We start from the raw sequence: 55,199 nt of genomic DNA, 5'->3' as shown, positions 1-55,199 counted from the left end.
ACCACCGACTCCGAGCTGGCCTCGGTGAGCAAGCTGAAGGGCTTCGCCGAGTCCCTGAAGGGCATCGGCTCGGGCAACATGAAGATGACCACGCTGCCGGTCGAGTACGACCCGCAGAACCCGGCCCGGGTGCTGCCCATGGAGCGCAAGGCCAAGCTGATATGGACCGCGCTCCGCCATGACCGGCCGGTCCCCGCCTCCGCCACCAAGGGCTCCGCGGGCGACGCCACCAGCGCGGGCAAGGTCGTCAAGTAGGGCCGTCCACGGTCGTCAGAGGGCGTCCGACAGCCTCCCGGGCGGGCCGGGAATATCCGGGCCCGCCCCCCGGTTTTGGGGGATGCGGCCAGTACTGGCAAACTGGATCGTCGGTCCCGGTTCACGACAGGCAACCCGCCCGTCGACCCGGTGCCCTCCCGAACCTAGGAGAATCCCTTGAAGCGCGAGATCCACCCGGAGTACGTCGAGACGCAGGTGAGCTGCACCTGTGGCGCCTCCTTCACCACCCGTAGCACCGTGAGCGGCGGCGCCATCCGCGCCGACATCTGCTCCGAGTGCCACCCGTTCTACACGGGCAAGCAGAAGATCCTCGACACCGGTGGCCGTGTGGCGCGGTTCGAGGCCCGCTTCGGCAAGCACGCCGGGTCCGCCAAGAAGTAGCGACCCGCACGGCGCCGGTCTTCGGTCGCCCCTTCCCTGGGGCGACCGGACCGGCGTTTTGTCGTCACCGGCCCTCCGGCACCTTTCCGCAACGCCACCACGCAGACCATTCAGGGAGCCCTCCGATGTTCGAGGCGGTCGAGGAACTCATCGGCGAACACGCCGACCTCGAGAAGCGGCTCGCCGACCCCGCGGTCCACGCCGACCAGCGGGAGGCGCGGCGGCTCAACAAGCGCTACGCCGAGCTGACCCCGGTGATCACCGCCTATCGCGCCTGGAAGCAGGCCGGGGACGACATCGTGACGGCCCGCGAGCTGGCCCAGGACGACCCCGACTTCGTGGACGAGGTCAAGGAGCTGGAGCAGGGCCGCGAGCAGCTCACCGACCGGCTGCGGCTGTTGCTCGTCCCCCGCGACCCGAGCGACGACAAGGACGTCATCCTGGAGGTCAAGGCCGGGGAGGGCGGCGAGGAGTCCGCGCTGTTCGCCGGCGACCTGCTGCGGATGTACCTGCGGTACGCCGAGCGGATCGGCTGGAAGGCCGAGATCATCGACTCCAACGGATCCGACCTCGGCGGCTACAAGGACGTCCAGGTGGCGATCAAGACCAGGGGCACCATCGAGCCCGGCCAGGGCGTCTGGGCCCGGCTGAAGTACGAGGGCGGGGTGCACCGGGTGCAGCGGGTGCCCGCCACCGAGTCCCAGGGCCGTATCCACACCTCCGCGGCCGGTGTGCTGGTCACGCCCGAGGCCGAGGAGGTCGAGGTCGAGATCGGCCCCAACGATCTGCGGATCGACGTCTACCGCTCCTCCGGACCCGGCGGCCAGTCGGTCAACACCACCGACTCCGCGGTGCGCATCACCCACCTGCCCACCGGCATCGTCGTCTCCTGCCAGAACGAGAAGAGCCAGCTCCAGAACAAGGAGCAGGCACTGCGCATCCTGCGCTCGCGGCTGCTGGCCGCGGCCCAGGAGGAGGCCGAGCGGGAGGCGTCGGACGCGCGGCGCAGCCAGGTCCGCACCGTCGACCGGTCCGAGCGCATCCGTACGTACAACTTCCCGGAAAACCGGATCTCGGACCATCGTGTCGGTTTCAAGGCGTACAACTTGGACCAGGTGCTCGACGGCGAACTCGATCCGGTCATCCAGGCGTGCGTCGACGCCGACGCGGCCGCCAAGCTGGCGGCCGCGGGCTGAGCCACCCACTGATCAACGCTTCGTGCCCTTGTCCGGACCGGCTGGAGGAATTCAGTGAACGTGCTGCTCGCGGAGGTGGCGCAGGCCACTCAGCGGCTGGCCGACGCGGGCGTGCCCTCACCGCGCTTCGACGCGGAGGAGCTCGCCGCCTTTGTGCACGGCGTCAAGCGGGGTGAGCTGCACGGCGTGCCCGACGCCGACTTCGACGCCCGCTACTGGGAGGCGGTCGCCCGCCGCGAGGCCCGCGAGCCCCTTCAGCACATCACCGGCCGCGCCTTCTTCCGCTATCTCGAGCTCCAGGTCGGACCGGGGGTCTTCGTGCCCCGGCCGGAGACCGAGTCGGTGGTCGGCTGGGCGATAGACGCGGTGCGCGCCATGGACGTCGTCGAACCGCTCATCGTCGATCTGTGCTCCGGTTCCGGGGCCATCGCGCTCGCGCTCGCCCAGGAGGTGCCGCGCTCCCGGGTGCACGCCGTGGAGCTGGACGAGGGCGCCCTGCGCTGGGCCCGCAAGAACGTCGAGGGGTCCCGCGTCGTTCTCCATCACGCGGACGCGTTGACGGCCCTGCCCGAGCTCGACGGGCAGGTGGACCTCGTCATCAGCAACCCGCCGTACATCCCGCTGACCGAGTGGGAGTACGTGGCGCCGGAGGCCCGCGATCACGACCCCCAGCTCGCGCTCTTCTCCGGTGAGGACGGCCTCGATGTCATCCGTGGCCTGGAGCGCACCGCCCACCGGCTGCTGCGCCCCGGGGGCGTGGTGGTCATCGAGCACGCAGACACCCAGGGCGGCCAGGTGCCGTGGATCTTCACCGAGGAGCGTGGCTGGGCGGACGCCGCCGACCACCCCGACCTGAACAACCGGCCCCGGTTCGCCACCGCGCGGAAGGCCATGCCGTGACGGCGGCACCGCACCACACATTGGCCACGTACGAGGAGGTCCGTTAAATGGCACGGCGATACGACTGCGGGGACGCGACTGACCGCAAGACCGGCCTGCGCGAGGCCGCCTCCGCCGTCCGCCGCGGCGAACTGGTCGTGCTGCCCACCGACACCGTCTACGGCATCGGCGCGGACGCCTTCAACGCCGAGGCGGTCGGCGATCTGCTCGAGGCCAAGGGCCGCGGCCGCAACATGCCCACACCGGTGCTGGTCGGCTCGCCGAACACCCTGCACGGACTGGTCACCGACTTCTCCGAGATGGCCTGGGAGCTGGTGGACGCCTTCTGGCCCGGCGCGCTCACCCTCGTCGCCCGGCACCAGCCGTCGCTCACCTGGGACCTGGGGGAGACCCGGGGCACGGTCGCGGTCCGGATGCCGCTGCACCCGGTGGCGATCGAGCTGCTGACGGACTTCGGCCCGATGGCGGTCTCCAGCGCCAATCTGACTGGACACCCCTCCCCGCAGGACTGCGACGCCGCCCAGGACATGCTGGGGGACTCCGTCTCGGTGTACCTCGACGGCGGGCCGACCCCGGCCGCCGTGCCCTCCTCGATCGTCGACGTGACCGGCAAGGTGCCGGTGCTGCTGCGGGCGGGCGCGCTCACCGCCGAGCAGCTCCGGGAGGTCGTACCCGACCTCGAGGTGGCCAATTGACAGCCCCTGAGGGGCGTGGCATAGCGGAACACCGTGAGAAGAACGCCGAGGCCACCTTCCGCATCCTCCACGTCAGCACCGGCAATGTGTGCCGCTCGCCGATCACCGAGCGGCTGACCCGGCACGCCCTCGCCCACCGTCTCGGAAGCGCCCGCACCCGCGGTCTGATCGTGGAGTCCGCCGGCACCTGGGGCCATGAGGGCGCGCCCATGGAGGCGCACGCCGCGACGGTCCTGACCGACTTCGGGGCCGACCCGGCGGGCTTCCTCGGCCGTGAGCTGCTGGACGAGCACGTCATCCGCGCCGACCTGGTCCTGACCGCCACCCGCGACCACCGGGCGCAGGTGATCTCGATGGGGCACTCGGCGGGGCTGCGCACCTTCACGCTCAAGGAGTTCACCCGGCTGGTGCGGGCCATAGACCCCGCGACGCTGCCCGACCCGGAGGAGGCGGGCGGTGTGGTGGAGCGGGCCCGCGCCCTGGTGCAGGCGGCGGCCGCGCTGCGCGGCTGGCTGCTGGCGCCCAACGAGGAGGCGGACGAGGTGCACGATCCGTACGGGGCGCCGATCACCTTCTTCCGCTCCATCGGGGACGAGATCAACCAGGCCCTGGACCCGGTCGTCACGGCGCTGACGGGCGTTCCCGCCCCCGCGTAGCGCCTCGGAGGGCCGGGGGCGCGGCGTGAGGGGGCCTTCACGGGCCGCACGGCGCGCCGTGCGGCGTCGCGGGGCCTACATTGGGGGTGACCACGTAAGCGAGAGGCGCTGTCGCCTCCGAAGGCTGTGAGCACGCCATGGCCGTCACCCCCTGGGGCCCCGATTTCGCCGGCCTCGCCCGCCAGGACCCGGAGCTGGCGGGAATCATCCTGAGCGAGATCGACCGCGTCTCCGGCGGACTCCAGCTGATCGCGGCCGAGAACTACGCCTCGCCGGCCGTGCTGGCGGCGCTGGCCTCGCCGCTGGCCAACAAGTACGCCGAGGGGTATCCCGGCGCCCGCCACCACGGCGGCTGCGAGATCGTGGACATCGCCGAGCGGGTGGCCCAGGACCGGGCCAAGGCGCTGTTCGGCGCCGAGCACGCCAATGTGCAGCCGCATTCGGGGTCCTCCGCCGTGCTGGCCGCCTACGCCGCGCTGCTGCGGCCCGGGGACACGGTGCTGGCGATGGCGCTGCCGCACGGCGGCCACCTCACCCATGGCTCGCCCGCCAATTTCTCCGGCCGCTGGTTCGACTTCATCGGCTACGGCGTCGATCCGGCGACCGGGCTGATCGACTACGAGCAGTTGCGCGGGCTCGCCCACGCCCACCGCCCCAAGGCGATCGTCTGCGGGTCGATCTCCTATCCCCGCCATCTGGACTACGCCGCCTTCCGCGCCGTCGCGGACGAGGTGGGCGCGTATCTCATCGCCGACGCCGCCCATTCGATCGGCCTGGTCGCGGGAAAGGCGGCGCCGTCCCCGGTGCCGTACGCGGACGTGGTGTGCGCAACGACACACAAGGTGCTGCGCGGGCCGCGCGGCGGGATGCTGCTGTGCGGTGCGGAGCTCGCCGAGCGGGTGGACCGGGCGGTGTTCCCGTTCACCCAGGGAGGGGCCCAGATGCACTCCGTCGCGGCCAAGGCGGTGGCGTTCGGCGAGGCCGCGGCGCCCGCCTTCACCGCCTATGCGCGGCGGGTGGTGGCCAATGCCCGGGTACTGGCGGACGCCCTGGTCGGGGAGGGCCTGGCGGTCGCCACGGGCGGCACCGACACCCATATGATCACCGCCGATCCGGCCCCGCTGGGCCTGGACGGACGCACCGCGAAGGGTCGCTGCGCGGCCGCCGGGATCGTCCTGGACACCTGCGCGCTGGCGTCCGCCACCGACCCCCGGGGATGCGTCAAGGGGCTGCGTCTTGGCACCGCGGCGGTGACCACCCAGGGAATGGGAGCGCCGGAAATGGAGCGCATAGCCAACCTCATGGGAACCGTGTTGCGGGACGAAGGCGTGGTAAGGGAAAAGGTGGCGGAACTGGCGGGGAGATTTCCGCCCTATCCGGACGAGGGCCGAATCATGCAACCATCCGAAGGTGTAGGACGTCTGTAAGTACGTTCACCGAGAGGCGTCCGACACGCATAGGGTGTGGGGCTGTGATGGCCAGCGATACCTCTGGGGCAGCCTGTGCGTGAATACCTGCTGACTCTGTGCATCACGGCCGCGGTCACCTATCTGCTGACCGGGCCGGTGCGGAAATTCGCCATCGCGGCCGGTGCGATGCCCGAGATCCGTGCCCGTGATGTGCACCGTGAGCCCACGCCACGGCTCGGTGGCATCGCCATGTTCGGCGGGCTGTGCGCGGGGCTGCTGGTCGCCGCCCACCTGACCAACCTCAAGGACGTCTTCGAGGTTTCCAACGAGCCACGGGCGCTGCTGTCCGGGGCGGGGCTGATCTGGCTGCTCGGGGTGCTGGACGACAAGTGGGGCGTGGACGCGCTGATCAAGCTGGGCGGCCAGATGATCGCCGCCGGTGTGATGGTGCTCCAGGGTCTGACCATCCTGTGGCTTCCGGTGCCCGGTGTGGGGCCGGTCTCGCTGACTCCCTGGCAGGGCACGCTGCTCACCGTCGCGCTGGTCGTCATCACCATCAACGCGGTCAACTTCGTTGACGGGCTCGATGGGTTGGCGTCGGGGATGGTGTGCATCGCCGCCGCGGCGTTCTTCATGTACGCGTACCGCATCTGGTACGGCTACGGCCTGGAGGCGGCCGCGCCCGCCACCCTGTTCGCCGCCGTCCTCATGGGGATGTGCCTGGGCTTCCTGCCGCACAACGCCCACCCCGCGCGGATCTTCATGGGCGACTCGGGCTCGATGCTGATCGGGCTGGTGCTGGCGGCGGGCGCCATCTCCATCACCGGCCAGGTGGACCCGGACGCGATGAAGCTGTTCGAGGGGTCCGAGCAGGCCGCGGTGCACGCCACCGTCCCGGTCTACATCCCGCTGCTGCTGCCGCTGACCGTCATCGCGGTGCCCTTCGCCGACCTGGTGCTGGCCATCGTCCGGCGCACCTGGCGGGGCCAGTCGCCGTTCGCCGCCGACCGCGGCCATCTGCACCACCGGCTGCTGGAGATCGGCCACTCGCACAGCCGGGCCGTCCTGATCATGTACTTCTGGTCGGCGCTGATCGCCTTCGGCGCCGTGGCGTACTCGGTGAACTCGGCCGGTGTGTGGTTCGTGCTCGCGATCGTGGCGCTGAGCGGGGTCGGTCTTGTGCTGTTGCTGCTGCCGCGGTTCACCCCGCGCGTTCCGCGCTGGGCGGAGGCGTTCGTTCCGCCGCGCTACCGCCGCGCCAACCGGATCGCCAGGGCCGAGCGGGGCGCCGGGGCACCCGCCGAGCCCGTGGCGGCCACGGCCGGTGCCGGGTCCGCCGCCCCGGAGCCGGGGCCGGCCGAGCCCGAGCCGGTGGGCTCCGGGATGAACGGCGGAGTGAACGGCGGCGTGAGCAACGGAGCGAACAGCGGGGCGAACGGTGTGAACGGCGCCACCGCGGTCGGCGACCGGTCCCGCTTCACCCACCGCCGGCGCATCGGAACACCCCAGTAATCTCCCCAGTCATCGCCCCGATATCCCCAGTCATCGATCCGGCGGAGGGCCCGGCGAGAGCACTGAAGATCACAGGACGGCGTCAGCACGGTACACACCTCATAACTCTCCCGTGTGACGTGCAGCACACTCGGCGGGTAAAGACCTCATCAAATAGTTTGTGATACCGTTCACTAAACCCGGTGCTAGACCCGAGGGGCCGTGGGGCGACGGCTCTTCCTCGTGAGGTCCCCTCTGTCCCCGGGGATACGCTCGTCCACGACGAATCGTTGCTTCCGACACTTGCCGGAGAAACCCCTCATGCAGTCCAACGACGCCAGAACGCTCCTGAGTTGCGCCGTGCCCACAGCCATCGCCGGTGTGGTCGCCGTCGCCGTCGGTTCTGTGCTCGCAGGCGGCAAGGGAGCGATCGGCGCGGGCTTTGGCACATTCGTCGCCGTGGTGGTGATGGCTTCCGGGCTGATCGTGCTGGAGCGCACGGCGAAGCACCTGCCGCATCTGTTCCAGGCCATGGGCATGGTGCTCTTCATGGCCGAGTTCCTGCTGGTGGCGGTCGTGCTCGCGGTGTTCCAGGACACCACGCTGTTCAACGTCAAGGCTTTCGCCCTCGCACTGCTCGCCGCGACCCTGGTGTGGGTCGGCGCACAGACTCGTGCGCACATGAAGGCCAAGATCCTCTATGTGGAGCCGGAAGCCGAGGACGAACGTAAGCCCGAGGGGGCGAAGAAGTCCGCTCCCGCCGGGTCCACGCCGTGAGAAGTAGGCCCGGGATAAGAGCATGTGCGCTCACCTGCTATCGTCCGGTGCCATCTGAGGCACAGCGGGCGCAGGTAGCCGAACCCCCCGAATGCACGGGATGGAATCGGCGGCCCATGCAGCTGATGCCCGACATACCACTCGGCCACGTGCCGATCAGCCGCCCCCACATTCGTAAGACCAGTCCAGTGCCGTTCCGTGGCCGCGTGCCGCGCCGACACAACGAGGTTGCCGTACCCATGCGCCACGCTGAAGGAGCTCGCGGTGAGTTCTGACCAGACGCTCGCCTTCGAGACGAACTGCCACATCTTCGACGGGTGCGGCTTTCCGGCACCCGGACTCCATTCGTTCAAGTTCGAGCCGCTCTTCTCGGTCGGCGGGTTCGACTTCAACAAGCCGATGCTGCTCGCCCTGCTCGGCACCGTCGCCATCGTCTGGTTCTTCTGGGCGGCCTTCGGCCGGGCCAAGGTGGTCCCCGGCAAGCTGCAGATGGTCGGCGAGGCCGGTTATGACTTCGTGCGCCGGGGGCTGGTCTACGAGGCCCTCGGAAAGAAGGAGGGCGAGAAGTACGTCCCCTTCATGGTCTCGCTGTTCTTCTTCGTGTGGATCATGAACCTGTGGTCGATCATTCCGGTCGCCCAGTTCCCGGTGACGTCGATCATCGCCTTCCCGGCCGGTCTCGCCGCCATCGTCTACATCCTGTGGATGTACCTGACCTTCAAGAAGCACGGCTTCGTCGGCGGCTGGAAGAACATCACCGGCTACGACAAGGAGCTCGGCGGGATCCTGCCGATGATCGTCGTGATCGAGTTCTTCTCGAACGTGATCATCCGGCCCTTCACCCACGCGGTCCGGCTCTTCGCCAACATGTTCGCCGGTCACCTGCTGCTGCTGATGTTCACCATCGGCACCTGGTACCTGCTGAACGGCATCGGGATCGCCTACGCGGGCGCGTCCTTCGTGATGACGATTCTGCTGACCGCCTTCGAGCTCTTCATCCAGGCTGTCCAGGCGTACGTCTTCGTGCTCTTGGCCTGCAACTACGTTCAGGGCGCGCTCGCCGAGCACCACTGAGCACACCTGCCTCCCAGACCATCAGACGTCCGGTGGCCAACCCCCACCGGCCCATGAAACGCAAAGGAAGAACCGGCATGTCCGCTCTCCAGACCCTCGCCGCCGACGGCATCACCGGCAACCTCGGTTCGATCGGTTACGGTCTCGCCGCCATCGGCCCCGGCGTCGGCGTCGGCATCATCTTCGGTAACGGCACCCAGGCCCTGGCCCGTCAGCCCGAGGCCGCCGGCCTGATCCGCGCCAACCAGATCATGGGCTTCGCCTTCTGCGAGGCGCTCGCGCTGATCGGTATCGTCATGGGCTTCCTTTTCAGGTCCTGAACGGACCGCTTTAACCACGACAGACGGAAGGCACTGATGTGAACGCCCTGGTACAGGTGGCGGCTGAGGAGGAGAACCCCCTCATCCCGCCGATCCCGGAGCTGGTCATCGGCCTGATCGCCTTTGCCATCGTCTTCATCTTCCTCGCCAAGAAGCTCCTCCCGAACATCAACCGGGTTCTGGAGGAGCGCCGCGAGGCGATCGAGGGCGGCATGGAGAAGGCCGAGGCCACTCAGGCCGAAGCCCAGCAGGTCCTCGAGGACTACCGAGCCCAGCTCGCCGACGCCCGCCACGAGGCCGCGCGACTGCGCCAGGAGGCGCAGGAGCAGGGCGCCGCGCTCATCGCCGAGATGCGCGCGGAGGGCCAGCGGCAGCGTGAGGAGATCATCGCGGCCGGTCACTCGCAGATCGAGGCCGACCGCAAGCAGGCCGCTCAGACCCTGCGCCAGGACGTGGGCAGGCTCGCCACCGACCTGGCCGGCCGGATCGTCGGTGAGTCGCTCGAGGACGTGGCCCGGCAGAGCCGCACCATCGACCGGTTCCTCGACGAGCTCGAGGCGAAGGCGGCCGATGGCTCGAAGGCCGAGGCCGGCCGATGAACGGAGCGAGCCGGGAGGCACTGGCAGCCGCGCGCGAGCGCTTCGACGCCCTGACGGACAACACCGCCGTCGACGCGACGAAGCTCGCCGATGAGCTGGCCGCCGTCACCGCGCTGCTCGACCGCGAGGTCTCGCTGCGCCGGGTCCTCACCGACCCGGCGCAGCCCGGCGAGGCCAAGGCCACGCTTGCCGCGCGGGTGCTGGGCGGGCAGGTCGGCGGCGAGACCATCGACCTGGTCTCCGGCCTGGTCCGGTCCCGCTGGTCGCGCTCGCGCGACCTGGTGGACTCGCTCGAGGAGCTGGCCAGCGCCGCCGACCTGGTCGCGGCCGAGCGGGCCGGCACCCTCGACGACGTGGAGGACGAGCTGTTCCGGTTCGGCCGGATCGTCTCCTCCTCGTCCGAGCTGCGCGGCGCGCTCACCGACCGGCGCGCGAGCGTCTCCGCCAAGTCCGGGCTGGTCAGCGAGTTGCTCGGCGGCCGCGCCGACCAGCGGACCGAGCGGCTGGTGATCCGTCTGGTGACCCATCCGCGGGGTCGTAGCCTGGAGGCGGGTCTCGACGAGCTGTCCAAGCTGGCGGCGGCGCGCCGGGACCGTACGGTCGCGGTCGTCACCTCCGCGGTGCCGCTCAGCGACCGGCAGAAGCAGCGGCTCGGTGACGCGCTGGGGAAGCTGTACGGACGGAAGATGCACCTCAACCTCGACGTGGACCCCGAGGTCCTCGGCGGGATCTCGGTGCGCATCGGCGACGAGGTCATCAACGGGACCATCGCGGACCGCCTCGAAGAGGCGACCCGGCGGATGGCCGGCTGACACAGCCACCAACTCAACAAGCATGTAAGCGGCCCGAGTTGGGCCGTAGTCAAACACTTCGGGCCCAACAAGGAGAGCAGGGAACCCAGATGGCGGAGCTCACGATCCGGCCGGAGGAGATCCGGGACGCGCTGGAGAACTTTGTCCAGGCGTACAAGCCGGACGCGGCCTCGCGCGAGGAGGTCGGTACGGTCAGCGTTGCCGGCGACGGCATCGCGAAGGTCGAGGGTCTTCCCTCGACCATGGCGAACGAACTGCTGAAGTTCGAGGACGGCACCCTCGGCCTCGCCCTCAACCTCGAGGAGCGCGAGATCGGTGCGGTCGTCCTCGGTGAGTTCAGCGGCATCGAGGAGGGTCAGCAGGTGCACCGCACCGGCGAGGTCCTCTCGGTCGCCGTCGGCGAGGGCTACCTCGGCCGCGTCGTCGACCCGCTGGGCAACCCGATCGACGGCCTCGGCGAGATCGAGACCGAGGGCCGCCGCGCCCTCGAGCTGCAGGCCCCCACGGTCATGCAGCGCAAGTCGGTGCACGAGCCGATGGAGACCGGCTACAAGGCCGTCGACGCGATGACCCCGATCGGCCGTGGCCAGCGTCAGCTGATCATCGGTGACCGGCAGACCGGCAAGACCGCGCTGTGCGTCGACACGATCATCAACCAGCGCGACAACTGGCGCTCCGGCGACCCGAAGAAGCAGGTCCGCTGCATCTACGTCGCCATCGGCCAGAAGGGCTCCACCATCGCGTCCGTGCGCGGCGCGCTGGAGGAGGCCGGCGCTCTGGAGTACACGACGATCGTCGCCGCCCCGGCGTCCGACCCGGCGGGCTTCAAGTACCTGGCCCCCTACACCGGCTCGGCCATCGGCCAGCACTGGATGTACGAGGGCAAGCACGTCCTGATCGTCTTCGACGACCTGTCCAAGCAGGCCGACGCCTACCGCGCGGTGTCCCTGCTGCTGCGCCGCCCGCCGGGCCGTGAGGCATACCCGGGCGACGTCTTCTACCTGCACTCCCGGCTGCTGGAGCGCTGCGCCAAGCTCTCCGACGACATGGGCTCCGGTTCGATGACCGGTCTGCCGATCGTCGAGACCAAGGCCAACGACGTGTCGGCGTTCATCCCGACCAACGTCATCTCCATCACCGACGGCCAGTGCTTCCTGGAGTCCGACCTGTTCAACGCCGGTCAGCGCCCGGCCCTGAACGTCGGTATCTCGGTCTCCCGCGTCGGTGGTTCCGCTCAGCACCGGGCCATGCGCCAGGTCTCCGGCCGCCTCCGGGTGGACCTCGCCCAGTACCGCGAGCTCGAGGCGTTCGCCGCCTTCGGCTCGGACCTGGACGCGGCCTCCAAGGCGTCGCTGGAGCGCGGTGCGCGCATGGTCGAGCTGCTGAAGCAGGGGCAGTACGCCCCGTTCTCCACCGAGGACGAGATCGTCTCCATCTGGGCCGGCACCACCGGCAAGATGGACGACGTGCCGGTCGAGGACATCCGCCGCTTCGAGCGGGAGCTGCTGGACTACCTCCACCGTGAGCACAAGTCGCTGCTGACCAGCATCGTCGAGGGCGGCAAGATGTCCGACGACACGATTCAGGCGCTCGGCGAGGCCGTCGACTCCTTCAAGCGGCAGTTCGAGACCTCGGGCGGCAAGCTGCTGGGCGAGGACTGAGCGCATGGGTGCCCAGCTGAGGGTCTACAAGAGGCGGATCAAGTCCGTCTCCGCGACCAAGAAGATCACCAGGGCGATGGAGATGATCGCCGCCTCGCGCGTCGTCAAGGCGCAGCGCCAGGTGGCCGCGTCGACTCCGTACGCCACCGAGCTCACCCGGGCGGTGGGCGCGGTCGCCAAGGGCTCCACCACCCAGCACGCGCTGACCACGGAGAGCGAGAACCCGACCCGTGCCGCGGTCCTGCTCATCACGAGCGACCGAGGTCTCGCGGGCGGCTACTCCTCCAACGTGATCAAGGCGGCCGAGGAGCTCACCGAGCGGCTCACCCGTGAGGGCAAGGAGGTCGACGCCTACATCGTCGGCCGTAAGGGCGTGGCCTACTACACCTTCCGTGAGCGCAAGGTCACGGAGTCGTGGGGTGGCTTCACCGACAACCCGACCTACGCGGACGCCAAGAAGATCGCGGGCCCGCTGATCGAGGCTGTCCTCAAGGACACGGCCGAGGGCGGCGTGGACGAGCTGCACATCGTCTTCACCGAGTTCGTCTCGATGCTGACGCAGACCCCGGTCAAGGACCGGCTGCTGCCGCTCAGCCTTGAGGAGAAGGCGGAGGAGCAGGAGAGGAAGGGCGAGATCCTCCCGCTCTTCGACTTCGAGCCGTCGTCCGAGGACGTCCTGGACGCCCTGCTGCCCCGGTATGTCGAGGCCCGTATCTACAACGCCCTGCTCCAGGCCGCCGCCTCCAAGCACGCGGCGACCCGGCGAGCGATGAAGTCGGCGACCGACAACGCCGAAGAGCTCATCAAGTCGCTCACGCGGCTTGCCAACGCGGCCCGCCAGGCCGACATCACCCAGGAAATCAGCGAGATCGTCGGTGGCGCGAGTGCTCTGGCCGACGCCTCCGCGGGGAGTGACTGACACTATGACCACCACTGTTGAGCCAACCGCTGTGGCCGCCGGCCGCGTCGCGCGGGTCATCGGCCCGGTCGTCGACGTGGAGTTCCCCGTCGACGCGATGCCGGACATCTACAACGCGCTGACCGTCGAGGTCGCCGACCCGGCGCTGGAGGGTGCGAAGAAGACCCTGACCCTCGAGGTCGCCCAGCACCTGGGCGAGGGCCTGGTCCGCGCCATCTCCATGGAGCCCACCGACGGTCTGGTCCGCCAGGCCGCGGTGACCGACACCGGCGACGGCATCACGGTGCCGGTCGGCGATGTCACCAAGGGCCGGGTGTTCAACACCCTGGGCAAGATCCTCAACGAGCCCGAGGCCGAGTCCGAGGTCACCGAGCGCTGGTCCATCCACCGCAAGGCCCCGGCGTTCGACCAGCTCGAGTCCAAGACCGAGATGTTCGAGACCGGTCTGAAGGTCGTCGACCTGCTGACCCCGTACGTCAAGGGCGGCAAGATCGGCCTGTTCGGCGGCGCGGGCGTCGGCAAGACCGTGCTCATCCAGGAAATGATCATGCGTGTGGCCAAGCTGCACGAGGGCGTTTCCGTGTTCGCCGGTGTCGGCGAGCGCACCCGTGAGGGCAACGACCTGATCGAGGAGATGGCCGAGTCCGGCGTGCTCCCGCAGACCGCGCTGGTCTTCGGCCAGATGGACGAGCCCCCGGGCACCCGTCTGCGCGTCGCCCTGGCCGGTCTGACCATGGCGGAGTACTTCCGCGATGTGCAGAAGCAGGACGTGCTGTTCTTCATCGACAACATCTTCCGCTTCACCCAGGCCGGTTCCGAGGTCTCGACCCTGCTCGGCCGGATGCCCTCCGCGGTGGGCTACCAGCCGAACCTGGCCGACGAGATGGGCATCCTCCAGGAGCGCATCACCTCGACCCGCGGTCACTCGATCACCTCGATGCAGGCGATCTACGTCCCCGCGGACGACCTGACCGACCCGGCCCCGGCGACCACCTTCGCGCACCTCGACGCGACCACGGTGCTCTCCCGGCCGATCTCGGAGAAGGGCATCTACCCGGCGGTGGACCCGCTGGACTCGACGTCCCGGATCCTGGACCCGCGCTACATCTCGCAGGACCACTACGACTGCGCCTCGCGCGTGAAGTCGATCCTGCAGAAGTACAAGGACCTCCAGGACATCATCAACATCCTGGGCATCGACGAGCTCGGCGAGGAGGACAAGCTCACCGTCTTCCGCGCCCGCCGTATCGAGCGCTTCCTGTCGCAGAACACCCACGCGGCGAAGCAGTTCACCGGTCTCGACGGATCGGACGTGCCGCTGGACGAGTCCATCGCCGCGTTCAACGCGATCGCCGACGGTGAGTTCGACCACTTCCCCGAGCAGGCGTTCTTCATGTGCGGTGGCCTGGACGACCTCAAGGCCAAGGCCAAGGAGCTGGGCGTCTCCTGAGCCCGGTGACTCCGCGAGAGGGGTGGGCCCGGTCCCGCCCCTCTCCGTACGCCCGTTATTCTTTGACGAAAGCCCTGCCCTACCCGGCAGGGAGAGACCCGAGGAGCCACGTTGGCTGCTGAGCTGCACGTCGAGCTGGTCGCGGCGGACCGTAGTGTCTGGTCCGGTGCGGCCACCTTGGTCATCGCGCGCACCACATCGGGTGACATCGGCGTCATGCCCGGCCACCAGCCGCTGCTCGGTGTGCTGGAGTCCGGCCCGGTGACCATCCGTTCGGTCGACGGCGGGACGGTCGTGACCGCGGTGCACGGTGGGTTCATCTCGTTCGCGGACGACAAGCTCTCACTGCTGGCCGAAGTCGCGGAGCTGTCCGACGAAATCGATGTGAAGCGCGCGGAGCGGGCGCTGGAGCGTGCCAAGGCGGAGGCGGACGCCGCCGCCGAGCGGCGCGCCGACGTCCGGCTGCGCGCGGTGGCGGGAGCGCACTGAGCCTGTCACGTACGGTCGGAAAACCTCAGCCGCGGACCTCGCTGGAGCTCCCCTTCAGCGGTCCGCGGCTGAGGCGATGCAGGTGCGGTTTTTCCGGATGACGCGAGGAGGTCGGTGAAGATGGTCCTCGCTCTGCTCGTGGGCGGCGTGGTCGTCGCGCTGGTGGTGGTGGGACTCTTCGTCTTCGGTCTCCGGCGGCGGCTGATCCAGCGGTCCGGCGGAACCTTCGACTGTTCCCTGCGCTGGGACCCACCGCCAAGCGAATCCGAGCCCAGCGGCAAGGGCTGGGTGTACGGGGTCGCCCGCTACAACGGTGACCGCGTCGAGTGGTTCCGGGTCTTCTCCTACGCGCCCAGGCCCCGGCGGATCCTGGAGCGCGCCTCGATCGAGGTGCTGGAGCGGCGCACCCCCAAGGGCGAGGAAGAGCTGGCGCTGCTCTCCGACGCGGTGGTGCTCGCCTGCCGGCACGGCGGCACCCGGCTGGAGCTGGCCATGAGCGACGACGCCCTGACCGGCTTCCTGGCCTGGCTGGAGGCCGCGCCCCCCGGCCAGCGCGTCAACGTGGCCTGATCCACCGGTCGGGGGGGTCCGCTACGGTTCGGGCAGCGCCCCGAAGGGGCGCGGGGCTGTATCGATGTGCGGCTCCGCCGCGCGGGCGCGACCAGCCACGAAGGCGCCGCAGACGAAGAACAACCCGTCGCGGCACTTCCAGCGGAGCGCTCAGCGCACGCCCAGTTCCTGGGCCAGCACCGCGGCCTGGACCCGGCTGCGCAGCTCCAGCTTGTTCAGCAGCCGGCTGACATGTGTCTTCACCGTCGCCTCCGCCATGGTGAGCCGCTCCGCGATCTGCGCGTTCGACAGCCCCTGCCCCAGACAGGCCAGCACCTCCCGCTCCCGCGGGGTGAGCGTGGCGAGCACCTCGGGGCTGGGCGCGGTGGGGGAGGGGGCGGCCTGGGGCCGGGCGAACTCCGCGATCAGACGGCGGGTGACCGCGGTGGCGATCATGCCCTCGCCGCGCCCCACCGTACGGACCGCCTCGATCAGATCGGCCGCCTCGCTGTCCTTGAGCAGGAACCCGGCGGCGCCCGCGCGCAGCGCCCCGAAGACGTACTCGTCCAGGTCGAAGGTGGTCAGCACCAGCACGTCCGCCAGTTGCTCGGCGACCACCTGGCGGGTGGCCGACACCCCGTCCAGCCGGGGCATCTGGACGTCCATGAGCACCACATCGGGGCGCAGCGCCCGGGCCATCTCCACCGCCTGGAGGCCGTCCACCGCCTCGCCGACCACCTCGACGTCGGGGGCGGACCGCAGGATCAGCACCAGCCCGGAGCGGACCGAGCCCTGGTCCTCGGCGACCAGCACCCGAATCGGCTCGGACGCGGAACGGGCGGGCGGGGCGGGCGGGGTCACGGCGGCTCCTGGTCGTCGAAGGGTCATGGCACACGCTGAGCGCTCTCGTCGCCCAGCGGCAGCGCGGCCCGCACCCGCCACACCGTGCCCTCGGGCCCGGTGACCGGGCCGGCGTCGAGCGTGCCGCCGAGCAGGGACACCCGCTCGCGCATCCCGATCAGCCCGGTGCCGGAGCCGGGCGCCCGGGGCCCCTCGCGGTCGCCGTACGGGCTGATGACGCTGACCTCGAGCGGGCCGTCCGCGCGGTGCGCCAGCGTGACGTCCACCCGGCCGGGCGCGGCGTGCTTGAGGGCGTTGGTGAGCGACTCCTGGACGATGCGGTACGCGGCGAGCTCGACCGGGGCGGGCAGCGGGGCGGCGCCGTCCGGCCGCTCGTCGCACAGGACGATGTCCTGGCCGCCGGGGCGGGCGTTGGTGCGGGCCTGCTCCAGCAGGGTGTCGAGCGCGTCGAGCGTGGAGGTGGGGGCCGGTTCCGAGGTCTCCCCGGGGTCCCGCAGCAGCCCGATCAGCCGGCGCATCTCGGCCAGGCCGCGCACGCTGTTCTCCCGGATGACGCCGAGCGCCTCGTCGGTCGCGGCGGGGTCCTTCAGGGAGAGCGCGGCGCTGGAGTGGATGGCGATGGCCGAGAGGTGGTTCGCCACCATGTCGTGGAGTTCGCGCGCCATCCGGGAGCGCTCGGAGGCGACCGCCTCCCGCCGGTCCAACTCGGCCAGCAGGGCCACGCGTTCCGCCTCCAGACGGGCTGCCGCGGCCTCTTCGCGGTGGTTGCGGACCACCGACCCGGTCCACGCCGGGGTGACGGTGAGGAGTGCGAAGAACGCTCCGGCCGCCAGCGCCACGAGGTCGTTGTAGATGACCAGTGGCACCAGGGTCGCCAGCCCCGTGAGGAGCCAGCAGATCCGGGGAATGCGCCGGGCGGCGACGGGTCCGGAGTACATGACGGCCGCGTAGATCAGGTCGGTGTACATCAGCATCGTCGCGGCCAGCCCGCCGCTGACGATGTCGACGGCGAGCGCGGCGGTCCCGACGCCCAGGCCGATGAGGGGCCTGGAACGCCGCAGCAGCTCGACGGCGGAGACCACGACCAGGGCGATCAGGCCCAGCCACCGGGGCGTATCGAAGAACGACGCATTGCTGTGCAGCCCCAACCCCCACATCAGCGCCCCGCCGAGCAGGCCGCCGATACCGATCAGGACGTCATGCTGGTGCGGGCGTGGCAGGTGGGGACGGGACGGCATGGCCCCATCACACCATGTGGCACCCCGCGCGAACCTCCCCCTTGGGACCGGGCCCGCCGCCCGGCGGCGTACATCGAAGGATGCAGTCGCGATTCATCGCCGCCGACGACGCGCGCCGCCTGATCGACGGGGAGGGTTGAGGGCAAGGGCAGAGCGAGAGAGGAAACATCGTGGTTGTCGCGCTGATCATCGCCTGTGAGGTCGGCTTCTGGGTGCTGCTGGGCATCGGCCTGCTGCTGCGCTACGTGGCGAAGATGCCGAAGGCGAGCACCGTCGTGCTCCTGTGCGAACCGGTGCTGGAGGTGGTGCTGTTCGTGACGACCGTGATCGACCTGAGGAACGGCGCCGAACCGGACTGGAAGCACGGTCTCGCCGCCGTCTACATCGGCTACTCGGCCGCGCTCGGCCATTCGACGATCAAATGGGTCGACGCCCGGGTGGCTCACCGCTTCTTCGGCGGGCCGCCGCCGGTCAAGCCCGCGAAGTACGGCGCGGCGCGCACGCTGCACGAGTGGAAGACCGCCGGCCGCTGGGTGCTGGCCGCTGTCATCGCCATCGCGCTGCTCCAGGGCGGGATCTGGTACGTCGGCGACGACGGTGAGATCGGCTCGCTGCGCGACTGGCAGTTGAAGATGCTGTTCCTGATGGGCATCAACGTGGCCATCGCGCTCAGCTACACGCTCTTTCCCAAGCGGGAGCGCTCCGCGTCGTCTGCCCGCTAACCCCCGTAACGGGCAGACGACGCCGGGCCCCGCCCCGCCCCGTCGGCCCCGGCGACGCGCGATCCGCGCGGCCGGGGCCGACGGGGCCCGTGGTTTTTCAGCGGTTCTCGCCCGGGACCCACAGGACGTCGCCGACCTCCTTGTTGGCCGCGCGGGCCAGGATGAACAGCAGGTCCGAGAGCCGGTTGAGATAGGTGGCGGTGAGCGCGTTCATCGAGTCCCCGTGCTCGGTGAGCGCCGCCCAGGTGGAGCGCTCGGCGCGGCGCACCACCGTGCACGCCTGGTGCAGCAGCGCCGCGCCCGGGGCGCCGCCCGGGAGGATGAAGCTGCGCAGCTTCTCCAGCCCCTCCAGGAAGCGGTCGCAGTCCGCCTCCAGCTTGTCGATGTAGCTCTGCTCCACGCGCAGCGGCGGATGGGCGGGCTCCTCCACCACCGGCGTGCACAGGTCCGCGCCCACGTCGAACAGGTCGTTCTGGACGCGGACCAGCACCTTGACGATCTCGGCGGGCAGTTGGCCCAGTGCGATGGCCACCCCGATCGCGGCGTTCGCCTCATTGGCGTCGGCATACGCGCCGATCCGCGAATCGGTCTTGGCGGTGCGGCTCATATCGCCGAGGGCGGTGGAGCCCGTGTCGCCGGTACGCGTATAGATGCGGGTGAGTTTGACCATGGCTCCGAGCCTACGCGGGGGCTCAGATGCGGCCCCACCTATCCGCGCGCCCTCTTAAGCCCCGGCCTGCCGGAAGAGGCGCGCCCCGAGGGTGACGGCCACCGCCGCGAGCGCGGTGGCGACCAGCGCGGCCAGCGCGATCTTCCCGTCCCCGTACTCCCCGGCGAAGGCGGCCCGCACCCCGTCCACGAGATAGCGGAACGGTACGAAGTGCGAGGCGATGTCGAGCCAGCGGGGCCCGAGCGACATCGGCAGCAGGATCCCGGACAGCAGCATCGCGGGCATGGTGATGGAGTTGATGACCGGCGCGAAGCCCTGCGGCGAGGACACCCGCATCGCCAGCGCGTAGGAGAGCGAGGCGAGCGAGATGGTCAGCACGCCGACGAAGACGAAGCCGATCGCCACGCCCAGCACCGGGGCGCGCAGCCCGAGCGCCACGGCGACGCACACCAGCGCCAGGGACTGCCACAGCAACTGGACGACGTCCTTGAGCACCCGGCCCATGAGCAGCGCCAGCCGGCTGACCGGGGTCACCCGCATCCGCTCGATGACGCCCGTACGCCGCTCGAGGATCAGCCCGATCCCGGCGAACGAGGCGCTGAACAGGCCGAGTTGGACGAGGATGCCGGGGACGATGGTCTGCCAGGAGCCGGCCCGGCCGCCGAGCGGCAGATCGGTGAGCAGCGGGCCGAAGAAGACGAGGAAGAGCAGCGGCTGGACCATCCCGAAGATCAGGGCGGGTTTGGAGCGCAGCGTCTGGCGGGCGTAGCGGCCGAATATCAGGGCCGTGTCGGAGACGAGATGAGGCATGGGGCCTTGTTCCTCTGCTTGGGGCGCTTCCGGTGCTTGGGGCTTTCCGGCGCTTGGGGCTTTCCGGTGCTCGGGGTACGTCCGGGTCAGACGGCGAGCGGGGCGGGGTTCCACGGGGCGGTGCCGCGCCCGGTGATGGCGATGAAGGCGTCCTGGAGGGTGGCGTCCGGTGCGCCGCCGTGCTCGGCCTTGAGCCGCTCCGCCGTCCCCTCGGCGGCCACCAGCCCCTGGTCGACGATGACCAGCCGGTCGGACAGCGCCTCCGCCTCGTCCAGGTAGTGGGTGGTCAGGAAGACCGTCATGCCGTGCTCGGCGCGCAGCTTGCGGATCAACTGCCACAGATCGGCGCGGCTGCCGGGGTCGAGCCCGGTGGTCGGCTCGTCCAGGAAGAGGATCTCGGGCCGGTGGACCAGGCCGAGGGCGATGTCCAGCCGCCGCCGCTGCCCGCCGGAGAGCGCGGCACAGGGGCGGTCCAGCAGCTCGGCCAGGCCCAGGTCGCGGGCCAGCTCCCCGGCGCGGGCGGTGGCCTCGGCCTTGCCCATCCGGTAGAGCCGCCCCTGGGTGACCAGTTCCTCCCGTACGGAGACGGTGGGATCGACCCCGCCGGACTGGGCCACATAGCCGATCCGCCGGCGCACTCCGGCCGGATCGCGGGCGAGGTCGTGCCCGGCGACGGTGGCGCTGCCGCCGGTGGGCGGGAGCAGCGTGGTGAGCATGCGCAGCGTGGTGGTCTTGCCCGCTCCGTTGGGCCCGAGGAAGCCGAGGATCTCACCGCGCTCGACGGTCAGGTCGATACCGCGCACGGCTGCCACGGGGCCGCGCTTGGTCCGGAAGGTGTGGGTGAGGCCGTTCGCCGTGATGACTGCCATGGGATCCAGAAAAACAGAGCCGCACCAATTTTGCAATCACCCCAAAAATAAAGGAGCCCCAGCGAAGCTAGGATGAGGCCATGGCGGAAGGACTCAGGGAGCGGAAGAAGCGGCAGACCAGGCAGCACATCTCGGACGTCGCGACCGGGCTGTTCATGGCGCGCGGCTTCGAGGCGGTCACGATCGCTGAGATCGCCGAGGCGGCCGAGGTCTCCGTCAATACGGTCTACAACTACTTCCCGACCAAGGAGGACCTCTTCGTCGACCGCGAGGAGGAGGTCATCGACCGCCCCTCCCGGCTCGTACGGGAGCGCGCGGTCGGCCAGTCGGCGGCACGGGCGATCGTCGAACAGCTACGCCAGGACATCCGGGAGCGGCACGCCTATGTCGGGCTGAGCGAGGGCTACGAGCGGTTCCGGCAGGTCATGGCGGACTCGCCGGCGCTGATGGCCAGGCTCTTCACCATCGCGGGGAAAACGGTCAACCACCTCGGCGTCACCCTCCGCGCGGAGGCGGCCGCCGCGCCGCAGGACCCGACCCCCGAGTTCGTCGCCCACCAACTGGTCGGGCTCCAGAACGCGGTTCAGCGCTGCATCCTCCGCGGTCTCGCGGAGGGCGGCGGCGTGGACGAGGTCGCCGAGGACGCCCTCCGTAAGGTCGACGTCATGGAGTCGCTCCTCAGCGACGCGGTGCTCAACTATGCGGTGAAGAACACACCGTGACGCGCCTTACTAGGGGCTGCCCGAAGGGGTGAACGGACGTTAAGGTCCACGCACACCGAATGTCGACGAAAGGGTGTGTGTCGTGGCCAAGAAGCTCGCGGTCATCGGAGCCGGACTCATGGGGTCCGGTATCGCGCAGGTCTCGGCCCAGGCCGGCTGGGACGTGGTGCTGCGCGATGTGACCGACGAGGCGCTGCGGCGCGGTACGGACGGCATCCGGGCCTCGTACGACAAGTTCGTCTCCAAGGGCAAGCTGGAGGCGGAGGAGGCCGAGCGGGCGCTGGGCCGGATCACCACCACGACCGACCTGGACGCCGCCGCCGACGCGGATGTCGTGGTGGAGGCGGTTTTCGAGAAGATCGAGGTCAAGCGGGAGATCTTCCGCACCCTCGATGAACTGGTCAAGGACGACACGATCCTGGCCTCGAACACCTCGGCCATCCCGATCACCAAGATCGCCGCGGCCACCCGGCGCCCGGAGCGGGTCGTCGGCACCCACTTCTTCTCGCCGGTGCCGATGATGCGGCTGTGCGAGCTGGTGCGCGGTCACAAGACGAGCGATGAAACCCTGGCCGCCGCACGGGAGTTCGCGGAGGGCGTCGGCAAGACCTGTATCGTCGTCAACCGCGATGTCGCGGGCTTCGTCACCACCCGGCTGATCTCCGCCCTCGTCGTGGAAGCGGCGAAGCTGTACGAGTCGGGGGTCGCCACGGCCGAGGACATCGACACCGCCTGCAAGCTGGGCTTCGGCCATGCGATGGGACCCCTCGCGACGGCCGACCTGACCGGCGTGGACATCCTGCTGCACGCCACCGACAACATCTACACCGAGTCGCAGGACGAGAAGTTCGCACCGCCGGAGATCATGCGCCGGATGGTCGATGCGGGGGACATCGGCCGGAAGAGCGGCGAGGGCTTCTACCGCTACTGAGGGCCTTGGTGCGGCGCCAGGCCCGGAACTCACCCTCCTGGGTGAATTCGGTATCGATTCGCTTACAGACGGCAACTTCCTCGTGTGAGGGGCAGTCAGTTCTGTAGACAGAAATGGCGCATTGACGACACGACCCACCGTATTGGGGAGCGCATATGCACATCAGGGGCGACCACGCCGAGCTGGTCGTCGGGGGCCGACTGGACGTCCGGAGCGCGGCGGACGCCCGTACGGCCCTGCACACCGCCGTCGACGCCGGCGGCGGGGATCTCGTCCTCGACCTCACCGAACTGGACTCCTGGGACGCCACCGGGCTCGGGGTGATCATGGGCGCGCACCGCAGGGCGGGCCGGATGGGCAGACGGCTGGTGCTGCGCGGGGTGCCGCCCCAGATGCAGCGGCTGCTGGTGGCCACCCGGCTGCACCGCATCCTCGCGATCGAAGGCGGACTGGAGGCGGAGTCCCTGCCGCGGGTCTGAGCGGCGGGGACTCCGCCTCCCCGGGGGCGGTGGGTTACCCGGGGTGGCGTGGGCCCCCTCCGGCGCGGTGGATACTGTGAGCAGGTCCAGGCCGTCCGGTACGGCCCGGGGTTCGGTGAGCGCCGGACACGTTCCCTACGGCGGCACCGGACCAGAAGCGAAGGCAGGCCGGGGAGCCTTACAGCACGCCACGCATCTGGGGGGCAAGGACATTGGACCCGAAGAACCGCGGATCGCAGGAGCACGGCCACGACGAGGCCGCGCCGGGTGCGGCTTCCGGTGCGTCGCGTGCGGCGGACAGCCTGGGCGACGGCTCGTCGCCGCGCCCGCCCGCGCCGCCGAGGCCACCGGGGCCGACGGGGGACGTGCCGACGCCCCCGCTGGGCGCCCCGGTGCCTGGCGCGTCCGCCTCCCCGCCCTCCTCCGCTTCCTCTCCCTCCTCCGTGCCCGCTTCCGCCTCCCCGGCCCGCACCGCGCGCATCGTCGCCGGTGACCACCTGCTCACGGTCAACCCCGTCGACGGCAGCGAGATAGAACCCTGCCCGCCCGGTGAGCGCCCCGCCCGGCCCGAGCGCCACGGCCCCGACGAGCGGGCCGAGTTGCGCCGTGCCGCCGCCGCGCCCCGCCCGTCCGGCACCGTCCTGCCCGAGCTGCCGATGCTGGAGCGCGACGAGGAGCGGGAGCGGCTCGCCCGGCTGCTCGCCCGCGGCCGCTCGGTGCGGGTCACCGGGCCGTCCGGCGCCGGGCGCAGCACCCTGCTGGAGGCCGTCGCCTCCGACTGCGAGCGGCTCGCGCCCGACGGCGTCGTACGCCTCTCCGGCTACCACCGCACCCCCACCGACCTCCTCCACGACCTCTACGCCGCCGTCTTCAGCGCCCCGCTGTACCGGCCGGACCGCGCGGAGCTGCTGGAGGCGGTGCGGGAGATCGGCGCGGTCGTCGTCCTGGACGACATCGAGTTCGGCGGTGCCGCGCTGGACGAGTTCCTCGACGCGACCCCCGAATGCGCGTTCCTGATCTCCGCCACCCCCGATGTCCCGGCGCCGTCCCCCGACTCCCACCTGGAGGAGGTCTTCCTCTCCGGGCTCAGCCGTACGGCCGGACTCGAGCTGCTGGAGCGGGCCGCACGACGGCCCCTGGACGAGGACGAGGCGAGCTGGGCGGCGGACCTGTGGTTCGAGTCCGAGGGGCTGCCGCTGCGCTTCGTCCAGGCGGGCGCGCTGCTGCGGCAGCGGGATGCCCAGCGGGACGCCCAGCGCGACGACGCCTCCGCGCCGGAGGCCGAGGTCCCGCTGCCCTCGATCGCCGAGGCGGCGTCACCCGCCGCGCTGCTCGCCGCCCGGCTGGGCGAGGCGGCCCGCGACGCGCTGCGGTTCGCGGTCGCGCTCGGTGGCGAATGCCCGCACCAGGCCCATCTGCCCGCGCTGTCCGGGGACGCCCACGCGGACACCGCCCTCGGCGAGCTGCTCGGCTGCGGCCTCGTCACCCCGGTCGGAGCGCACTACCGGCTGGCGGCGCGCGTCACCGCCCAGCTCGCGGAGGAGGGCTACGCCGACGAGGACGCCGGGCGCGCGCACACCGTCGCCCAGCACTACGCCTGGTGGGCCGGCCACCCCTCGGTGGCCCCCGAGCGCGTCGCCGCCGAGGCCGACGCGATCCTCGCGGCCATGACCGCGCTCATCGGCAGCCGCGAGGCGGGCCACGCCGACGCCGCCGTGCTCCTGGCCCGCGCCGCCGCGCCCGCCCTCGCCGCGGCGCTGCACTGGGGCGCCTGGGAGCGCGCGGTGCGGCACGGCCAGGAGGCCGCGCGGCTGGCGGGGCAGGTCGCGGACGAGGCGTACTTCCACCACGAGCTGGGTGTCCTCGCGCTGTGCACGGGCCATCTGGACCGGGCCCGCGCCGAGCTGGAGGCGTCCATCGGGCTGCGGGGCGTCCTCGCGGACAAGCCGGGCACGGTCGCCGGCCGGCGCGCACTGGCGCTGGTCGCCGACCGCTCGCCCGGCTCGGCGATGGCCGGGGCGTTCGGGACGAGCGGTGGGAACCGTAAGGGCGACGCGGCGCCCCCGGAGGCGGGCGGAGCGCCGGACGACACCGAAACCACGATCGTCACCCCGAAGGTGGCGACCACGACGCCGATGGCCGCCATGGGCAGCACGGCGGCGACGACGGCGGTGACGGCTGTGGTCCCGTCCGCCTCCCGGACCTCTGTGGCCGCCCCCGCCACCCCCACGGCCCTTGACCCCGCCTCCGCCCCCGCCGGGCCCTCGGGCGGCAAGCCGAGCGGTCTGCGGCGGCTGGCGGCGGGCGGTGCCCGGCGCAATGTGGTCGCAGCGGCCGCGGGTGTGCTGCTGGTGGCCGTGCTCGGCACCGTGGTGACCCTGGGTCTGGGCGCCACCTCGGGCGACGACTCGGGCAGCCCGGCCGACAAGGTCAAGCCGGACCGTTCGGCCAGTCAGCGGGACGACGACAAGGGCCTGACCGCCGACGAGCCCACGAGCGGCACCAGCCAGGCCCCCCAGCCGGGCCTCAGCGGGGTGCCGAAGGCGTCCACGTCCGGGGCCGCGCCCAGCGGCAGCGGCTCGCCCGGCGGCTCCACGGCGACCAGCGGCCCGTCGTCCACCAGCGGCTCGCCCTCGGACACCGAGCAGCCGCCCTCGCCGCCGTCCTCGCACCCCACGACCTCCGACCCGCGGCCGACGACCAAGCCGCCGACGAGCAGGCCGACGACGCCGACCGGCGAGCCCACCAAGCCGACGCCCACGACGTCGTCCCCGACCACGACCCCCACCGGCGACACCTCAACGACCGCGAGCGCCCCCACGACCCACACGGCGTCGAGCACGGCCACCCCGGTCGCGTAGCGGCGCAGCGCGGGGGCGCCGGATCGCGCCAGGGGGCGCCCCGCGCCCGTGGCGTGATGTGATCGGCCCAGGGGTGGCGTCCGGCGGATGGTGACGCTTGCGGCGAGCTCTTCCCCTCCCCGCCCCTTCCCGAAACCGGGGCTCCGCCCCGGACCCCGGCGAGGGGCTGCGCCCCTTCCTGTGGCATCGGTATGCGGCTCCGCCGCGTGGTGGGGCTGCGCCGCGGGCCCCGGGCAGGGGCTGTGCTCCATGTCCCGGGCAGGGATTGCGCTTCATGCCCCGGAGAGGGGCTAAGCCGCGGGCCCCGGCCAGGGGCTGTGCTCCAGGTCCTGGAGAGGGGCTGCGCTCCAGGTCCCGGCCAGGGGCTGCGCCCCAGATCCCGGGCAGGGGCTGCGCGCCAGATCCCGGGCAGGGGCTCCGCCCCTTCTCGCGGGCGTGGGTGTGCGGCTCCGCCGTGTGGTGGGGGTTCTCGGGGTCCAGGGGCGGAGCCCTTGGTATCGGGAAGGGGCGGGGAGGGGAAAGCAACGCCATGCGGCCGCCGCGTGGTCCGCCGGGCAGCCCGTGGGGGCCCGGCTCCGGGGGTCGGGCGCGCGCTCGTACTACGGGAGGAGGCCGGGGCCTCGCGGTCCCGGCCTCCCACGTCAGAGCGGGCTCTGCGTCAGAAGAGCCGGAGCTTGTCGTCCTCGATGCCCCGGAGCCCGTCGTAGTCCAGCACCACGCAGCCGATGCCCCGGTCCGTGGCGAGGACACGGGCCTGGGGCTTGATCTCCTGGGCGGCGAAGACGCCCTTCACCGGGGCGAGGTGCGGGTCCCGGTTGAGGAGTTCGAGATAGCGGGTGAGCTGCTCGACGCCGTCGATCTCACCACGGCGTTTGATCTCCACGGCGACCGTCGCCCCGTCCGCGTCGCGGCAGAGAATGTCCACCGGACCGATGGCGGTGGGGTATTCACGCCGAATAAGCGTCCAGCCATCGCCGAGTGTCTCGATACGATCGGCGAGCAGCTCCTGGAGATGGGCCTCGACACCGTCCTTGATCAGTCCGGGGTCGACGCCGAGTTCGTGCGAGGAGTCATGGAGGACCTCCTCCATGGTGATGATGAGCTTCTCGCCCGCCTTGTTCACGACCGTCCACACATCGTCGTCGCCTTCCTTCAGCGTGCACGGCGGAGACATCCAGTTGAGGGGTTTGTAGGCCCTGTCGTCCGCGTGGATGGACACACTGCCGTCGGCCTTGACCAGGATCAGACGGGGTGCTGAGGGGAGGTGGGCGGTGAGGCGGCCGGCGTAGTCCACCGAGCACCGGGCGATGACGAGACGCATGGTCGGCAACGCTACTCGACCACCACCGCCGCACGCGATTCGTCCGCCGATGGACCCCTTCGGCGATGGCTGGTTGTGTGCCCATTCTCCTGGTGCGGGCGCAGTGGCCGAATTACCGTTGAAGCGGGCGGTCGTCGGACGGGTACGCTGCGTCGCCGTCCGCCCTTCCCATCCCTGAGACCCCGCTCGCGGGGTCGCGAGAGGAGAACCCATGTCGCTCGACGTCTCACCGGCCCTGCTCGAACAGGCCGAGCGAGGCGAGGTCGACGAAGCGGCCTTCGTCGACTGCGTCCGGAACTCCCTACCGTACGCATGGGAGATGATCAGCTCGCTGGTGGCCCAGCTGAAGGTGGACGGCGGGGAGTTCGCCGACAACCAGACGCCGCCGCCCGATGAGCAGGCCCGCGGTCAACTGCTCCGCGCACTCGCCAGTGACGCGATACGCGGCGCGCTGCAGCGCCACTTCGGGGTGCGGCTGGCCTTCCAGAACTGTCACCGGGTGGCGGTCTTCCCGATGGACACATCGGCCGACGAGCGCCTCGCCCGCTTCACCTCGGTCCGGGGGCAACTGCTCAACCAGTCACCCGAACTCCGCGACTGCTGACGGGACGTACGCTGCCGCTCCCCCAGGGGGAGGTGTATCAGCGCAGGAGCGGCAGCACCTCACCACCGAGCCGTCGTACGTTCTCCTCCGTGGCCGCCAGATCGCCCGACCCCTCGACGAGCAGCGCGAACCGGCGGATCCCGGTGCGCTCCGCGGTCGCCGCCAGCCGGTCGGCGCACAGCCGCGGCGAGCCCACCGGATGCAGCTCGCACAGCAGCTCCGCATAGGCCACCGGGTCGCGCATCCGGCGCTCCCGGCCGTCGACCGTCACATGCGCCTCAAGACCCTGCCGCAGCCAGCCGGGCATCGCCTTGGTCAGGATCTCGGCCGCCGCGGGGCGGGTGTCCGCGATCTGCACCACCCCGGCCGAGACATGCCGCGCCGCCACCGCCTCGACGTGCTCCGGCGAACGGCCCGCCGCCAGCGCGGACTTCCGCCACAGGCCGACCACCTCGGCCTTCTCCTCGTCCCCGCAGTGCATGCCGAGCAGCATGGGCAGCCCGCGCTCGGCGGCCAGCCGCACACTGGTGGGCGAGGTGCAGGCGACGACCACCGGCGGGGCGCCCACCACCGGCCCGGCGAGGGCGTCGTCGGGGCGCGGCACCACCGCCACCTCGCGAAAGGCGAACCGCTCGCCGTCGGCCCCCACCCGGGGCTCGCGCAGCCAGCGCAGCAGCAGATCGAGCGATTCGGGGAAACCCTGCTCGTACGCCCGCAGACCCGAGCCGAAGACCTCGAGGTCCACCCAGGGCCCGCCGCGGCCGACACCCAGCGTGAACCGGCCACCGGAGAGGAGATGGAGCAGTGCCGCCTGCTCACCCAGCGCGACGGGATGCGCGGTCGGCAGTACGCTCACCGCCGTACCGACGCCGATCCGGCGGGTACGCCCCAGCAGTAGAGCGGCGAGGGTGACCGCGGACGGACAGACGCCATACGGAACGAAGTGGTGCTCGGCGACCCAGACCGCGTCCAGCCCGGTCTCCTCGGAGAGCTCGGCCGACCGCACCGCCCGGTGCAGCGCCTCCTCCTGTCCCTGGCCTGGGAATTGAGCGGCCAGGATGAAAGCCCCCACATCCATCGTGAAACTGCCTCCTTGTCGCGGCTGATGTGCCGGCGCGGGCATCCCCCCTCATAGGCATTAACGCCTGACACGTGCCAAGGGCACGGCCATGCATGAAGTTTTCATGATGATCAGAGGGTGGGTGTGGACGACGACTTTCCCGGAGGGTGACCGTAGCGCGTACGCTGGTCACAGCCCGTTAGCTACCAGCTCTGTCGAGGTGCCCCGTGTCTCCACGCCGAAACCGCCCGCGAGGCGGAGAAAAGCCCGTCGGCCACGAGAGTACGGGCCGTTATGGCCTCGACCGCATGGAGACCTGGCAGGGGGAGGAGTGGGTGGTCCGGCAGGTCGGCGGCGGGGCGGCCGCCAAGCACTACCGCTGCCCGGGCTGCGACCAGGAGATTCCGCCGGGGGTGGCGCATGTGGTCGCCTGGCAGCAGCACATGGGCGCGGACGACCGGCGCCACTGGCACAAGGCGTGCTGGAACGCACGGGACCGCCGGAGCGCGAAGCTCCAGCGGTCCCGTAACGCACCGCGATATTGACTCGGGCGCGGTGCATCCGGCTCGGGCGCCGTGCATTCGGCTCGGGCGCCGTGCATTCGGCTCAAGGCCACTCCCGGCTCCGTGCGCCCTCGAAGCTCTATACGTCGCGCTTCTCCAGCAGCACATAGGCGGCGATCATCGCCCCCGCCGTGATTCCGGCCAGCGCCCACAGCTGGGGCCAGCCGCTGTTCAGGCTCTCGTCGATCCGGAAGAGGGAGGCCAGCGCCTGGGGCGAGGAGTACTCCTGCATCTTCACCCCCAGGTCGCGGAGGCTGTCCGACATCATCAGGAACGCGGGGAGGATGGCCGGCAGCAGTACCACACCGAGCATCGTGGTGATCGCGCCCGCGGAGTGCCGCAGCATGCAGCCGACGGCCAGCGAGAGCAGCCCCAGCAGCGACACATAGAGCCCCGCGCCGACCGTCGCGCCCAGGAGCTGGTCACTCGTCGGCTCCTGGACACCCGGACCGCTGTGCATCCCGGTGCTGGCGAAGGCCACCAGCGCGAGCGCGAGGGTCGTGGTGGTGAACGAGAGGGTGAAGAACACCAGCGCCTTGGCGGTGAGCACCCGGGAGCGCTGCGGGGAGGCGGTGAGGGTGGTCCGGATCATCCCGGTGCCGTACTCGGAGGTGATCACGAGCACCCCGAGGGTGACGATGCACAACTGGCCGAGCAGGGTGCCGAAGAATCCGGGGAGGGTGGTGGGGACGCTCTGGTAGTCGCCGTCGCTGGTGCTCGCCGCCACCAGGAGCCCGATCCCGGCCACCAGCGCGACCATCACGCCCAGCGTCCAGATCGTGGAGCGCACCGACTTGATCTTGGTCCACTCGGAGGCGAGGGCATTGCCGAGGTGGGTCTGGCGGACCGGGATCGGCGAGGTGTACGGGCCGACACCGGCGTACGGCTGCGACGGAGGTCCGGAGGGCACCGGCTGGTGCGGGGCCGCCTGCGGCGGCATCTGCGGAGGACCCTGCGGGGGGACGGGCGCCTGGTACTGCTGCTGGTACGGGGTCGTCATCGGGCGTCCTCGGTGTCGCTCTTGGTCAGATCGGCGGGGGCGGACGGCGCCGCGGGCGGCTGGGCCGGGGGAGCGGGGGGAGCCGCAGGGGCCGCGGGGGCCGCCGGAGTCGCCGGACTCGCCGGGGGAGCGGTGGGCGGCATGGCCGGGGCGGCAGGTGCGGTGGGCATCGGGGCGCCCGGGGTGTGCGGGGCGTGCTGCTGTGGCGGGGTCGGGGGTTCGGCGTAGCCCGGCAGTACGGTCCCCGGCGGGAAGCCCATCTGCTGTCCCGGAGCGCCCGGCGCATAGCCGTACGGCCCGCCCTGCGGCACCGCGCCCGGCACCTGCTGCTGCAGGGCGGCGCGCTCGTCGATGGTCGAGCGGTAGTCCACCGCGCCCTGCGTCATCCGCATGTACGCCTCTTCCAGCGACGCCTGGTGCGGGGAGAGCTCCCACAGCCGGACGTCCGCCCCATGCGCGAGGTCGCTGATGCGCGGCAGCGGCAGCCCGGTCACCCGCAGCGCGCCGTCCTGCTCCGGCAGCACCTGGCCGCCCGCCTCGCTCAGCGCGGCGGTCAGCTTCTCGCGCTGGCCCGGGTCGCCCTCGGGGGTGCGGACCCGCGCGAAGTCCGCGGAGTTGTAGGAGATGAAGTCCTTGACGCTCATATCGGCGAGCAGTTGTCCGCGCCCGATCACGATCAGATGGTCGGCGGTGAGCGCCATCTCGCTCATCAGATGGCTGGAGACGAAGACGGTGCGGCCCTCGGAGGCCAGCTGCTTCATGAAGTTGCGGACCCAGAGGATGCCCTCGGGGTCCAGGCCGTTGACCGGCTCGTCGAAGAGCAGCACCTGCGGGTCGCCCAGGAGGGCGGCCGCGATGCCCAGCCGCTGGCCCATGCCGAGCGAGAAGCCCTTGGAGCGCTTGCGCGCCACGTTCTGGAGGCCCACCACGCCCAGCACCTCGTCCACCCGGCGGGCCGGGATGCCGGACAGCTGGGCCAGGCAGAGCAGGTGCTGACGGGCGCTGCGGCCGCCGTGCACCGCCTTGGCGTCGAGCAGCGCGCCCACCTGGCGGGGGGCGTTGGGCAGCTTGCGGAACGGGTAGCCGCCGACCGTGACATGGCCGGCGGTGGGCTCGTCGAGGCCCAGGATCATCCGCATGGTGGTGGACTTGCCCGACCCGTTGGGCCCGAGAAATCCGGTGACGGCGCCGGGCCTCACCTGGAAGGACAGGTTGTACACGGCCGTCTTGGCGCCGTAGCGCTTCGTGAGGCCGACTGCCTCTATCATTCTCCGCCCCTCATGAGCATGGGTCGGGCGTGCTCGCCCCCGATGAGGCTTAGGAGGATAACGGCGCGTTGACGGTTCCCGTTATTCGGGAGATGAGAGCGCATCGTAACTCTTGGGCCCTGAGGGCTCGCCGGGCCCGCCGTGCTGCCCGTCCTCCGGGCAGCGGAGGAGGTCGGGCTGCGGCAGCGCCCAGCCCTCCTCCTGGAAGATCCGGGTGCCGGTCGTGCGCACGGCGGGGTCGGCGCCCGCGCGGGTGACCCAGGAGCGGGGGTCCGGGCCGAGGAGTGCGCGCAGCCGTGATGAGCCGGCGAGCAGGCGGGTGAGCAGGGCGCTCTGGTCGCCGCCGCCGGGGAGGGGGCGCTCGGTGCCGTCCGGGGACATCAGCACTCCGCGCTCGCCGACGTAGAGGTACGCGCCGCCGAGCCGCTCGCCGGACGGCATGACCATCGGGTACTCGCTGCCGGGCAGCAGGACGCGGCGGTAGTTGGGGTACTCGGTGGCGTCCACGGCCGCGAGCTGCTCGGCGTCCAGCCAGCCGATGACGAGCGGGGTGCGGGCGCCGGGTGCCGTGTACGGGGCGGAGGCCACGTAGCCGTACCGGCCGATGTGGGCGGAGCAGCCGACCGCGATGCCGTGTACGTCGACCGGGACCATGGGGACGGTGGCCGGGCGGCCGGGGCGGGACAGCTTGTGGTGGAGCTGGGCGGGGGAGGCGTTGGAGCCGACGGCGATGACGGGGTGGCGGTGGGGGGTTGCGGGGTGGCCCAGGCGGGTGAGGACGGCGTCCAGTGGCTCTTCGGGCTGTTCGCCGCCGGGGTGTGGGCTTACGGTCCAGGTGCCCAGGCGGCCTGGGGTGGGGGTGAGGTCCCAGAGCTCGCCGGTGGTGAGGAGGGTGGGGTGGGTGATGGGGCGGCCGGGGTAGGTGAGGGGTTGTTGGGCGGGGACGTCGGCGAAGCCGAGGGTTGTGAGGGTGCGGTCGGTCACGGGGGGTTGCCTCCCCCACCCCGCCCCTCCCCGAAACCGGCCCCCGCCCGGCCCCCGCCGGGGCTCCGCCCCCGCACCCCGGCTCCTCAAGCGCCGGAGGGGCTGGGTTTGTCGGTGCCGCGCCCCGGCTCGCGCGGGGGCTCCGCCCCCGCACCCCGGCTCCTCAAGTGCCGGAGGGACTGGGTTGGCGGCCCGCGGCCGCAATGCCATAGCCGGCCTGGCCGGGAAGGCGATCGTTGCCCACAACATGCGCGTGCCCCGCGCCGCTTGGGCGGCGCGGGGCATCGGGCGCTCCGGTGTGACCGAGGGTCACCGGGACTGCTGGGCCGGGACGCCGCGGTTGACCGCCTCGTCCTCGCCCGGGGCACCGGCCGCGGCCACCGCCGCGCCGGTCAGCGTGGCCAGCATCTCGCGGACGTTGGTCAGCTGGGCGTTGATGCTGTCGCGGCGGTTGGTGAGGGCCGCGAGCTCGCGCTCGGATTCGCTGCGGATGCGGTCCGCCTTGGCGTTGGCGTCGGCCACGATGTCCTCGGCCTGGCGCTGCGCGGTCTCCACCGTCTGGCGGGCGCGGCGCTCGGCGTCGGTGCGCAGCTTCTCGGCCTCCAGGCGCAGCTGCTCGGCGCGGTGCTCGATCTCCGCGAGGCGCTTCTCGGCCTTGGCCTGACGGGAGGCCAGGTCGCGCTCGGACTGCTCGCGGCGCTTGGCGAGGTTGGTCTCGAAGTCGGCGGCGGCCTGCGCGGCCTTGGCGCGGGTCTCCTCGAAGAGGGAGTCCGCCTCCTCGCGCTTGGACTGGGCGTCCTTCTGCGCCTCCTGGCGCAGCGTGGCCGCCTCGCCCTTCGCCTTCTCGACGATCCGCGCGCCCTCGTCCTCGGCCTTGGCCTTGCGGTCGGCGGCGAACGACTCGGCGTCGTTGCGGACCTGCTGGGCGGCCGACTCGGCCAGCTCACGGTGCTGTTCGGCGGCGCGGCGAGCCTCCTCGCGCAGATCCTTCGCCTCTTCCTCGGCGAGACGGAGGATCTTCTCGACCCGGGCGCCGAGCCCCGCGTAGGACGGCTCCGAATCGTTGATCTGGGCCTGAGCGTTCTGCGTCTCGAGGTGCAGCTCCTCGATGCGCTTTTCCAGAGAGGTGATACGGGCCAGTGCACTGTCACGATCGGCGACGAGCTTGGAAATGCGGTCGTCCACCTGACCGCGGTCGTACCCACGCCGCACGAGCTCGAAGCCGAAGGGGGAGGAAGTGTCGCTCATGGGGTTCCTGTCGAAAGAGACCGGTGAGGTGATAGAGGGAATCCTAGGGGGCCGAACGGCGTGTCATCGAGTCAACGTCTGTTTGATCTGCAAGATGTCCAGCCTTTTGAGTGGCAGTAAGACGGAGACCTCGTCACTCGTCGGGATGATACGGACATGCAGTGATGGACGCAGCCTGACGCGAGACTTACGCGAAACCGACGCGAGACTTAAGCGAAACCTCGATAGGCACAGCTGAGACTCGTCCCCCCGGATACGGTTACCCCTCCGACCGCTTTCCACTCCTCGTCGCACCCGCACCCGCCGCCGTCTTGACTTGGCCGTTCTCCTTGCCGCCCGCGCCACCCGACGCGGGGGTCTCGAAGGATTCCAACGCCTCGAGGACGTCCTGGACACGGGAGATCTCCGCGTTGATGTCCTCGCGGCGGCGCTTGAGCAACTCCAGCTCGCGCTTGCCCTCGTCCACGATCTGCTGCGCCTCGTCCGTGGCCTGGGTCCGGAGCCGGTCCGCCTCCCGCTCCGCCTCGGTCTTCTTCTGCTCGGCCTCCTTCAGCAGACCCTCGGCCTTCTTCACCGCCGCGATCCGCACCCGGCTCGCTTCGCTCTCCGCCTCCGCGACCAGCGACTTGGCCTTCTCCTCGGCCTTCATCAACTGCGCGGTGGCCGCCGCGACCAGCTTGTCGACCCGCTCGCCGGTGGCCTTCATCTGCTCCGCGGACTCCCGGCGGGCCCGCTCGTGCAACTCCTCGACCTCGGCCTCGGTACGGGCGCGCAGCTCCTCGGCGCGCTCCCGGATGGCCGTGGCGTCGCCCCGGGCCTCGCCCAGCATGGTGTCGGAGTCCGTACGGGCCTTCTCCACCATGGCGTTGGACTCGGCCGTGGCCTCGGAGACCAGCCGGTCCGCCTCCTGGCGGGCCATGCCCACCATGGTGTCCGCCTGCTCCTCGGCCGCGGTCGCCGCGCGCAGCGCGGCCTCCTGAGCCTCGGAGGTGAGCCGCTCGGCCTCCGCCGATGCCTCGGTGATCAGCCGGTCGGCCTGCTCGGCGGCGTCCGAACGCCGCTTGTTGGCGTCCTCGCGCGCCCGGTCGATCAGCCGGTCCGCCTCGGCCTGCGCCTCGTTGCGGATCCGCTCCGCCGCGGCCGCCGCCTCGGTCTCGACCCGCTCGGCCTCGGCGCGGGTGCGCGCCGCGTGCTGCTGCGCCGAACCGACGGTCTCCGCGGCCTCGCTGCGCAGCCGCTCCGCCTCGCTGCTCGCCTCCGCGTGCAGCCGCTCGGCCTCGTTCCGGGCCTCGGTGACCAGGCGGTCCGCCTGCTCGGCCGCCTCGGAGCGGATGTTGTTGGCGTCGCCGCGGGCCTGGGCCCGGGTGCGGGCCGCGTCCTGCTCCGCGGTCGCCCGCGCGTCGGACGCCTCCGTACGCAGCACCTGCGCCCGCGTGGTGGCCTCCGAGACCAGCCGCTGGGCCTCCTCGGTGGCGCCGCTGACGAGCGTATCGGCCTGCTCGGCGGCCTCGGCACGGGTCTTGTTGGCCGAGCGGCGCGCCTCGTCGAGCGTCTCGTTGGCCTCGGCGCGCAGCCGCTCGGCCTCGTGGGTGGCCTCGGTGACCAGCCGGTCCGCCTGCTCGGCGGCATCGGCGCGGCGCCTGTTCGCCTCCTCGCGGGCCTGCTCGGTCAGCCGCTCCGACTCGGCGATCGCCTCCGCGACCGTGCGCTCCGCGAGCGACTTGGCGGCCTCCGACTCCTCCGTGGCCTCCCGCCGCACCCGGGTGGCGTCCTGCGAGGCGCGCTCCCGCTCCGCGTAGGCGTCCGCGCGGACCCGGTCGGCCTCGGCCTGCGCCTCGTCGCGCACCCGCTGGGCGGCGTGCTCGGCGGCGCTGCGCAGCGCAGTGATCTCCTGCTCGGCCTGTTCGTGCAGCCCGGCGACCGAGTCCCGCACCTGCTGGGCGGTCTGCTCGGCGGCGGCCACCAGGTCGGCCGAGCGCCGCTCGGCCTCCTCGACCAGCCGCTGCGCCTCGGCCTGCGCCTCGGAGACCCGGTTCCGGGCGGCGGCCAGCAGTTCCTCGCTCTGCTCCCGCGCCGCCGTACGCTCCGCCTGCGCCTCCTCGCGGGCGTCGGCGAGCAGCTCCTCGGCCTCGCGGCGGCGGCGGGCCGCCTCCTCCTGGGCGGCGGCCAGGGCCTCCGCGGCCTCGGCGCCGATCCGCTCGGCGGCGCTCGCCGCCTCCGCGCGCACCCGGTCGGCCGTCTCCTGGGCCTCCGAGCGCAGCCGCTCGGCCTCCGCGGCGGCCTCGCCGCGCAGCCGTACGGCCACCGACTCGCCCTCCGCGCGCGCGTTCGACGCGTCCGCCGCGGCCTCGTCGCGCAGCCGGGCGGCCTCGTCCTCGGCCTGCTGGCGCAAGCCGTTCAGCCGCTCGGCGGACTCGGTGCGCTGCCGCTCGATCTCCTCGGCGGTCTCCTTGCGCAGCCGCTCCGCCTCTTCGCGGGCGTCCCGCAGCGCCTGGTCGGCGGAGGAGAGCCGCTGCTCGGCCTCCTGGTGCAGCCGGTTGAGCTCGCCCTCGGCCTCGGCGCGCCGGTCCTCGGCGGCCCGCTCGGCCTCCTCGCGCAGCTCCTCGGCCGCGGTGGCCGCCTCCGACTTGACCCGCTCGGCCTGCTCCTCGGCCGAGGTCACCAGCTCCTCGGCCTCGCCACGCGCCCGCTTCAGCAGCTCATCGGCCTGCCGGCGCAGCGCGTTGGCCCGCTCGATGGCCTCGGTGCGCACCCGCTCGCTCTCGGCGGTGGCACCGGAGCGGGTCTCCTCGGCGTCGGCCTTGGCCTTGGTCAGCAGGTCCTCGGCGGTGCTGGCCGCCTCCTCGATCTGCTGGACCGCCTCACGGCGCGCCTCGGCGCGGACCCGCTCGCCCTCGGCGGCCGCCTCCGACTTGAGCTGCTCGGCCTCGCCGCGCAGCCGGCGGGCCTCCTCCTGCAGCTCGACGGTCTTGGCGCGGTACTCCTTGGTGTCGTCCTTCGCCGAGCCCTTGAGCTGCTCGGCGGTTTCATGGGCCTCGGCCCGCAGCCGGTCGGCCTCTTCCTCGGCCTCGCGCCGGATCCGCTCCGCCTCGTCGGTGGCCGCCTTGGTGGTGGCCTGCGCCTTCTCCGAGGCGCGGGTCAGCACCTCCTCGGCGCTCCGGGCCGCCTTGGCCAACTGGGCCGCGGAGTCCTCGGCGGCCCTGGCCCGGGCGTCGTCGCTCGCCTCGGCGATCATCCGCTCGGCCTCGGCGCGGGCGTCGTCCCGTAGCTGCTCGGCCTCGGCCCGCAGCCGCTCGGCCTCCTTGGTGGCCTCGCCGACCAGCCGCGCGACCTCCGCCTTGGCGGTGCGGGTGCGCTGCTCGTTGTCCGACTCGGCGGCGCTGAGCCGCTTGGCCGCCGCGTCCTTGGCCTCGGTGACCACCTTCTCGGCCTCGCTGCGCGCCTCGCGCAGCGCCTGCTCGGCCTCCTGCATCCGCTGCTCGGCGGCGCGGGTCTGCTCGGCCGCGGCACGGCGGGCCTGGTCCGCCTCGCTGGCGGTGGAGGTGCGCAGCTGCTCGGCGTGGTCGGTGGCCTCCTGGGCCTGGGCGCCGGCGTTGGTCAGCAGCCGCTCGGCGTCGGTACGGGCCCGGCGCAGAATCGCCTCGGCCTCGGCGCGGGCGGCCTCCACCTCCGACCCCAGCCGCTGGCGCGCCTGTTCGGTCATCCGCTGGGCCTCGGCGCGGGCCTCGGCCAGGGCCTGCTCGGCCTCCGCCCGGGACTCGTCCATGAGCCGGCGGGCCTGCGCCTCGGTACGGGCCCGCAGCTGCTCGGCCCAGGCCACGTTCTCGTTGACGTGCGACTCGACGGTGGCGCGGCGCTCGGCCAGCTCCTGGTCCAGCCGCTGGCGCCGGGCCACGGCCTCGGCGTGCAGCTCGGCCTCGAGCCGGGACTGCCGCTCGGCCTGCTCCTGGAGCAGCCGCTGGGTCTGGGCCCGGGTCTCGCGCAGCTCCCGCTCGGCGTTGGCGCGCAGTTGGTCCGCCTGGAGCTGCGCGTCCCGCAGCAACTGCTCAGCCTGGTAGCCGACGTTGGCGCTGTCGTAGGCGGGGCGGGCCGCCAGATTACGGCGCGCCTCATGCAGCTTGGCGCGCAGCACCTCGACTTGGTAGCCGAGGTCGTCGGCGTGCTGGACGGCCTTCTCCCGCTCGGTCTTCAGCCGCTCCATCTCGGCCTCGAACTTCGAGAGCTGATCGTCAGGCTCGTAGCGGTCGTAGCCCCGCACTGCGCGGTCCCATCCGTCCCCTGGTCGCATTGGCGGCCGGCTCCGTAACCCTCCCGGCTCCCGTGGTCCCTTGCGGTGACCCGGGGCCCTCGACGGTTCCCTTGCGGTACCGACCAGGCGAAGTGCGTGCCGGGTCGGACCGGAGCTGGCCCTTCCGAAGAAATGGTGTCAGATCATCGGCGAAGCCCGGGCCGGACCCCGAACCCTCTCCGTTTCCGTACCCCGGCCGATGCAGCACTCTACCGGCCGGGGAAGGGGTAGGTCAGTGGTCCGCTTCAGTGATCCTCTTCGGCCTTGTGCGCGGCGGGGTTCGCGGCGGTGACGAGCTCGGTCAGCACACCGTGACAGTCCTTGGGGTGGAGGAAGGTGATCCGGGAGTCCATCGAGCCCCGGCGGGGCTGCTCGTAGAGGACCCGGACGCCCTTGTCGCGGATGGCCTCGGAGTCGGTGTCGACGTCGGCGGTGCCGAAGGCGATGTGGTGGACGCCCTCACCGTTCTTGGCCATCCACTTGCCGACCGCGGAGTCCTCCCGGATCGGCTCGAGAAGCTGCAGGTAGGAGGCCCCGCCGTCGGAGGTCTCATTGATCTTGAGCATGGCCTCGCGGACGCCCTGCTCCTCGTTGATCTCGGAGTGGAACACCTCGAAGCCGTACGTGGCACGGTAGAACTCGACAGTCTTGTCGAGGTCGGAACAGGCGATCCCGATGTGGTCGATTCTCGTCAGCATGGGAACAGTGCACCGCCGTACGGTCGGTTACGCAACGTGCGCGCGATCACACCGATGGGCCGGTGACCGCGCGGGTACTCGTCAGTACATTGACGATAACCCTCGTTAACTTCCTTCTCCTCGTGAAGGGACGCACCAATGACTCGTACGACCTCCGTGATGGTGGCGGGCGCGCGCACGCCCATGGGACGGCTGCTCGGCAGCCTGCGCTCGTTCTCCGGCGCAGATCTGGGCGGGATCGCGATCAAGGCCGCGCTGGAGCGGGCCGGGGTCGGTGCCGAGCAGGTGCAGTACGTGATCATGGGGCAGGTGCTCCAGGCCGGCGCCGGGCAGATCCCCGCCCGTCAGGCGGCGGTCAAGGCCGGCATCCCGATGAGCGTGCCCGCCCTCACGATCAACAAGGTCTGCCTCTCCGGTCTTGACGCGATCGCCCTGGCCGACCAGCTCATCCGCGCCGGTGAGTTCGACATCGTGGTCGCGGGCGGCCAGGAGTCCATGACCAACGCCCCCCACCTGCTGCCCAAGTCCCGTGATGGGTACAAGTACGGCGCGGTCGAGATGCTCGACGCGATGGCGTACGACGGGCTGACGGACGCCTTCGAGCACATCGCCATGGGCGAGTCCACCGAGAAGCACAACACCCGGCTGGGCATCCAGCGCCCCGAGCAGGACGAGTTCGCGGCCCAGTCCCACCAGCGGGCCGCCGCCGCGCAGAAGAACGGCCTCTTCGACGCCGAGATCACCCCGGTGGAGATCCCGCAGCGCAAGGGCGAGCCGGTGGTCTTCGACAAGGACGAGGGCATCCGCGGCGAGACCACCACGGAGCTGCTGGCCCGGCTGAAGCCCGCGTTCACCAAGGACGGGACGATCACCGCGGGCACGGCGTCGCAGATCTCGGACGGTGCCGCCGCGGTCGTCGTGATGAGCAAGGCCAAGGCCGAGGAGCTCGGGCTGGAGTGGATCGCCGAGATCGGCGCCCACGGAAATGTGGCGGGACCCGACAACTCCCTCCAGTCGCAGCCGTCCAACGCGATCGCGCACGCCCTGGGCAAGGACGGGCTGACGGTGGACGACCTCGATCTCATCGAGATCAACGAGGCGTTCGCCGCGGTCGCCGTGCAGTCAATGAAGGACCTGGGCGTCTCCCCCGAAAAGGTGAACGTGAATGGGGGCGCGATCGCACTCGGCCACCCCATCGGGATGTCCGGCGCGCGGATCGCGCTGCATCTGGCGCTGGAGCTGCGGCGGCGCGGCGGCGGCACCGGCGCGGCGGCGCTGTGCGGTGGCGGCGGGCAGGGCGACGCGCTGATCCTGCGGGTGCCGGCGGGGAAGTAGCCCCGCGCGGGAATCCGGTGTCCGTTGTGATCAAGCGATTGTGCTCAGGCGATGAGGAGTACGGCACCCATGGCTGATGTGCCCACGCTGGTGGAGCAGGCGCGGCAGGGGCGGCCGCGTGCGGTCGCCCGGCTGATCTCGCTGGTCGAGGGCGCCTCGCCGCGGTTGCGCGAGGTGATGGCCGCGCTCGCTCCGCTGACCGGGGGCGCGTATGTGGTCGGGGTGACCGGCTCGCCGGGGGTCGGCAAGTCCACGTCGACCTCCGCGCTCGTCTCCGCCTACCGGCGGGCGGGCAAGCGGGTGGGCGTGCTCGCCGTGGACCCCTCCTCGCCGTTCTCCGGCGGGGCGCTCCTCGGCGACCGGGTACGGATGTCGGAGCACGCCTCCGACCCCGGCGTCTACATCCGCTCCATGGCCACCCGCGGCCACCTCGGCGGGCTCGCCTGGGCCGCCCCGCAGGCCATCCGGGTGCTGGACGCGGCCGGCTGCGAGGTGATCCTGGTGGAGACGGTGGGCGTCGGCCAGTCCGAGGTGGAGATCGCCGCCCAGGCCGACACCAGCGTGCTGCTGCTCGCGCCGGGGATGGGCGACGGGATCCAGGCGGCCAAGGCCGGGATCCTGGAGATCGGCGATGTGTACGTGGTCAACAAGGCCGACCGGGAGGGCGCCGACGCCACGGCCCGTGAGCTGGGCCACATGCTGGGCCTGGGCGAGGCCCGGTCGCCGGGCGACTGGCGGCCGCCGATCGTGAAGACCGTGGCGGCGCGCGGCGAGGGGATCGAGGAGGTCGTCGAGGCGCTGGAGAAGCACCGTGCGTGGATGGAGGAGCACGGTGTGCTCGCGGAGCGCCGGATGCGGCGGGCGGCGGGCGAGGTCGAGACGATCGCGGTGACGGCGCTGCGGGAGCGGATCGGTGACCTGCACGGAGACCGGCGGTTGGGGGCGCTCGCGGAGCGGGTCGTCGCGGGCGAGCTGGATCCGTATGCGGCGGCGGACGAGCTGGTGGCGGGGGTGACCGAGCAGGGCTGAGGGGGCGGGGGCGGGGCCGTCCCCGCTCCGCCCGCTCGGCCGACCCGCCGGCGAACCTCCGGTCAGTCGTCGTCGCCGCTGTCGTCGTCGCCGTGGTCGTCGTCGGCCGGGGCCTGGGTGACCTTGCCCGAGTGGGCGTCCACGTTCAGGTCATGCTCCTTGTGGTGCTTCACGGTCTCGACCTCCCACACCGGGGTGCGGTCGCCGTCGAACTCCACGGAGGTCACCGTGGACCGGGACGCGGCCTTCCGGGCCGCCTCGGTGGCCGAGACGTCGGCGTTCCGCAGGGCCTTGGCCTCGGCGGCGTCCTCGGGGTCGGTGTCCCTGTCGACGCGCTGGCCGATCACCTTGCCGTTGGCGTCCAGCGTGACCTCGTGCCACGTGCCGTCCTTGCCCAGGACGTCCGCCTCCCACCGGCCGTGGTCCTCCCGGTCGATGGAGCCCAGCGTGCCCGGGACGGCCTTGAGCGCGGCGTCGGCCGCCTGGTTCAGCGATGTGCCGGTGGACCCGGCCGCCGGGGCTGCGGACCCGGCCGCCGGGGCCGCGGACCGGGCCGCCGGGGACGAGGGCTGGGTGCCCGCCACGGCGACGGCCGTACCGCCGGTGACCAGGGCCGCCGCGGCGACGGACGCGATGACGATGTTGCGCTTCATGAGGGTTTCCTCCCCGTGTGCTGTTCGGATGTCCACCACCATCGCGGAGCGATGCTGAAGCCCACCTGAAGCCGCCTGAAGAGATCTTCAGGTTCGCTCTGCGACGCTGGTCGCATGCGTTTGCTGATCGTGGAGGACGAGCGGCGGCTGGCCCTGTCGCTGGCCAAGGGGCTGCGGGCGGAGGGGTTCGCCGTCGATGTGGCGCACGACGGCCAGGAGGGGCTGCACCGTGCGCGGGAGGGGGTCTACGACCTCGTCGTCCTCGACATCATGCTGCCGGGGCTGAACGGCTACCGGGTGTGCGGGGCGCTCCGGGCGGCCGGGAACGAGGTGCCGATCCTGATGCTCACCGCCAAGGACGGCGAGTACGACGAGGCGGAGGGGCTCGACACCGGGGCCGACGACTACCTGACCAAGCCGTTCTCGTATGTGGTGCTGGTGGCGCGGGTACGGGCGCTGCTGCGGCGGCGCGGCCCCGGGGCCTCGCCCGTGGTGCGGGTGGGGCCGCTCACGGTGGACCGGGGCGCCCGCCGGGTGGAGCGGGACGGCCGGGAGGTGCCGCTGACCGCCAAGGAGTTCTCCGTGCTGGAGCAGTTGGCGACGCGGGCGGGTGACGTCGTCTCCAAGCCCGACATCCTGGAGCATGTGTGGGACTTCGCCTACGACGGCGACCCCAACATCGTCGAGGTGTACGTGAGCGCCCTGCGCCGCAAGTTGGGCGCGGAGCTCATCGAGACCGTACGGGGAGCGGGGTACCGGCTCCGTGCGTAGGGTGTTCGGTTCGGTACGGGCGCGGGCCGCGCTCGGGGCGACGCTGGTGGTGGCGGTGGCCCTGGTGGCGGCGGGGATCGCGGTGCTCCAGGTGCTGGGCGCCGATCTGGGGGACCAGGCGCGGCTGAAGGCCCAGGTGGACGCGCGGCAGGTGGCGTCGAAGATAGCGGCCGGGGCGGGCTACGGGGCGCTGGAGCTGGACGAGAGCGTCCCGGTGCAGGTCGTGGACGAGGACGGCCGGGTGCGGGCGGTCAGCGAGGATCTGGAGGCCGTGACGGGCACCGGGAGCGCGTCCGTGAGGCCCGTGGCGGCGGGCGTCACGGACGACGACCGGGACGATGACGACAGCGGCGCCGGAAAGGTCTCCTCCGGGGAGGAGTACAGCGACGGCTCCGCCCGTGTCGACGGGGAGACCGCCGACTACGTCTGGGCGGCCGTGGAGGCCACCGACACCTCCGGCGAGGACGTCACCGTCTACGCGGGCGCCCCGCTGGCCACCGAGCGCGGCGCGGTCACCACGGTGCGGGAGGCGATGCTGCTCGGGCTGCCGCTGCTGCTGGTGGTCGTGGCCGCCGTGACCTGGCTGGTGACCCGGCGCGCGCTGCGGCCCGTGGAGGGCATCCGGCGCGAGATGGCCGCCATCACGGCGAGCACGGACCTGTCCCGGCGGGTGCCCGAGTCGGGCTCGCACGACGAGGTGGCGCGGCTGGCCCGGACCACCAACGAGACGCTCACGGCGCTGGAGGCGTCCGTGGAGCGGCAGCGGGCCTTCGTGGCCGACGCCTCCCATGAGCTGCGCTCCCCGGTGGCCTCGCTCCGCACCCAGTTGGAGGTGGGCGCCGCCCATCCGGAGCTGCTGGACCTGGACGGCGCGGTGGCGGACGTGGTGCGGCTCCAGCGGCTCGCGGCCGATCTGCTGCTGCTGGCCCGGCTGGACGCGGGGGAGCGGCCCACCGGCGGGACGCCGGTGGCGCTGGACGCCCTGGTGCGCGAGGAGCTGGCCCAGCGGGTGGGGGACCGGGTGCCGGTGCGGGACGAGGCGGCGCCGGTCGCGGTGCCGGGCTCGCGCGGGCAGCTGGCCCAGGTGCTGGGCAATCTGGTCGACAACGCGCAACGGCACGCCCGGAGCGGGGTGCGGGTGGCGGTGCGCGAGGAGGGCCGGTGGGCCGTGCTCGAGGTCGCGGACGACGGCGCGGGCGTGCCCGAGGCCGACCGGGAGCGGATCTTCGAGCGGTTCGTACGGCTCGACGACGCCCGCAGCCGCGACGATGGCGGGGCCGGGCTCGGCCTCGCCATCGCGCGGGACGTGGCGGTGCGCCACGGCGGCACGCTGGCCGTCCGGGCGGCACCCGAGGGCGGCGCCCTGTTCGAGCTGCGGCTGCCGACCTAGGGGGCCCGGCCTACGGGGTGCCCGCCTGGGGCTTCGCCCCTGGACCCGGGGTCTGGGGCGGAGCCCCGGTTCCGGGAAGGGGCGGGGCGGGGAGCGGCCCGCCGCAGGCGTCAAGACCCGTCGGACACTCCTCGGACCCGGCTACTCCTCAGACCCGGCCCCGCTGGGTGCGCAGATGCTCCGCTACGGGCACCAGCGATCCGTACAGCGCCTTGAGGTCCTCCGGCGCGAGCAGATCGATGAAGTGCCTGCGCACGGACGCCACATGATGGGGGGCGACCTTGCGCATGGTGTCCCAGCCGTGCTCGGTCAGCACGGCGTACAGCCCCCGCCGGTCCGATTCGCAGTTCTCGCGGCGGACCATGCCGGCGTTCTCCATCCGGGTGATCTGATGGGACAGCCGGCTCTTGGACTGCAGGGTCGCGGACGCGAGATCGCTCATCCGCATCCGGTGGTCCTCCGACTCCGAGAGGTTGACCAGGATCTCGTAGTCGTTCATGGTCAGGCCGAACGGCTGGAGGTCCTTTTCGAGCTGGTAGGTCAGCAGCCGGCTGACGTCCAGGTGGGTGCGCCAGGCGCGCTGTTCCTCGTCGCTGAGCCAGCGCGTGCCGTTCTCGGTCTCCATGGGATGTATTCTACCTATAGAAGTTGAATTCCGAACCAATGGATGTATCGGGCTAGAGGTCACCTGTTCGACGTTACACTCCGCACCTTCGTGCTCACGAACCGGTACCCCCCGTCTCGCCGACCGATATCTCGGCGACGACCTCCTCCGTGGACTGCAGCAGTACGGTCCCCGCGCCCACGAACTCGAATTGGTGCTCCTCGCCCGAGGCGCCCCCGATGCCCGTACGCGACCTGATGGCCCCGAGGAAGCCGCGCAGATATTCGTGGTCGTAGTGGTGGCACGGCGTCGGGCAGTCCGCCCAGCCCACCAGCGCCTGCGGGTCCACCCGGATCGGCGGCTCCATGAAGACCACGGGCCCGTTGGAGGCGGCCACGAACTTCCCGGTGCCGATGAGGGTGAGGAAGCCCGGGACGATGGACTGCTTCAGGGACAGCGAGGGCTGGAAGGCGAGCAGATTGCCGGACCGGATGGAGAGGTTGCCGTCGTCCAGGTCGTAGGAGTTGACGTCGAAGGCGCGGTCCGCGAGCACCATCTTGCCCCGCCCCTCGGCCACCACCCAGTCCGCCGCGTGCAGCGGGGAGTGGAAGCTGTGCGCGATGAGGTGGTCGAGGTGGCCGAGCCCGACGCCCTGGAAGTCGATCTGCCCGTAGTAGGCGACCATCTTCCCCTTCTGCAGGAACCACTGGCCGTTCAGTTCCACGCTGAAGGCGTACGGATTGATGTTGTCGTCGACGGGCAGCGTCCAGGCGTCATGGATGACGGGGCCGTTCACAGCTTCTCCTCCGATGCCTGGACGTAGACCGTGCCGGTGCCGGACAGTTCCAGTTGGAACGCCTCCCCCGAGCCGCGGCCCACCATTTCGCGCCAGCCGATCGCCGTCGAGAGCTTATTGCGAACATCACCCCGGTGGGCGACATAGGCTTGCGGATCGACATGCACCGGACGTCCCGGGCCGATCGGCAGCTCCAGCACCCCGCCGTGCGCCATGACCGCCGCGGAGCCGTGCCCCTCCAGGGTGGTGGTGAACAGCCCCTGGCCGGTGACCTGGCCGCGCACCATGCCCATCACCCCGCCCTGGGAGCCCAGGAACATCGTGCCCTGGCGCAGCGAGCCGTCGAAGGCCAGCAGCCGGTCCGACTCCACGCAGAGGGTGTCGCCGACCAGGTCGATCACATGGACGTGGTGGCCGCCGTGCCCGAACATCACCGTGCCCTGGCCCTCGACGGTCATCAGCGGGGTGGCCTCATTGGCGACCCGCCGCCCGATCATCCCCCGCACTCCGCCCTGGCCGCCGGTGATGCTGGGGGTGAACCGCACGTCCCCGCGGTAGGCGAGCATCGCGCCGCGCTGGCTGAACAGGGTCTGTCCGGGCATCACCTGGGCCTCGACCATCCGTGAGGTGAGTACGGTGAACGGCATCACATCTCACCCCCGATCGTGTTGCGCTCACTCGGCTGCACGTAGACCAGCCCATCCCCCTCGAAGCGGATCTGGAAGGACTCCCCGCCGCTCTCGCCTATCAGCGCGCGGAAGTTCACCCCGGCCTGGAAGTGCTGCTTGAGACCGCCGGTGTGGGCGAGGTACGCGCCCGGGTCGACCTGGAGCGGCGTCTGCGGGGTGACGCGCAGCACGACCGCCGTGCCGGCGGAGACGAGCGCGGCCTGGCCGGTGCCCTCGACGGTCGTGGTGAACAGCCCGTTGCCCTGCGAGGAGCCGCGCAGCCCGGTGAAGGAGGTGCCGGTGCGCAGCGCGGCGTCCGTGCACAGCAGATTGCTGGACTCCACATACAGCTTCTCGCCGTTCAGCGACACCAGGTTGATCTCGCTCGCCCGGTCGGCGAAGTAGCACGTGCCGTGCCCCTTCACCTCCATGACCGCCATCTGCTCACCGGTGAGCCGCCGGGTCACCATCCCGCGCAGCCCCTCCCCGCCACCCGTCCTCTTCTTGAAGGTCATCTCCCCCTCGTAGGCGACCATCGCGCCGTTCTTGGCCTTCACGGAGTCGCCGGTCAGGTCGACCGCGAGCACCCTGCTTCCCTGGAGCCGAAACTGAGCCACGGAGCCGACGGTAGCGGTCCGGCGACGCCGGCGGACAGGGAGCGCCGGGGGCATGAGGTGCCCCCCGGACACTGATCGCCCGCGCGGCTGCGACAATGGGCGAAAGCTTGTGCATTGCTTCACAAGCTGGTCCGTGTCTCTCTCTTCACACGAAGGTGCTCTCGTGGACTTCAAGACCGCCACCGCGCTGCGCCGGCTCCGCCTGGTCTCCGCGCCCGAGGCCGTGTCGTTCCTGCTGCTGCTCATCTGCTCGGTGCTCAAGCGCACCTCGGACTTCAACGCGGTGCCGGTGATGGGCATGGTGCACGGCGTGCTCTTCATCCTCTACGTGGTCTTCTGGGCGGACGCCTGGAACCGCGCCAAGTGGAGGTGGCAGACCGCGGCCCTGTACTTCGTCCTCTCCGTGCTGCCCACCGGCGGCTTCTTCGCCGAGCGCAAGCTCAAGCGGGAGGCCGAGGCCGGGGTGATCGCGGCCCGCGCCCGTAAGGAGGGTGTGGTCAACGCATGATCGTCGCCTTTTCGGTGACACCGCTGGGCGTCGGCGAGGACGTGGGGGAGTACGTGGCCGACGCGGTGCGGGTGGTCCGGGAGTCGGGGCTGCCGAACCGTACGGACGCGATGTTCACCTCCATCGAGGGCGAGTGGGACGAGGTCATGGACGTCGTCAGGCGCGCCGTCGCGGTGGTGGAGGCGCGGGCGCCCCGGGTCTCGGTGGTCCTCAAGGCCGATATCCGCCCGGGTGTCACGGACGGTCTGACCTCCAAGGTCGAGACGGTCGAGCGTCACCTCTCCGACTGAGCACCCCGGTGCGGGCGGGGGTCACCCCCGCCCACCAGGGCCATGCCCAGCGGGGTGCGCTCGTACAGCACCTGATGGCCCTGGCGGCGCGAGCTGAGCAGCCCGGCGGCGCGCAGCACCGCCAGATGGGCCGAGACCGACGAGGGCGCCAGACGGTGCCGGGCGGCCAGGGCCGTGGTGGACGCGGGCTCCTCCAGACCGGAGAGGATCGCGGCGCGGCTGGCCCCCAGGAGCCGTACGAGCGCGTCCGCCGCGACCGCGTCCGGCTCCCGCCACAGCCCGCCGACCCCGCGCGCGGGATAGATCACCGTGGGCTGCCAGGGCGGGGCGAAGCCGCTGATCACATCCGGCCAGACGAAGACGCTGGGCATCAGCAGCACCCCCCGCCCGTCGAGGTCCTGCGTCTGGGCGGGCACCACGGAGTTGCGGATGGTGAGCGTGGAGTCGGTCCAGCGCAGCGCCGGGCGCAGATCCGCGAACAGCCGCTCCAGGCCGCCCTCGGCGAGCTGCCGTGAGCGATAGGCGATATCGGCCTCCAGTAACGCCCGCAGCCGGGGCCAGTCCGGTGCCACCAGGGCCCGCCAGGCCCGTTCGGTCACCTCCGCCAGCCGCTGGACGGCCCGCGCCGGATCGTCCAGCATCGCCCGGCCCCGCGCGGAGTCGGCGGCCCCCGGGGTGCATTCCAGGGACAGGGCCAGCTCACGGCGGGCGACGGCGGGGTCCGTGGCCCGCAGCCGCGCCAGCTCGTCCTCGAACGGCGCGTACGGCGCCTCCGGCGGCGGGCCCAGGAAGTCGGGGGTGTAGCCGCGCCCCGGCATCAGCAGCCACAGCTCCGACAGATCGAGCCCGGCCAGCGCCTCCCGCACCCGCCGCAGCCACGGCAGGTGATAGCCGTGCCGCTCGGTCCGGCGCAGGGTGCGCACCGCCTCATGGGTCTGGCACAGCGGCGAGATGGCGAACCGGCAGCGCAGCAGATCGTCGGCACCGAACTGCATGTGCAGTGGCATGGCGTCACCCCCGGGCGCGAAGATTCGGCTCAGTCCGAAACACTAGAGCCCGCCCCGCCCGCACGGGCACGCTTCCGGCATGTCAACGCCCTCCGGGCCCGGCACCACGGGCCCCCTCGAGTCGCGCCCCGACGCGCCCGCCTCCCGACCCGAGCTCGCGCCCGGTGCCGACGAGGGGCCGCCGCGGAGCCCGGGGAGCGTTGGCTACCGCGCGGTGTTCGCGGTCGGTGAGTTCCGGGCCGTCTTCGCCGCGCACCTGGTCTCCATGCTCGGCGAGGTGGTCGGCCAGATCGCGCTGTCCGTGCTGGTCTTCCGGCTCACCGGATCGCCGCTGCTGAGCGCCCTGACGTTCGCCACCTCGATGCTGCCGTACGTGATCGGCGGCGCCCTGCTGTCCTCCGTCGCCGACCGCTTCCCGGCCCGGCGGGTGCTGGTGGTCTGCGATCTGGTGCACGCCGCGTGCGTGGCCGCCATGGTGGTGCCGGGGATGCCGGTGGCCGCGCTGCTCGCGCTGCGCTGTGTGCCCGCCGCGATCTCCCCGGTGTTCAGCGGCACCCGGTCGGCGACGCTCGGCGACATCCTCGGCGAGGGCGACGCCTTCGTGCTGGGCCGCTCGGTCCTCCGGATCACCGCCCAGACCGCGCAGCTCGCCGGGTTCGGCGTCGGCGGGCTGCTGCTGGCCGCCGTCTCGCCGCGGGCCGCGCTGGCGCTCACCGCGGCCGCGCTCGTCGGCTCGGCGCTGGTGCTCCGCTTCGGCACCCGCCGCCGCCCGGCGCGGGAGCCGACCGGGGGCGGGGCTCCCCCAGCTACCGCTGGGAGGTGCCCCCTGCTCGGGGACTCGCTGAGCGGGATCCGGCGGCTGTTCGCGGACCGCCGGGTCCGGGCGCTGATGCTGTTGTCGTGGGTGCCGCCGATGTTCGTGGTGATGCCCGAGGTCCTGCTGACGCCGTACTCCGATGGGCTGGGCCTCGGCTCGGCGGGTCTCGGGCTGCTGATGTGCGGGATGCCGGTGGGCGCGGTCGCCAGCGAGGCGCTGGTGGGCTCGCTGCTCGGCCCGCGCGCCCGGGCCCGGCTGACGCTGCCGGTCGGCGTCGCGGCGATGCTGCCCGCCCTGGGGTACGCCGCCCATCCGTCCTTCGGCTGGGCGCTGGCCCTCCAGGTGCTGACCGGCTGCGGTATCGCCTACAGCCTCGGCCTCGACCAGTGGTTCTTCGCCGCCGTCCCCGATGAGCTGCGCGGCCGGGCGATGACGGTGATGACGGCCGGGCTGATGACCGCGCAGGGTCTCGGCATGGCGGTCTCGGGCGCGGTCGCCGAGTTCGTACCGGTCCATGTGGTGGCCGCGGCCGCGGGCGGCTGCGGGGCGCTCTGCTCGCTGCTGGTGGCGCTGGAGGTGCGGCGTACCGTCTGAGGGGTCCTCGCACTGTGCCCGGACCCCTCAAGGGCCCGTCCGGCCCGAAGTGTGAGATAGGGCTGACCGCGATATGACCGGCCGGTAGGGTCGGTGGTGTGCCGAAGCCGCTCAGCCTGTCGTTCGACCCCATCGCCCGCGCCGATGAGCTCTGGAAGCAGCGGTGGGGGTCCGTGCCCTCGATGGCCGCGATCACCTCGATCATGCGGGCCCACCAGATCCTGCTCAGCCAGGTCGACGCGGTCGTCAGACCCTACGGACTGACCTTCGCCCGCTATGAGGCGCTGGTGCTGCTCACCTTCTCCAAGGCCGGTGAGCTGCCCATGTCCAAGATCGGCGAGCGGCTGATGGTCCACCCGACGTCGGTCACCAATACGGTGGACCGCCTGGTCACATCGGGTCTGGTCGACAAGCGGCCGAACCCCAACGACGGCCGCGGCACCCTGGCGTCGATCACCGACCGGGGCCGTGAGGTGGTCGAGTCGGCTACCCGCGATCTGATGGCGATGGAGTTCGGGCTCGGGGTCTACGACGCCGAGGACTGCGGCAGGATCTTCGAGATGCTGCGCCCGCTGAGGGTCGCGGCGGAGGACTTCGAGGACGACTGAGCAGGGCTGCGGGGGCGGCCGCCGAAGGCCGGGGGCGGCGAAGATCGCCCCGGAACGGGCGGTTACGCTCAGGGCATGAAACGCAGCGTGCTGACCCGCTACCGGGTCATGGCCTACATCACCGCAGTGATGCTGCTCGTGCTCTGCACCTGCATGGTGTTCAAGTACGGCTTCGACACGGGCGAGGACCTCACGCTCGTGGTCTCCCAGATCCACGGCGTGCTCTACATCGTCTACCTGGTCTTCGCCTTCGACCTCGGCTCCAAGGCCAAGTGGCCGTTCGGCAAGCTGTTGTGGGTCCTGGTGGCGGGCACCATCCCGACGGCCGCGTTCTTCGTCGAGCGCAAGGTCACCCGCGAGGTGGAGCCGCTGGTCAGCGGCGCCGAACCGGCTCCCGCCCAGGTCTGACCCGCGGGGTTTCGAGGCACTCCGCGCGTCCCGTCCGAGCCCGGACGAGGCGCGCGGACGCAGCGGCAGGGGCCACCCGATCGGCCGAGTGCGGCGAGTCTTCCGTCGACAATTAGTAGGACGTCCAAGTACTTTTGAGGCATGGACGCCGAAGGCATTGAAGCGGGCCGCCGACGCTGGCAGGCCCGGTACGACGCGGCACGCAAGGGTGCCGCGGCCGGGGGTTCGGGGGCGAAGCCCCCAAGGGATTGGACGCGCACCACGCTGTCGGGGGACGCCGTCGAGCCGGTCTACGGACCGGCCCCGGGCGACTCCGTGGAGGGGTTCGAGCGGATCGGCTGGCCCGGGGAGTTCCCGTTCACCCGGGGCCTCTACGCCACCGGGTACCGGGGCCGGTCCTGGACCATCCGCCAGTTCGCCGGGTTCGGCAATGCCGAGCAGACCAATGAGCGCTACAAGATGATCCTGAAGGCGGGCGGCGGCGGGCTCTCGGTCGCCTTCGACATGCCCACCCTGATGGGCCGCGACTCCGACGACCCGCGTTCGCTCGGCGAGGTCGGCCACTGCGGTGTGGCCATCGACTCCGCCGCCGACATGGAGATCCTCTTCAAGGACATCCCGCTCGGCGATGTCACCACCTCGATGACCATCAGCGGTCCGGCCGTCCCCGTCTTCTGTATGTACCTGGTCGCCGCCGAGCGCCAGGGCGTGGACATCTCCCGGCTGAACGGCACGCTCCAGACGGACATCTTCAAGGAGTACATCGCGCAGAAGGAGTGGCTCTTCCCGCCGGAGCCGCACCTGAAGCTGATCGGCGACCTGATGGAGTACTGCTCCGAGGGCATCCCCGCGTACAAGCCGCTGTCCGTCTCCGGCTACCACATCCGCGAGGCCGGGGCGACGGCCGCGCAGGAGCTCGCGTACACCCTCGCGGACGGCTTCGGCTATGTGGAGCTCGGCCTCTCCCGGGGCCTGGACGTCGACACCTTCGCGCCCGGGCTGTCCTTCTTCTTCGACGCGCACGTCGACTTCTTCGAGGAGATCGCCAAGTTCCGCGCCGCCCGCCGGATCTGGGCCCGCTGGATGCGCGATGTCTACGGGGCGACCACCGAGAAGGCGCAGTGGCTGCGGTTCCACACCCAGACCGCCGGCGTCTCGCTCACCGCCCAGCAGCCGTACAACAACGTGGTGCGGACCGCCGTGGAGGCCCTCGCCGCGGTCCTCGGCGGCACCAACTCGCTGCACACCAACGCCCTGGACGAGACCCTCGCCCTGCCCAGCGAGCAGGCGGCCGAGATCGCCCTGCGCACCCAGCAGGTGCTGATGGAGGAGACCGGGGTGGCCAATGTGGCCGACCCGCTGGGCGGTTCCTGGTACGTCGAGGCGCTGACCGACCGGATCGAGGCCGACGCCGAGAAGATCTTCGAGCAGATCAAGGAGCGCGGCCGCCGCACGGTGCCGGACGGGCAGGAGCCGCGGTGGCCGATCACCGCGGGCATCCTCCAGGGCATCGAGGACGGCTGGTTCACCGGCGAGATCGCCGAATCCGCCTTCCGCTACCAGCGGGCCCTGGAGAAGGGGGACAAGAAGGTCGTCGGCGTCAACTGCCACGAGGGCTCGGTCACCGGCGATCTGGAGATCCTGCGGGTCGGCCACGAGGTCGAGCGCGAGCAGGTGCGGGTGCTGGGCGAGCGTAAGGCCGGGCGGGACGAGGCCGAGATCGCCAAGGGGCTCGAGGCGATGATCGCCGCCGCCCGCGAGGGCTCCAACATGATTGAGCCGATGCTGGCCGCGGTGCGCGCCGAGGCGACGCTCGGCGAGATCTGCGACGCCCTCCGCGACGAGTGGGGCGTCTACACGGAGCCGGCCGGCTTCTGAGCCCCGTCCGGGGCGGGTCCGGTGGCCGCCGCGTCCTGGGAGTCCGCCCCGGTCATCCCGTACAGCAGCAGATCCGTGAAGTCCCGCGCCCAGCTCGGGTCCACCGGCTCCGCGCTGACCATCAGCCGGTGGAGCACCGTCCCGGCGACCGCGTCGAAGATCAGGTCCGCGTTGCGGGCCGACGCCTCCGGGTCCTCCTCGCGCGGCAGCTCACCACGGAGCCGGGCGCGCTCCCGGCCGATCGTCACCAGCCGCTTCTGCCGGTCCACGATCGCCGAGCGTACCCGGCACCGCAGCGACTCGTCGTGCATGGCCTCGGCGAGGACGGCCATCAGCGCGGTGCCCGTCTCGGGGCGCTCCAGCAGCGCCCCCAGCCGGATCACCGCGGCCTCCACATCGGCGTGCAGACTGCCGTGGTCGCCCGCTTCCAGGTGTTCGTCGAAGACCGCCGCGACCGCGTCCACCACCAGCTCGCACTTGCTCGCCCAGCGGCGGTAGAGGGTCGTCTTGGCGACTCCGGCGCGCGCCGCCACATCGCCCAGGGTCAGCTTCGCCCAGCCCAGTTCCACCAGGGCGGCACGCGTGGCGCCCAGGATCGCGCGGTCGGCCTCGGCGCTGCGTGGGCGCCCGGTGCGGCGTGCGGACGGGCTCATGCGCGGCACCCTACCCGCCAGTACCGCGCATCGTCCCGGGTGAGTTACGCTACGGCTCGTAGCGTAAGGGTGTGCCACGGCCGGTCCATCGGCCGACGCGCTTTTCCCTTCACCGCGCGAAGAGGGGAGGATGGGACCATGCAGCCACGGAACATGTCCATGAGTGGAGTGGTCGACCTCGCCGCGGTGAAGGCGGCCGGAGAAGCGAAGCAGAAGGCGGAGCGGGCGCGGGCCGACGCGGCCCGCACCGGGGGCGCCCCCGCGCCCGGCCGTCTGATCTTCCCTGTCGACGAGGCGGGTTTTCAGCAGGACGTCCTGCAGCGCTCCACCGAAGTGCCGGTCGTCATCGACTTCTGGGCCGAGTGGTGCGAGCCGTGCAAGCAGCTCGGTCCCGTCCTGGAACGGCTGGCCACCGAGTACGCGGGGCGGTTCGTCCTCGCGAAGATCGACGTCGACGCCAACCAGATGCTCTTCCAGCAGTTCGGCGTCCAGGGCATCCCCGCGGTCTTCGCGGTGATCGCGGGCCAGCCGGTGCCGCTCTTCCAGGGCGCCGCGCCCGAGGCACAGATCCGCCAGGTGCTGGACCAGCTGATCCAGGCGGCGGAGCAGCAGTTCGGCATCGTGGGTACACCGATTGAACCCGGCGCCAGGGACGAGGGTGCCGAGGAGGCCGCCCCCGCCGCCCCCGAGTCGCCGCAGGACATCGCGCTCGCCGCGGCCCACCAGGCGCTGGACGCCGGTGACCTGGGCGGTGCGGTGCGGGCGTACCAGAACCTGCTCGCCGACGACCCCGGCAACAGCGAGGCCAAGCTGGGCCTGGCCCAGGCCCAGTTGCTGGAGCGTGTTCAGGGAGTGGACGCCACACAGGTGCGCAAGGCGGCCGCGGAGAGCCCGGCGGATGTCAAGGCCCAGATCGCGGCGGCCGACCTCGACCTGGTGGGCGGTCATGTGGAGGACGCCTTCGGCCGGTTGGTGGACGCGGTGCGCCGTACGGCGGGGGAGGACCGGGACGCGGCCCGCGTTCATCTCCTGAGTCTGTTCGACGTGATCGGTGGTGAGGACCCCCGAGTGGTGGCGGCGCGCGGCGCGTTGGCGCGGGTGCTGTTCTGACCTCCGGCTCCTCAAACAACACAGCGACCGCTCTTTACCAAAACTTGGTAAACGCGGTCGCTGTTACTGCCAGTAAGCGTAAGCCCCGGCTTTGTCCGGTCTTGGAGTAAATCTCCCTCTCTTTCCGGTCACTGTGCGGCAACCCTGCGTGCCCGATCTCGACCGTCCTGCCGCGGTTCGGTTATCCGTCCGTTACTCGCTAGTAACGAACCCCTTGTGCCCAAGCCGGGAATGGACCACGATCGGCCAAGCTCGGTCCATCCCCCCGCAGCTCGGCATCCGGTCGGCGCGTCGGTGTGGTTGGGTCCCCACCGGGCAGGTCGGCGGCAGTGGCGCCGACCGTGGACAGGGGGGTCTCTGCCCACAAAGCAGGGCCTGTCCAGGAGGTTGCGCGAGATTGCGTGGCCAGTGGTTGTCGCTCGGGGGTGATCGCCGGTGTTTCGGGTGCGGTGTGCGCCTGTGAGACGTGGGCGCTCTCCTTCCCGAGGACGTAGCACTTCTCCCATCCCAGGTCCGGGGCCCCGCCCCGGCCGGAGATGTACGTCCGAGAAGGAGGAAAGTCATGGAGTCCGTGGCTCGTGGCGGCACCAGATGGAAGCGGTTCGCCGTTGT

The 55,199-nt window shown here is 71.6% G+C and carries 57 protein-coding genes (2 of these 57 running past the window's edge); 37 read left to right on the top strand and 20 right to left on the bottom strand.

Annotated elements, in window-relative coordinates; genetic code table 11:
• The 18 genes from ACZ6TD_RS17050 to ACZ6TD_RS16965 form a co-directional block, all read left to right on the top strand.
• Positions 1-255, top strand: partial view of an LCP family protein gene (locus tag ACZ6TD_RS17050; protein ID WP_471354878.1) — the 3' portion only. Its footprint begins 870 nt before the window's first position; 255 of the gene's 1,125 nt are visible here — the last part of the coding sequence; its start codon lies beyond the left edge, outside the window; the stop codon is at positions 253-255.
• Positions 256-432: 177 nt separating this feature from the next.
• A complete protein-coding gene (rpmE, locus tag ACZ6TD_RS17045) occupies positions 433-657 on the top strand; it encodes a 50S ribosomal protein L31 (protein ID WP_471354876.1) in 225 nt (74 codons plus the stop codon).
• A gap of 125 nt (positions 658-782) precedes the next feature.
• Positions 783-1,853, top strand: coding sequence for a peptide chain release factor 1 (gene prfA / locus ACZ6TD_RS17040; RefSeq protein ID WP_471354875.1), 1,071 nt, complete (start codon positions 783-785; stop codon positions 1,851-1,853).
• Positions 1,854-1,907: 54 nt separating this feature from the next.
• Complete coding sequence (prmC, locus tag ACZ6TD_RS17035; RefSeq protein ID WP_262701902.1) at positions 1,908-2,753, top strand: peptide chain release factor N(5)-glutamine methyltransferase; 846 nt, start codon at positions 1,908-1,910, stop codon at positions 2,751-2,753.
• A gap of 47 nt (positions 2,754-2,800) precedes the next feature.
• A complete protein-coding gene (locus ACZ6TD_RS17030; RefSeq protein WP_014054918.1) occupies positions 2,801-3,448 on the top strand; it encodes an L-threonylcarbamoyladenylate synthase in 648 nt (215 codons plus the stop codon).
• Positions 3,445-4,104 carry an arsenate reductase/protein-tyrosine-phosphatase family protein gene (locus tag ACZ6TD_RS17025; protein WP_191069322.1) on the top strand — a complete coding sequence of 220 codons (660 nt, stop codon included), beginning with the start codon at positions 3,445-3,447 and terminating at the stop codon, positions 4,102-4,104. The genes ACZ6TD_RS17030 and ACZ6TD_RS17025 overlap by 4 nt, the downstream gene beginning before the upstream one ends.
• A 137-nt stretch (positions 4,105-4,241) precedes the next feature.
• The gene (locus ACZ6TD_RS17020) at positions 4,242-5,531 is read left to right on the top strand and encodes a serine hydroxymethyltransferase (protein ID WP_471354872.1); all 1,290 of its coding nucleotides are present in this window, start codon (positions 4,242-4,244) and stop codon (positions 5,529-5,531) included.
• 75 nt (positions 5,532-5,606) lie between these two features.
• Entirely contained in the window at positions 5,607-7,025 is a 1,419-nt protein-coding gene (locus ACZ6TD_RS17015; protein ID WP_471354870.1) for an MraY family glycosyltransferase, read from the top strand.
• Positions 7,026-7,325: 300 nt separating this feature from the next.
• On the top strand, positions 7,326-7,781 hold the full coding sequence (locus tag ACZ6TD_RS17010; protein WP_037951041.1) for a hypothetical protein: 456 nt from the start codon (positions 7,326-7,328) through the stop codon (positions 7,779-7,781).
• Positions 7,782-8,045: 264 nt separating this feature from the next.
• Positions 8,046-8,855 carry a F0F1 ATP synthase subunit A gene (gene atpB, locus ACZ6TD_RS17005; protein WP_471354868.1) on the top strand — a complete coding sequence of 270 codons (810 nt, stop codon included), beginning with the start codon at positions 8,046-8,048 and terminating at the stop codon, positions 8,853-8,855.
• A gap of 77 nt (positions 8,856-8,932) precedes the next feature.
• On the top strand, positions 8,933-9,175 hold the full coding sequence (gene atpE / locus ACZ6TD_RS17000; protein WP_069866835.1) for an ATP synthase F0 subunit C: 243 nt from the start codon (positions 8,933-8,935) through the stop codon (positions 9,173-9,175).
• 38 nt (positions 9,176-9,213) lie between these two features.
• Positions 9,214-9,774 (top strand): F0F1 ATP synthase subunit B, encoded by a 561-nt coding sequence (locus ACZ6TD_RS16995; protein ID WP_471354866.1) that lies wholly within the window; start codon positions 9,214-9,216, stop codon positions 9,772-9,774.
• Positions 9,771-10,586 (top strand): F0F1 ATP synthase subunit delta, encoded by an 816-nt coding sequence (locus ACZ6TD_RS16990; RefSeq protein ID WP_471354865.1) that lies wholly within the window; start codon positions 9,771-9,773, stop codon positions 10,584-10,586. The genes ACZ6TD_RS16995 and ACZ6TD_RS16990 overlap by 4 nt, the downstream gene beginning before the upstream one ends.
• An 89-nt stretch (positions 10,587-10,675) precedes the next feature.
• Positions 10,676-12,247 (top strand): F0F1 ATP synthase subunit alpha, encoded by a 1,572-nt coding sequence (atpA, locus tag ACZ6TD_RS16985; RefSeq protein ID WP_471354863.1) that lies wholly within the window; start codon positions 10,676-10,678, stop codon positions 12,245-12,247.
• Between the two features lie 4 nt (positions 12,248-12,251).
• Positions 12,252-13,166, top strand: coding sequence for a F0F1 ATP synthase subunit gamma (locus ACZ6TD_RS16980; RefSeq protein WP_471354862.1), 915 nt, complete (start codon positions 12,252-12,254; stop codon positions 13,164-13,166).
• Between the two features lie 4 nt (positions 13,167-13,170).
• Entirely contained in the window at positions 13,171-14,616 is a 1,446-nt protein-coding gene (gene atpD / locus ACZ6TD_RS16975; RefSeq protein WP_037951025.1) for a F0F1 ATP synthase subunit beta, read from the top strand.
• Between the two features lie 111 nt (positions 14,617-14,727).
• Positions 14,728-15,105 carry a F0F1 ATP synthase subunit epsilon gene (locus tag ACZ6TD_RS16970; RefSeq protein WP_471354859.1) on the top strand — a complete coding sequence of 126 codons (378 nt, stop codon included), beginning with the start codon at positions 14,728-14,730 and terminating at the stop codon, positions 15,103-15,105.
• A gap of 120 nt (positions 15,106-15,225) precedes the next feature.
• Entirely contained in the window at positions 15,226-15,675 is a 450-nt protein-coding gene (locus ACZ6TD_RS16965) for a DUF2550 domain-containing protein (protein WP_198276172.1), read from the top strand.
• 150 nt (positions 15,676-15,825) lie between these two features.
• Here the strand turns inward: ACZ6TD_RS16965 and ACZ6TD_RS16960 are convergent, their stop codons facing one another.
• Together ACZ6TD_RS16960 and ACZ6TD_RS16955 are read right to left on the bottom strand one after the other, a co-directional pair.
• Positions 15,826-16,515, bottom strand: a complete 690-nt coding sequence (locus tag ACZ6TD_RS16960) for a response regulator (RefSeq protein WP_138913785.1) — start codon at positions 16,513-16,515, stop codon at positions 15,826-15,828.
• Between the two features lie 23 nt (positions 16,516-16,538).
• Positions 16,539-17,753: a sensor histidine kinase gene (locus tag ACZ6TD_RS16955; RefSeq protein WP_471354856.1), complete on the bottom strand. Its 1,215-nt coding sequence runs from the start codon at positions 17,751-17,753 to the stop codon at positions 16,539-16,541.
• Positions 17,754-17,923: 170 nt separating this feature from the next.
• Here ACZ6TD_RS16955 and ACZ6TD_RS16950 point away from each other — a divergent pair, with 170 nt between their 5' ends.
• Positions 17,924-18,475 (top strand): hypothetical protein, encoded by a 552-nt coding sequence (locus ACZ6TD_RS16950; RefSeq protein WP_471354854.1) that lies wholly within the window; start codon positions 17,924-17,926, stop codon positions 18,473-18,475.
• Positions 18,476-18,572: 97 nt separating this feature from the next.
• Here ACZ6TD_RS16950 and ACZ6TD_RS16945 read toward each other — a convergent pair whose 3' ends face one another.
• The 3 genes from ACZ6TD_RS16945 to ACZ6TD_RS16935 form a co-directional block, all read right to left on the bottom strand.
• Positions 18,573-19,145 (bottom strand): cob(I)yrinic acid a,c-diamide adenosyltransferase, encoded by a 573-nt coding sequence (locus ACZ6TD_RS16945; RefSeq protein ID WP_471354852.1) that lies wholly within the window; start codon positions 19,143-19,145, stop codon positions 18,573-18,575.
• A gap of 54 nt (positions 19,146-19,199) precedes the next feature.
• Positions 19,200-19,955 (bottom strand): ABC transporter permease, encoded by a 756-nt coding sequence (locus ACZ6TD_RS16940; protein ID WP_471354850.1) that lies wholly within the window; start codon positions 19,953-19,955, stop codon positions 19,200-19,202.
• An 86-nt stretch (positions 19,956-20,041) separates the two neighbouring features.
• Positions 20,042-20,824, bottom strand: coding sequence for an ABC transporter ATP-binding protein (locus ACZ6TD_RS16935; protein WP_471354848.1), 783 nt, complete (start codon positions 20,822-20,824; stop codon positions 20,042-20,044).
• Positions 20,825-20,904: 80 nt separating this feature from the next.
• Here ACZ6TD_RS16935 and ACZ6TD_RS16930 point away from each other — a divergent pair, with 80 nt between their 5' ends.
• The 4 genes from ACZ6TD_RS16930 (at position 20,905) to ACZ6TD_RS16915 (ending at position 25,817) form a co-directional block, all read left to right on the top strand.
• The gene (locus ACZ6TD_RS16930) at positions 20,905-21,546 is read left to right on the top strand and encodes a TetR/AcrR family transcriptional regulator (RefSeq protein ID WP_471354846.1); all 642 of its coding nucleotides are present in this window, start codon (positions 20,905-20,907) and stop codon (positions 21,544-21,546) included.
• A gap of 82 nt (positions 21,547-21,628) precedes the next feature.
• Entirely contained in the window at positions 21,629-22,477 is an 849-nt protein-coding gene (locus ACZ6TD_RS16925) for a 3-hydroxyacyl-CoA dehydrogenase family protein (protein WP_470004783.1), read from the top strand.
• A 155-nt stretch (positions 22,478-22,632) separates the two neighbouring features.
• Positions 22,633-22,956: an STAS domain-containing protein gene (locus ACZ6TD_RS16920; RefSeq protein WP_211123629.1), complete on the top strand. Its 324-nt coding sequence runs from the start codon at positions 22,633-22,635 to the stop codon at positions 22,954-22,956.
• Between the two features lie 212 nt (positions 22,957-23,168).
• Positions 23,169-25,817 (top strand): ATP-binding protein, encoded by a 2,649-nt coding sequence (locus ACZ6TD_RS16915; protein WP_471354845.1) that lies wholly within the window; start codon positions 23,169-23,171, stop codon positions 25,815-25,817.
• A 658-nt stretch (positions 25,818-26,475) separates the two neighbouring features.
• Here ACZ6TD_RS16915 and nucS read toward each other — a convergent pair.
• Entirely contained in the window at positions 26,476-27,138 is a 663-nt protein-coding gene (gene nucS / locus ACZ6TD_RS16910) for an endonuclease NucS (protein WP_174890204.1), read from the bottom strand.
• Positions 27,139-27,349: 211 nt separating this feature from the next.
• Here nucS and ACZ6TD_RS16905 point away from each other — a divergent pair, with 211 nt between their 5' ends.
• The gene (locus tag ACZ6TD_RS16905; RefSeq protein ID WP_452873611.1) at positions 27,350-27,742 is read left to right on the top strand and encodes an SCO5389 family protein; all 393 of its coding nucleotides are present in this window, start codon (positions 27,350-27,352) and stop codon (positions 27,740-27,742) included.
• A 37-nt stretch (positions 27,743-27,779) separates the two neighbouring features.
• Here the strand turns inward: ACZ6TD_RS16905 and ACZ6TD_RS16900 are convergent, their stop codons facing one another.
• The gene (locus tag ACZ6TD_RS16900) at positions 27,780-28,820 is read right to left on the bottom strand and encodes an LLM class flavin-dependent oxidoreductase (RefSeq protein ID WP_471354842.1); all 1,041 of its coding nucleotides are present in this window, start codon (positions 28,818-28,820) and stop codon (positions 27,780-27,782) included.
• 209 nt (positions 28,821-29,029) lie between these two features.
• Here ACZ6TD_RS16900 and ACZ6TD_RS16895 point away from each other — a divergent pair, with 209 nt between their 5' ends.
• Complete coding sequence (locus tag ACZ6TD_RS16895; RefSeq protein ID WP_471354840.1) at positions 29,030-29,347, top strand: ATP/GTP-binding protein; 318 nt, start codon at positions 29,030-29,032, stop codon at positions 29,345-29,347.
• Positions 29,348-29,444: 97 nt separating this feature from the next.
• On the opposite strand, the gene ACZ6TD_RS16890 is transcribed toward ACZ6TD_RS16895, so the two are convergent.
• The 6 genes from ACZ6TD_RS16890 to mce form a co-directional block, all read right to left on the bottom strand.
• Positions 29,445-30,365 carry an ABC transporter permease gene (locus ACZ6TD_RS16890; RefSeq protein WP_471354839.1) on the bottom strand — a complete coding sequence of 307 codons (921 nt, stop codon included), beginning with the start codon at positions 30,363-30,365 and terminating at the stop codon, positions 29,445-29,447.
• Positions 30,362-31,633, bottom strand: coding sequence for an ABC transporter ATP-binding protein (locus tag ACZ6TD_RS16885; protein WP_471354837.1), 1,272 nt, complete (start codon positions 31,631-31,633; stop codon positions 30,362-30,364). The genes ACZ6TD_RS16890 and ACZ6TD_RS16885 overlap by 4 nt, the downstream gene beginning before the upstream one ends.
• An 81-nt stretch (positions 31,634-31,714) precedes the next feature.
• On the bottom strand, positions 31,715-32,617 hold the full coding sequence (locus ACZ6TD_RS16880; RefSeq protein ID WP_471354835.1) for a hypothetical protein: 903 nt from the start codon (positions 32,615-32,617) through the stop codon (positions 31,715-31,717).
• Between the two features lie 309 nt (positions 32,618-32,926).
• On the bottom strand, positions 32,927-33,865 hold the full coding sequence (locus ACZ6TD_RS16875) for a cellulose-binding protein (protein WP_470004790.1): 939 nt from the start codon (positions 33,863-33,865) through the stop codon (positions 32,927-32,929).
• Positions 33,866-34,124: 259 nt separating this feature from the next.
• On the bottom strand, positions 34,125-38,153 hold the full coding sequence (gene scy / locus ACZ6TD_RS16870) for a polarized growth protein Scy (protein WP_471354833.1): 4,029 nt from the start codon (positions 38,151-38,153) through the stop codon (positions 34,125-34,127).
• Between the two features lie 245 nt (positions 38,154-38,398).
• Positions 38,399-38,851, bottom strand: coding sequence for a methylmalonyl-CoA epimerase (gene mce / locus ACZ6TD_RS16865; protein ID WP_471354831.1), 453 nt, complete (start codon positions 38,849-38,851; stop codon positions 38,399-38,401).
• 156 nt (positions 38,852-39,007) lie between these two features.
• Here mce and ACZ6TD_RS16860 point away from each other — a divergent pair, with 156 nt between their 5' ends.
• Positions 39,008-40,186, top strand: a complete 1,179-nt coding sequence (locus tag ACZ6TD_RS16860) for an acetyl-CoA C-acetyltransferase (RefSeq protein WP_471357804.1) — start codon at positions 39,008-39,010, stop codon at positions 40,184-40,186.
• Positions 40,187-40,255: 69 nt separating this feature from the next.
• On the top strand, positions 40,256-41,215 hold the full coding sequence (gene meaB / locus ACZ6TD_RS16855) for a methylmalonyl Co-A mutase-associated GTPase MeaB (RefSeq protein ID WP_471354829.1): 960 nt from the start codon (positions 40,256-40,258) through the stop codon (positions 41,213-41,215).
• A gap of 62 nt (positions 41,216-41,277) precedes the next feature.
• Here meaB and ACZ6TD_RS16850 read toward each other — a convergent pair whose 3' ends face one another.
• A complete protein-coding gene (locus ACZ6TD_RS16850; protein ID WP_471354827.1) occupies positions 41,278-41,868 on the bottom strand; it encodes a PepSY domain-containing protein in 591 nt (196 codons plus the stop codon).
• Between the two features lie 114 nt (positions 41,869-41,982).
• Here ACZ6TD_RS16850 and ACZ6TD_RS16845 point away from each other — a divergent pair, with 114 nt between their 5' ends.
• Positions 41,983-42,639 carry a response regulator transcription factor gene (locus ACZ6TD_RS16845; protein WP_471354825.1) on the top strand — a complete coding sequence of 219 codons (657 nt, stop codon included), beginning with the start codon at positions 41,983-41,985 and terminating at the stop codon, positions 42,637-42,639.
• Entirely contained in the window at positions 42,632-44,029 is a 1,398-nt protein-coding gene (locus tag ACZ6TD_RS16840) for an ATP-binding protein (protein WP_471354823.1), read from the top strand. Before ACZ6TD_RS16845 ends, ACZ6TD_RS16840 begins: the two co-directional genes overlap by 8 nt.
• A 148-nt stretch (positions 44,030-44,177) precedes the next feature.
• On the opposite strand, the gene ACZ6TD_RS16835 is transcribed toward ACZ6TD_RS16840, so the two are convergent.
• The 4 genes from ACZ6TD_RS16835 to ACZ6TD_RS16820 form a co-directional block, all read right to left on the bottom strand.
• Positions 44,178-44,654 (bottom strand): MarR family winged helix-turn-helix transcriptional regulator, encoded by a 477-nt coding sequence (locus ACZ6TD_RS16835; RefSeq protein ID WP_471354821.1) that lies wholly within the window; start codon positions 44,652-44,654, stop codon positions 44,178-44,180.
• Between the two features lie 94 nt (positions 44,655-44,748).
• Positions 44,749-45,429 (bottom strand): AIM24 family protein, encoded by a 681-nt coding sequence (locus ACZ6TD_RS16830; protein WP_471354819.1) that lies wholly within the window; start codon positions 45,427-45,429, stop codon positions 44,749-44,751.
• The gene (locus tag ACZ6TD_RS16825) at positions 45,426-46,076 is read right to left on the bottom strand and encodes an AIM24 family protein (RefSeq protein WP_471354818.1); all 651 of its coding nucleotides are present in this window, start codon (positions 46,074-46,076) and stop codon (positions 45,426-45,428) included. The genes ACZ6TD_RS16830 and ACZ6TD_RS16825 overlap by 4 nt, the downstream gene beginning before the upstream one ends.
• A complete protein-coding gene (locus ACZ6TD_RS16820) occupies positions 46,076-46,714 on the bottom strand; it encodes an AIM24 family protein (RefSeq protein WP_471354816.1) in 639 nt (212 codons plus the stop codon). Before ACZ6TD_RS16820 ends, ACZ6TD_RS16825 begins: the two co-directional genes overlap by 1 nt.
• Positions 46,715-46,877: 163 nt before the next feature.
• Between ACZ6TD_RS16820 and ACZ6TD_RS16815 the strand changes: the two genes are divergently transcribed.
• Both ACZ6TD_RS16815 and ACZ6TD_RS16810 read left to right on the top strand, forming a co-directional pair.
• Positions 46,878-47,222: a DUF3817 domain-containing protein gene (locus tag ACZ6TD_RS16815; RefSeq protein ID WP_471354814.1), complete on the top strand. Its 345-nt coding sequence runs from the start codon at positions 46,878-46,880 to the stop codon at positions 47,220-47,222.
• Positions 47,219-47,512 (top strand): MTH1187 family thiamine-binding protein, encoded by a 294-nt coding sequence (locus tag ACZ6TD_RS16810; protein WP_037958476.1) that lies wholly within the window; start codon positions 47,219-47,221, stop codon positions 47,510-47,512. Before ACZ6TD_RS16815 ends, ACZ6TD_RS16810 begins: the two co-directional genes overlap by 4 nt.
• Here the strand turns inward: ACZ6TD_RS16810 and ACZ6TD_RS16805 are convergent.
• Entirely contained in the window at positions 47,497-48,519 is a 1,023-nt protein-coding gene (locus tag ACZ6TD_RS16805; protein WP_471354812.1) for an ArsR/SmtB family transcription factor, read from the bottom strand. The two genes, ACZ6TD_RS16810 and ACZ6TD_RS16805, sit on opposite strands and share 16 nt — an antisense overlap.
• Positions 48,520-48,598: 79 nt before the next feature.
• Here ACZ6TD_RS16805 and ACZ6TD_RS16800 point away from each other — a divergent pair, with 79 nt between their 5' ends.
• The 4 genes from ACZ6TD_RS16800 to ACZ6TD_RS16785 all read left to right on the top strand — a co-directional run bounded on the left by ACZ6TD_RS16800 (position 48,599) and on the right by ACZ6TD_RS16785 (position 52,824).
• The gene (locus tag ACZ6TD_RS16800; RefSeq protein WP_471354810.1) at positions 48,599-49,930 is read left to right on the top strand and encodes an MFS transporter; all 1,332 of its coding nucleotides are present in this window, start codon (positions 48,599-48,601) and stop codon (positions 49,928-49,930) included.
• Between the two features lie 98 nt (positions 49,931-50,028).
• Positions 50,029-50,538: a MarR family winged helix-turn-helix transcriptional regulator gene (locus tag ACZ6TD_RS16795; protein WP_471354809.1), complete on the top strand. Its 510-nt coding sequence runs from the start codon at positions 50,029-50,031 to the stop codon at positions 50,536-50,538.
• Between the two features lie 75 nt (positions 50,539-50,613).
• The gene (locus ACZ6TD_RS16790; RefSeq protein WP_037958485.1) at positions 50,614-50,946 is read left to right on the top strand and encodes a DUF3817 domain-containing protein; all 333 of its coding nucleotides are present in this window, start codon (positions 50,614-50,616) and stop codon (positions 50,944-50,946) included.
• 141 nt (positions 50,947-51,087) lie between these two features.
• Positions 51,088-52,824 (top strand): acyl-CoA mutase large subunit family protein, encoded by a 1,737-nt coding sequence (locus ACZ6TD_RS16785; RefSeq protein WP_471354806.1) that lies wholly within the window; start codon positions 51,088-51,090, stop codon positions 52,822-52,824.
• On the opposite strand, the gene ACZ6TD_RS16780 is transcribed toward ACZ6TD_RS16785, so the two are convergent.
• Positions 52,800-53,477, bottom strand: a complete 678-nt coding sequence (locus ACZ6TD_RS16780; protein ID WP_471354805.1) for a TetR/AcrR family transcriptional regulator — start codon at positions 53,475-53,477, stop codon at positions 52,800-52,802. The genes ACZ6TD_RS16785 and ACZ6TD_RS16780 overlap by 25 nt on opposite strands.
• Before the next feature lie 138 nt (positions 53,478-53,615).
• Between ACZ6TD_RS16780 and ACZ6TD_RS16775 the strand changes: the two genes are divergently transcribed.
• Together ACZ6TD_RS16775 and ACZ6TD_RS16770 are read left to right on the top strand one after the other, a co-directional pair.
• Positions 53,616-54,587, top strand: coding sequence for a tetratricopeptide repeat protein (locus ACZ6TD_RS16775; protein ID WP_471354803.1), 972 nt, complete (start codon positions 53,616-53,618; stop codon positions 54,585-54,587).
• A 562-nt stretch (positions 54,588-55,149) separates the two neighbouring features.
• Positions 55,150-55,199 carry the beginning of a DUF6230 family protein gene (locus ACZ6TD_RS16770; RefSeq protein WP_471354801.1) on the top strand. The gene runs 568 nt beyond the window's last position, so only the first 50 of its 618 coding nucleotides appear in the window; it begins with the start codon at positions 55,150-55,152; the stop codon falls past the right edge of the window.

This window comes from Streptomyces yongxingensis (genome assembly GCF_055597465.1).
The sequence above is the reverse complement of the archived record's forward strand: the minus strand, read 5'-3'. Positions and strand labels throughout refer to the sequence as shown.

What these genes read in the sequence shown, in the direction of transcription:
- ACZ6TD_RS16810 (WP_037958476.1), top strand. Translation starts at nt 47,219, where the DNA reads ATGATCGTCGCCTTTTCGGTGACACCGCTGGGCGTCGGCGAGGACGTG.
- ACZ6TD_RS16965 (WP_198276172.1), top strand. Translation starts at nt 15,226, where the DNA reads ATGGTCCTCGCTCTGCTCGTGGGCGGCGTGGTCGTCGCGCTGGTGGTG.
- mce (WP_471354831.1), bottom strand. Translation starts at nt 38,851, where the DNA reads ATGCTGACGAGAATCGACCACATCGGGATCGCCTGTTCCGACCTCGAC.
- ACZ6TD_RS16930 (WP_471354846.1), top strand. Translation starts at nt 20,905, where the DNA reads ATGGCGGAAGGACTCAGGGAGCGGAAGAAGCGGCAGACCAGGCAGCAC.
- ACZ6TD_RS16945 (WP_471354852.1), bottom strand. Translation starts at nt 19,145, where the DNA reads ATGGTCAAACTCACCCGCATCTATACGCGTACCGGCGACACGGGCTCC.
- ACZ6TD_RS16920 (WP_211123629.1), top strand. Translation starts at nt 22,633, where the DNA reads ATGCACATCAGGGGCGACCACGCCGAGCTGGTCGTCGGGGGCCGACTG.
- ACZ6TD_RS17020 (WP_471354872.1), top strand. Translation starts at nt 4,242, where the DNA reads ATGGCCGTCACCCCCTGGGGCCCCGATTTCGCCGGCCTCGCCCGCCAG.
- ACZ6TD_RS16845 (WP_471354825.1), top strand. Translation starts at nt 41,983, where the DNA reads ATGCGTTTGCTGATCGTGGAGGACGAGCGGCGGCTGGCCCTGTCGCTG.
- ACZ6TD_RS16790 (WP_037958485.1), top strand. Translation starts at nt 50,614, where the DNA reads ATGAAACGCAGCGTGCTGACCCGCTACCGGGTCATGGCCTACATCACC.
- ACZ6TD_RS16875 (WP_470004790.1), bottom strand. Translation starts at nt 33,865, where the DNA reads ATGAGCGACACTTCCTCCCCCTTCGGCTTCGAGCTCGTGCGGCGTGGG.
- ACZ6TD_RS16890 (WP_471354839.1), bottom strand. Translation starts at nt 30,365, where the DNA reads ATGACGACCCCGTACCAGCAGCAGTACCAGGCGCCCGTCCCCCCGCAG.
- ACZ6TD_RS16990 (WP_471354865.1), top strand. Translation starts at nt 9,771, where the DNA reads ATGAACGGAGCGAGCCGGGAGGCACTGGCAGCCGCGCGCGAGCGCTTC.
- atpD (WP_037951025.1), top strand. Translation starts at nt 13,171, where the DNA reads ATGACCACCACTGTTGAGCCAACCGCTGTGGCCGCCGGCCGCGTCGCG.
- meaB (WP_471354829.1), top strand. Translation starts at nt 40,256, where the DNA reads ATGGCTGATGTGCCCACGCTGGTGGAGCAGGCGCGGCAGGGGCGGCCG.
- ACZ6TD_RS16825 (WP_471354818.1), bottom strand. Translation starts at nt 46,076, where the DNA reads ATGCCGTTCACCGTACTCACCTCACGGATGGTCGAGGCCCAGGTGATG.
- ACZ6TD_RS16785 (WP_471354806.1), top strand. Translation starts at nt 51,088, where the DNA reads ATGGACGCCGAAGGCATTGAAGCGGGCCGCCGACGCTGGCAGGCCCGG.
- ACZ6TD_RS16940 (WP_471354850.1), bottom strand. Translation starts at nt 19,955, where the DNA reads ATGCCTCATCTCGTCTCCGACACGGCCCTGATATTCGGCCGCTACGCC.
- ACZ6TD_RS16805 (WP_471354812.1), bottom strand. Translation starts at nt 48,519, where the DNA reads ATGCCACTGCACATGCAGTTCGGTGCCGACGATCTGCTGCGCTGCCGG.
- ACZ6TD_RS16775 (WP_471354803.1), top strand. Translation starts at nt 53,616, where the DNA reads ATGCAGCCACGGAACATGTCCATGAGTGGAGTGGTCGACCTCGCCGCG.
- scy (WP_471354833.1), bottom strand. Translation starts at nt 38,153, where the DNA reads ATGCGACCAGGGGACGGATGGGACCGCGCAGTGCGGGGCTACGACCGC.
- ACZ6TD_RS17030 (WP_014054918.1), top strand. Translation starts at nt 2,801, where the DNA reads ATGGCACGGCGATACGACTGCGGGGACGCGACTGACCGCAAGACCGGC.
- ACZ6TD_RS17010 (WP_037951041.1), top strand. Translation starts at nt 7,326, where the DNA reads ATGCAGTCCAACGACGCCAGAACGCTCCTGAGTTGCGCCGTGCCCACA.
- prfA (WP_471354875.1), top strand. Translation starts at nt 783, where the DNA reads ATGTTCGAGGCGGTCGAGGAACTCATCGGCGAACACGCCGACCTCGAG.
- ACZ6TD_RS16850 (WP_471354827.1), bottom strand. Translation starts at nt 41,868, where the DNA reads ATGAAGCGCAACATCGTCATCGCGTCCGTCGCCGCGGCGGCCCTGGTC.
- atpA (WP_471354863.1), top strand. Translation starts at nt 10,676, where the DNA reads ATGGCGGAGCTCACGATCCGGCCGGAGGAGATCCGGGACGCGCTGGAG.
- ACZ6TD_RS16980 (WP_471354862.1), top strand. Translation starts at nt 12,252, where the DNA reads ATGGGTGCCCAGCTGAGGGTCTACAAGAGGCGGATCAAGTCCGTCTCC.
- ACZ6TD_RS16800 (WP_471354810.1), top strand. Translation starts at nt 48,599, where the DNA reads ATGTCAACGCCCTCCGGGCCCGGCACCACGGGCCCCCTCGAGTCGCGC.
- ACZ6TD_RS16935 (WP_471354848.1), bottom strand. Translation starts at nt 20,824, where the DNA reads ATGGCAGTCATCACGGCGAACGGCCTCACCCACACCTTCCGGACCAAG.
- nucS (WP_174890204.1), bottom strand. Translation starts at nt 27,138, where the DNA reads ATGCGTCTCGTCATCGCCCGGTGCTCGGTGGACTACGCCGGCCGCCTC.
- ACZ6TD_RS16955 (WP_471354856.1), bottom strand. Translation starts at nt 17,753, where the DNA reads ATGCCGTCCCGTCCCCACCTGCCACGCCCGCACCAGCATGACGTCCTG.
- atpE (WP_069866835.1), top strand. Translation starts at nt 8,933, where the DNA reads ATGTCCGCTCTCCAGACCCTCGCCGCCGACGGCATCACCGGCAACCTC.
- ACZ6TD_RS16780 (WP_471354805.1), bottom strand. Translation starts at nt 53,477, where the DNA reads ATGAGCCCGTCCGCACGCCGCACCGGGCGCCCACGCAGCGCCGAGGCC.
- ACZ6TD_RS16900 (WP_471354842.1), bottom strand. Translation starts at nt 28,820, where the DNA reads ATGGATGTGGGGGCTTTCATCCTGGCCGCTCAATTCCCAGGCCAGGGA.
- ACZ6TD_RS16835 (WP_471354821.1), bottom strand. Translation starts at nt 44,654, where the DNA reads ATGGAGACCGAGAACGGCACGCGCTGGCTCAGCGACGAGGAACAGCGC.
- ACZ6TD_RS16905 (WP_452873611.1), top strand. Translation starts at nt 27,350, where the DNA reads ATGTCGCTCGACGTCTCACCGGCCCTGCTCGAACAGGCCGAGCGAGGC.
- ACZ6TD_RS16885 (WP_471354837.1), bottom strand. Translation starts at nt 31,633, where the DNA reads ATGATAGAGGCAGTCGGCCTCACGAAGCGCTACGGCGCCAAGACGGCC.